Below are 46,483 nucleotides of genomic sequence, written 5' to 3'. Positions count from 1 at the left end.
GTGGGGGGGCAGGCCCGGCGGGGTGGGGGGGGGCCCCCCCCCCCTACGCGGCTTTGCGTGTTGCCTGTTTATCGGCGTGGGCGACCAGCGCGTCGCGCACCCAGACGCCGTCTTCATGCGCCTTGACGCGGGCGGCCAGGCGTTCGCGGTTGCAGGGACCATTGCCCTTGATGACCGCGTAGAACTCGTCCCAGTCGATCTCGCCAAAGTCGTAGTGGCCGCGCTCGGCATTCCACTTGAGATCGGGATCGGGCACGGTCAGGCCCAGGTATTCGGCCTGCGGCACGGTCTGGTCCACCATCTTCTGGCGCAGCTCGTCGTTGGAGAAGAGCTTGATCTTCCAGGCCATGGACTGGGCGCTGTTGGGCGAATCGGCGTCGCTGGGACCGAACATCATCAGCGCGGGCCACCACCAGCGGTTCAGCGAGTCCTGCACCATGGCCTTCTGCTCGGGCGTGCCATGCAGGCACATCTGCATCAGCAGGTCGTAGCCCTGGCGCTGGTGGAAGGACTCTTCCTTACAGACGCGCACCATGGCGCGCGCATAGGGGCCGTAGGAACAGCGGCACAGCGGGATCTGGTTGATGATGGCCGAGCCGTCGACCAGCCAGCCGATCATGCCAATGTCGGCCCAGCTGAGCGTGGGGTAATTGAAGATGCTGGAGTACTTGGCGCGGCCGCTGTGCAGATCGTCGATCAGGTCGTCGCGCGACACGCCCAGCGTCTCGGCGGCGCTGTACAGGTACAAGCCGTGGCCGGCCTCGTCCTGGACCTTGGCCAGCAGGATGGCCTTGCGCTTGAGCGAGGGCGCGCGGGTGATCCAGTTGCCTTCGGGCAGCATGCCCACGATTTCGGAATGCGCATGCTGCGAGATCTGGCGCACCAGGGTCTTGCGGTAGGCGTCGGGCATCCAGTCCTTGGCCTCGATGCGCACGCCATCGTCAATGCGACGCTGGAAGGCCTGTTCCGCGCCTTCGAGCTGGTCGGCGGACTTGACCTGCTTGACGCCGGTCTCGACGAGTTGAGCGTACATGTGTGTCTCCTTGAGACGGTTTGCGAAAACGCAAAGCAGGCGCCGCGCAGTGCCGTCATGTCATACCGGCGATTATTTAATACAAAAAAACCATTGTCAAACTCAAATCTGTATCACATTGGATTTATGTATCATATTGCCGAACTCGATACCGGCCGCCCGCGGCCCTACTTATGGCAAACCCTCAGTCGCCCCTGGACCGCTTTCTGTCGCGCTTGATCAAAAGCGATCCGCCCCGGGCAAAATCGCTCTGCGTCAGCCTGCTGGGCGATGCGCTGGCGCCGCACGGCGGCGCCATCTGGCTGGGCGACCTGATCGAGCTGCTGGCGCCGCTGGGCATCAATGAACGGCTGCTGCGCACCAGCGTCTTCCGCCTGGTCGCGCAGAACTGGCTGCAATCGGAACGGCATGGCCGCCGCAGCCTGTACCTGATCTCGGAGCTGGGGCAGCGCCACACGGCGCACGCCTCGCAGCGCATCTACGAAGGCGCGCCGCAGGACTGGAACGGGGAATGGACGCTGGTGGCCCTGCCCCGGATCGGCAACGGACTGGCCGAGCGCGCCGAGCTGCGCCGGGAACTGGTGTGGGAAGGCTTCGGCATGATCGCGCCGGGGCTGTTCGCCCATCCGCATACCCAGGCCAGCGCGGCGCATGACATCCTGGAAAAGCTGGGCATTCCCGACCGCGCCCTGGTGCTGTCGGCGCGCGACCTGGCCGACGCCGGCGGCCTGCCGATAGCCAGCCTGGCCTCGCAGTGCTGGAACCTGGACGATGTGGCCGAGCAGTACCGGGCGTTCAGCAAGAATTTCGGACCGCTGGAAAAACTGCTGGACGCGCCGCCCTCGCCAGCCGAGGCCTTCGTCATCCGCGTCCTGCTGCTGCACAATTGGCGCCGGATCGTCCTGCACGATCCCCACCTGCCAGGCCCGATGCTGCCCGACAACTGGCCCGGACGCGCGGCGCGCGAACTGTGCGGGCGTCTCTACTGGCGCGTGTTCGACGCCTCCGAGGCGCACCTGGACGCGCTGGCCGCCCGCGACAACGAACGCTACACGCCGCTCACGGCGGACGTGGCGGCGCGCTTCGGCGGCCGGCCCGCCTGATTCGACGAAAAGTGATTGGATCCGGGGTCGGATGCGCCGGCCGATGTCGCGTCACGCCCGGCGCGACGGACCGTCGGATTGCCTGCGCGCCATGATCCGGCGGCTTGGGCTCAGACGTCGTCCGCCTCGGACGGCATGACCACATCCAGCGTATCCAGATGCCGCTCGCCGATGGCGCCGGCGCCGGACCCCGGCAGCTCCAGCCCCCGCGCCCGGGCAATGAAGGACAGGGTCCAGCGCGCCTGGATCGGGCGCCCCAGCGCTACGCCGGTGTCCGCGTCCACGCCGCTGGGCACATCCAGCGCCAGCACGGGCGCGCCCCAGCGATTGACCGTGTCCACCAGCGCCTGCCAATCGGCGCCCAGGGGACGGTTCAGGCCGATGCCGAACAGGCCGTCGATGACCAGCCCGGGCACGAAACCCGGTTCCAGCGCGGACAGCGTCCCGCCGCCCGCGGCCACCCACCCGTCGTAAGCGCGGGCGGCATCGGGAGGCAGCTTCTGCGGGCCGGCGGGCAGCAGCACGCGCACGTCGTGCCCCATCGCCCGCAGCACGGTCGCCGCGACCAGGGCGTCGCCGCCATTGTTGCCGGGGCCGGCCAAGGCCAGCACCGGCGTACCGGGCGCGATCCGGGCCGCCACAAAGCGGGCCGCAGCCGCGCCCGCCAGCGGCATCAGCTGCCGGCCGGCAGCCAGCGCCTGGCGCTCGGCCTCGCGGATCCGGGAAACGGGATAGCAAGACGGCATGGCGGGCTCCGGAATGCCAGCGGGACGGACGCCCGCCCCGGGGCCGTCAGACCTTGAGGAAATGCTCGCGGTAGTACTTCAGCTCGTCGATCGACTCGTAGATGTCCGCCAGCGCTTCGTGGCGGCTCTTCTTCTCGAAGCCCTTGTAGACGGCCGGCGCCCAGCGGCGAGCCAGTTCCTTCAGCGTGCTGACGTCGAGGTTGCGGTAGTGGAAGAACTTCTCGAACCGCGGCATGTAGGCGAACATGAAGCGGCGGTCCTGGCTGATTGTGTTGCCGCACAGCGGCGACTTGCCGGCCGGCACGTGCTGCGACAGGAACTCCAGCAGGATATCCTCGGCCTGGGCCTCGTTGATGGTCGAGGCACGGACCTTGTCGATCAGGCCGCTCTTGCCGTGGGTCGACTTGTTCCAGTCGTCCATGGCGTCGAGCAGGCTGTCGGGCTGGTGCAGCACCAGCACGGGGCCTTCCGCGACCACGGTCAGGTCGGGTTCGGTCACCACGACGGCGACTTCGATGATGCGTTCTTTCTCAGGTTCGAGGCCCGTCATTTCCATGTCGAGCCAGACCAGGCGGTTTTCGTTCACAGCCATATAATTTGCCTATAAAACACGCGATTTTCGCATATCCCTTACCGAGCACCCGACCCGCACATGTTCACCCTGCTGTTCGTCGCCTTCCTGCTGATCGACGTTGCCGTGCGCCTGTGGCTGGCCACGCGCCAGATCCGTCATGTCGCCCGCAACCGTGAACAGGTGCCAGCCGAATTCTCGCACCGCATCGGCCTGACCAGCCACCAGCGCGCGGCGGACTACACCGTGGCGCGCGTGCGGCTGGGCATGCTGGAACGGACCTACGACGCCATCGTGCTGGTGGGCCTGACCCTGCTGGGCGGCCTGCAGGCCATCGATCTGGCGGTAGGCCAGCTTACCAGCAACGACTTCCTGCGCCAGATGCTGCTGCTGGTGACCGTGGCGCTGCTGCTGGGCCTGCTGGGACTGCCATTCACGCTGTGGCGGCAGTTCAGATTGGAAGCCCGTTTCGGTTTCAACCGCATGACACCCGGGCTGTTCGTGGCGGACGCGCTCAAGGGCCTGCTGGTGGCGGCCGTGCTGGGGTTGCCGCTGGCCGCCGCCGTGCTGTGGCTGATGGGCAGCGCCGGCGCGTACTGGTGGGCCTGGGCCTGGGGCCTCTGGATGGTGTTCAACCTGGCGCTGCTCATCATCTATCCGATGTTCATCGCCCCGCTGTTCAACAAGTTCACGCCCTTGACCGATCCCGATCTGGCCGGACGCATCCAGCGCCTGGCGCAGCGCTGCGGCTTCGCGCTCAACGGTCTGTTCGTGATGGACGGCTCGCGCCGTTCCGCGCACGGCAACGCCTACTTCACCGGCTTCGGCCGCTCGCGCCGCATTGTCTTCTTCGACACGCTGCTGGCGCGCCTGAACGGCGACGAGATCGAGGCCGTGCTGGCCCACGAGCTCGGCCATTTCGCCAAGCGCCACATCATCAAGCGCATCTGCTTCAGCTTCGGCGCGGCCCTGGTATTCTTCGCGCTGCTGGGCTGGATATCCCAGCAGCCGTGGTTCTATGTGGGACTGGGCGTGCTGCCGCAGCTGGGCGGCCGCAACGACGCCATGGCGCTGCTGCTGTTCTTCCTGGTGATTCCGGTCTTCACCTTCGTGTTCACGCCGCTGGCCAGCTGGTACTCGCGCCGCGACGAATTCGAGGCCGACCGCTATGCCGCCGAGCAAAGCTCGCCGGATCGACTGGTATCCGCCCTGGTCAAACTCTACGACGACAACGCCGCCACCCTGACGCCCGATCCCGTGCACTCCGCCTTCTACGACAGCCATCCTCCCGCCGCCGTGCGCATCCGTCACCTGATGGCGCCGGCCGCATGAGCGCGCGCGATCGCTCCCCGCAACGCCCGCAGCAGGGCGCCGCGGCCGCCGTCACCGGCGCGCCGAACGAAGGCCGCATCATCGCGGCCCATGGCCGCCACTACACCGTGGAGCTGGACGATGGCACGCTGCGCAAGTGCTTCCCGCGCGGCAAGAAGGCCGGCGCGACGGTCGGCGACCGGGTCCGCATCACGCCGCAGGGCAGCGACGAAGGCGCGATCGATGCGATCCTGCCGCGCCGCAACCTGCTTTACCGCTCGGACGAGATGCGCTCCAAGCAATTCGCGTCCAACGTCGATCAGCTGCTGATCGTGGTCGCGGTCCAACCCACCTTTTCCGACGACCTGACCGGGCGCGCCCTGGCCGGCGCCTGGAGCGCCGGGATCTCGCCACTCATCATCCTGAACAAGACCGACCTGGCCGACGCCCTGCCCGCCGCCCGCGAACGACTGGCGCCGATCGCCGCGCTGGGCGTGGACATCGTCGAGTTGAGCGCGCTGGAACCGGCGCGGGTCCACACGCTGCTGGCGCCGCGCCTGGCGGGCAAGACCAATCTGCTGTTGGGACAAAGCGGCATGGGCAAGTCCACGCTGCTCAACGCGCTGGTGCCGGAGGCCGCCGCGCCCACGCGCGAACACTCGACCGCGCTGGACATGGGCAAGCACACCACCACCAGCACGCGGCTGTACCACCTGCCCGATCCGGGCGGCGACCTGATCGATTCGCCGGGATTCCAGGCATTCGGCCTGCAGCACCTGACCCGCGAGGACATCATCCGCGGCTTCCCCGAGTTCACCGGCCCCATCGAGTCCTGCCGCTTCTACAACTGCAGCCACCGGCACGAGCCGGGCTGCGGCGTGGTCGCGGCGCTGGAGGCGGGCGCCATCCATCCCGCGCGCTATGCGCTGTATCAACGGGTATTGGAAGAGAACGAAGCGGGCCAGCAGCGGTATTGAAACCTGGCGCGGGCGCGCTCGCGCGGGATCGCGCCGGGCGCCAATGCGTCGGGCACCACGACACCTAGCGCCATGGCGCCTGGCGCCGACGCACCCGGCTCTCAGCGCGGCTGCAGCCCGTGATTCAGCAGATGGTACAGATTGCGCAGCATGCCTGCCGTCGCGCCCCAGATGAAGTACTTGCCATAAGGCATGCCGTAGTAATGGCGCACACGGCCATCGTCCAGCCGCGCCTCGTAGAGGCGGTGATTGGCCGGGTCCATCAGGAAGGACAACGGCACCTCGAACACCTCGGCCACCTCGAACGCGTCCGGCGCCAACTGGAAGCCGGGCCGCACCAGGGACACGACGGGGATGATGGAGAATCCGGTCGCCGTCAGATACGGCGGCATGCTGCCCAGCACTTCCACATGCTCGGCCGGCAATCCGGTTTCCTCGTGCGCCTCGCGCAGCGCGGCGTCCTCCGGCGTGGGGTCGCTGGTTTCGATGCGTCCGCCGGGAAAGCTGATCTGGCCGGCATGGTCATACAGGTGCGCGGCGCGCTGGGTCAGCAGGATGCTGACGCCCTGCTCCCGGGTCACCAGGGGAATCAGCACGGCGGCGGGCACCGGCGTGCCTTCGCGTCCTGGATAGCGCAGGTCATTGTCGCGCGAGAGTTCGAGCTTCCAGGTGGAAGGCTGGCTCAGCGTTCCGCGCAGCGCGTCGGGCGTGAGCAGGCCGGCAGGCACGGCCGGCAGCGAATCATTGGCCACGACCCAGGGCTGGGAAGCCGGATCGAAACCGGGACGGGCCAGCGGCCGCCTGGGCCGCGGGGATGACGAGGAATCAGACATACGGCTCTGTGTAAAGAAAAAGGCACCCTCGCAGGTGCCTTTTTAACCCGGAAATCCGTATCGGACGAAAACGCGGGAAAGCGTGAGCGTCCGACACAGATAGGGCCGTGTGCCGATAAGCGATCAAGCCGCCGAGGCTTGCTTGCTGACCAGCTTTTCCTTGATGCGAGCCGACTTGCCCGAGCGGTTGCGCAGGTAGTACAGCTTGGCGCGGCGCACGTCGCCGCGGCGCTTGACTTCGATGCCAGCGATCTGCGGCGAGTACAGCTGGAACGTACGTTCCACGGCTTCGCCCGACGAGATCTTGCGCACGGTGAACGCGGAGTTCAGGCCGCGGTTGCGCTTGGCGATCACGACGCCTTCGAAGGCCTGCACGCGCTTGCGGGTGCCTTCAACGACGTTCACGCTCACGACGACGGTGTCGCCAGGAGCAAAAGCAGGCATGGCCTTGCCGCCGGTCAGGCGGGCAATTTCTTCCTGTTCCAGGATAGCGATGAGGTTCATTGAAACTCCTAGTTCATCTTGCCTTTGCGGGCTAACAACTTTTTGCCGTCCGATTTTGTTCGTTGTCCTATGTCCCAGACTGGAAGGGAAAGGCTCCCGACTTCCCGGGCGCCAGACAACGGATATGCCGCAAGCAGAGGATGAGATTTGGCAAACCAATGATTCTACACCAGAATTTCCGAAAATAGCCAAGTCGGGGGACGCGACTGGACGGGACCATGCCCATGGGTGTATCTTGCGAGTCCTATTGAGTAGACATCTATACAAATTTTCCGTGCTAGGTCGTCGGAAGTGACGACAAGACCGCCGATCAGAAGCTCACGGCGTCCTTGCCAGCCCATTTGCGGTACCCTTGCGGTCTTGTAACAAACACGTCACCAAGCAGCTCCCTCACATGTCGTATTCGTCCCTGGTACTGGTCGTCCTGGCCGCGATGGCCCACGCAACGTGGAACCTTCTGGCCAAGCGAGCCGCCATGGTGGGCGCGCCCTTCGTCTTCGCCTACGGCCTGTGCGCCTCGGTGCTCTACGCACCCTGGGTGGTCTGGGTGCTGTTGCACGACGGCATGCAATGGTCCTGGATGGTGGTCGGCGCGATCCTGATGTCCAGCCTGTTGCACCTGGGCTACAGCTTGTGCCTGCAACGCGGCTATCAGGTGGCCGACCTGTCCGTGGTCTATCCGATTGCCCGGGGCACCGGCCCGCTGCTCTCGACCACCGGCGCGTTCATCCTGTTGAATGAACCCGCCAAGGCCAGCGGCATCGCCGGCATGCTGTGCGTGGTGATCGGCGTGTTGCTCATCGCCACGCAAGGCCGGCTGGCCATCTTCCGCCAGGCCCAGGCCTGGGTTGGCGTGCGCTGGGGCGTGGTGATCGGCCTGTTCATCGCCGCCTATACCGTGGTCGACGCCTACGGCGTGAAAGTGCTGCTGATCAGCCCGGTGCTGTTCGACTGGTTCACCTGTGTCACGCGCACCACCATGATGACGCCACACATGCTGCGTCGCCGGGCCCAGAACTGGGAATCGATGCGCGGCTATTGGCACCTGGCGCTGGCCGTGGGCTTCCTGTCGCCGCTGGGCTACATCCTGGTGCTGTTCGCGCTGCAGGACGGCGCGCCGCTGAGCCTGGTGGCGCCGGCCCGGGAAATGTCGATGATGCTGGGCACCCTGGCCGGCATGTTCCTGCTGCGCGAGAAGGTCGGCATCGGCCGGCTGCTGGGCTGCTTCTCCATTCTGGCGGGCGTTGTCCTGCTGGGTTCAGCCTGACGGGCGCCGTTCAGCGCGGTTCCGCCTGACCGGCATCCGCTGTCGGGTCCGGTCCAACTGAAGAAGCCCGGGTGGCAAGCGCCGCTCCCCTGCCCCTGCGCGCCGGACCCGCCCGGCATCGCGCCGAGGTCAGAATCCGCCGGCAGCGCCCAGCCACATCAACGCAGGAATCATGGCGCCCCAGGCCAGCACCAGCAGCACATCCGCCACCTTGCTCTTCATGCTGAGCTGATCCGCCACCGGCTCGACGGTGGCATTGCCCAGCGTGCGCTCGCGCGGCAGGCGCGCGGCGCTTTCTCCGACCTTGCCCTTGCTCGCCGCGTCGTCCTGGGCGGGCGCGGGAAACGGCCACTTGGCCGGCAGCGACGCCAGCCGGCTGCTCGCGCGGGCCGGCTGCGTCTTGCCTGGCATGGACACCGCCAGGCGGCCGCCCAGCGCGCGCAGACGCGCCAGCGGTCCACGGGCGGGATTCAGATCCAGGGCCAGCGCATCGGGCATGGCGGAGAGGTTTCCGGTGTTCATGGGAACTCCTTGTATTCATGGCCGCGCATGCGCTTGGCCCATCGGCTAGACGACACAGGCTCCGGCCCGACAGGCCCGGCGCGATCGGACTACGATTCGAACAGCGACAACTGCCCGGCGGCCGCGGCGCGCAGCGGACTGCGGCCACGGACATAGCCGCTGGCGACGCCAGCGGTCGAGGCATGGGGGACCCCTAAAGACGCTTTCGCGCCAGCCGGGGATGGGAAAACGGGGGATGAGGCATCGTGCGCGCCGTCCAGGCCGGCCACGGCGGGCGGCATGAATTGGTCGCAGCTGAGCTGCAGGCGGCTGCGGTTCAGGCCCAGCTTGCGCGCGGCCATGGAAAAACGCTGGCGCAGCAAGTCGGCCCAGATGCCGGTGCCACGCATGCGCGAACCAAAGTTGGGATCGTTGCGGCGACCGCTGCGCAGGTCTTCGATGCGATGCAGGACGCGCTGGGCGCGATCCGGGAAATGGGCGTGCAGCCAGTCCTCGAACAAGGTCTTGACCTCCCAGGGCAGGCGCAGGACCGTGTAGCTGGCGTAATGCGCGCCAGCCGCCTTGGCGGCCTCCAGGATGTGCTCCATGGACTCGTCGTTGATGAACGGAATGATGGGCGCCACCAGCACGCCCACCGGCACGCCGGCGTCGGTAAGGCTGCGCACCGCCTCCAGCCGGCGCCAGGGCGCGGCGGCGCGCGGCTCCAGGCTGCGGGCCATGGCCGCGTCCAGCGTGGTGACGCTCATGTAGACGACAACCAGGTTGCGGCGGGCCAGTTCGGCCAGCAGGTCCAGGTCGCGCGCGACCAGGGCGTTCTTCGTGACGATGGTGAGCGGATGCCGGGTTTCCAGCATCAGTTCCAGCAGGCCGCGCGTCAGGCGCCATTCGCGCTCGATGGGCTGGTAGGCGTCGGTGGCCGAGCCGATATTGATGGGCGACGGCTTGTAGCCCGGCCGGCTCAGTTCCGCGCGCAGGGCCTCGACGGCGTTGGCCTTGGCCACCAGCCGGGTTTCGAAATCCAGGCCGGGCGAATAGCCCAGGTAGGCATGGGTGGGACGGGCGTAGCAGTAAACACAGCCGTGCTCGCAGCCACGGTAGGGATTGACCGCCACGTCGAAGGGAATGTCGGGCGAATCATTGCGCGACAGCATCTTGCGCGCGGCCTCGGCCGTGACCTGGGTCTTGGGCGCGGCGGGTTCGCGGCGCTGGTCGGGCACGATGGGGATGATGGGAGCGATTCGGGAGGACCGGCCGGAAGCGGCCGGCGTAGCGGCGTCGTCCTTGCCGGGAAAGCCGGCGGCGCGCTCGGTCAGGCTCGACGAAGCATCTGAAGAAAAATCGGGGACGGGATCTACGAAATCGGCCGGCAGTCCGGAGGCGGACCAGCCGTCGTCGACCTGCACGCGTTCGTCGGATTGGAAGCGATGTCGAACATTAGTAACCGCACCCCGACCGCGCAAGGCGGCGGGGGCGGCAGCCGGGGACCCAGAACCGGCGGGAAAAGAATGATCGATGCTTGCCATAGGAACCACTGTACAAAAACACAGTAGTTTTAGCAAGCCCCGAAAGACTTTTCTTAAGACAGCCCCACTTTACCGCAAGACGCCGGCTCCGTTGCGACAATTCGATTTCATCTTGCGAGATGGGCCGGAAACCCGCGCCAGCATTGGTTTTGGAAGAAAAACAACAGCAATCCGGGGGAACGAAAAAGCGCTCCGCGCCCCCGAAAATCCGCAGGCCCGTCAGCGCAGCATGCCGGCAGCCGCCGTCTGATGCGTCGCCTCGTCGATCAGGATGAACGCGCCGGTCGCCGGCACGTCCGCGTAGCGATCGACGGCGAGCGCATCGCGCGTCGTGAACGACACCCGGCCGATGTCGTTCATGCGCAGCACGCCTTCCGTGTTCTCGACTTCCTGCAGCTCATGGATATCACGATGCGACAGCACGGCGCGCACCTTCGCCGAGGTCAGCCGCGTGCCAGACTTGAGCAGATACTTGCGCGCCGGATTGAGCGGCTGCGAATCGAGCCAGCACAATTCGGCCTCGAACTCGCGCGACACCTGCGCGGGCGCGGCCGAGTGCGCGATCACGTCGCCACGCGAGACATCCACGTCGCGGTCCAGCACCACAGTGACGGAATCGCCAGCCACCGCTACGTCCAGTTCACGGTCGAATGCCAGCACGCGGCTCACCACGGCGTCCACGCCGGACGGCTGCACCGTGACGGCATCGCCGGGCCGCAGCACGCCGCTGGCGACGCGGCCAGCATAGCCACGGAAGTCGTCCTTGCGGTCACCGTCATGACGCGCCACGCGCTGCACCGGGAAACGCAGCGGCAAGGCGCCGCCGTCGATCTGCACATCCAGCGCCTCCAACAGCGCCAGCAGCGGTTGGCCCTGGTACCAGGGCGTCTTCGGCGACGACGTGACCACGTTGTCGCCGTTCAGCGCCGACAGCGGCAGCGCGTCGAAATGCGCGATACCCAGCTTGGCCGCCAGCTCGGCGTAGGCGGCGCGGATACGTTCGAACACGGCCGGGTCCCAATCCACCAGATCCATCTTGTTCACCGCCACCACGATGTGGCGGATGCCCAGCAGCCTGGCGATGGTGCTGTGGCGCTTGGTCTGCGGCAGCAGCTTGCCATCGGCGGCGCGGGTGGCGTCGATCAGGATGACGGCCACGTCGGCGGTGGACGCGCCCGTCACCATGTTGCGCGTGTACTGCTCATGCCCCGGCGCGTCGGCGATGATGAACTTGCGCACCGGGGTCGAGAAGTATCGGTAGGCCACGTCGATGGTGATGCCCTGCTCGCGCTCGGCCTCCAGGCCGTCCGTCAGCAGCGAGAAGTCGATGCCGTCGCCGGCCACGCGCTTGTACTTGGCGCGCGCGATGGCGTCGAGCTGGTCGGCGAACACGCCCTTGCTGTCGTACAGCAGGCGTCCGATCAGCGTGGACTTGCCGTCATCCACCGAACCGGCGGTGATCAGGCGCAGCACGCCGCGGTCGGCGCTGGAAAGAAAAGAATCGTTGATGGCGTTCATGTGCGTTCCTTGCGGCCGGCCTTCAAGCCGGCAAACCCCGGCGCACGGCCGGAGCGGTCGGGTGCTTGCGCGGGATCAGAAGTAGCCTTCCTTCTTGCGGCGCTCCATCGAGGCCTCGGAAGTCTGGTCGTCCATGCGGGTGGCGCCGCGCTCAGTGATGTCGGTCACCGCGGTCTCGGCGATGATGGCGGCCGTGTCGGCGGCGTCGGACGCCACCGGGCAGGTGCAGGAGATGTCGCCCACGGTGCGAAAGCGCACCTGCAGCCGCTCGACCCGTTCGCCTTCCTGCGGCGGCGTCAGCCGCGTCACCGGCACCAGCAGCCCCTTGCGCCGCACCACCTCGCGCTCGTGCGCGTAGTAGATCGACGGCAGCGCCAGGCGCTCGCGCTGGATGTATTGCCACACGTCCAGCTCGGTCCAGTTCGAGATCGGGAACACGCGCATGTTCTCGCCGCGATGCACGCGGGTGTTGAACAGGTTCCAGACTTCCGGCCGCTGGGCCTTCGGATCCCATTGGCCGAACTCGTCGCGGAACGAGAAGATGCGTTCCTTGGCGCGCGCCTTTTCCTCGTCGCGCCGGGCGCCGCCGATGCAGGCGTCGAAGCCGAATTCCTCGATCGCTTCCAGCAGCGTCACCGCCTGCGCGGCATTGCGCGAATCGGTCTCGCGCCGCAGCACCACGCTGCCGCGCTTGATCGAATCCTCGACGCTGCGCACGATCAGGGTCTCGCCCAGCTCGGCGGCGCGCGCGTCGCGGAAATCGATCACCTCGGCGAAATTGTGGCCGGTGTCGATATGCATCAGCGGAAACGGAAAACCGCCCGGGCGAAAGGCCTTTTCGGCCAGGCGCAGCAGCACGACCGAATCCTTGCCGCCCGAGAACAGCAGCACCGGCCGTTCGCACTCGGCGGCGACCTCGCGCAGGATGAAGATGGCTTCCGATTCCAGCCAGTCCAGGTGGCTGCGTTGAATCACGGCAGACATTGGGTGTTCCCCTTGAATCATGGTTTTCGAATTCATGGCCGGCCAGCGTCGCCGACGGGCGCGATGGCGATGACCCGGTTGCCCGCATGCAGGCCGCATTCCTTGGAGTCCGAGGACTCCCACCACCAGCGCCCTGCCCGCAGGTCTTCGCCCGGCCGCAAGGCGCGCGTACAGGGTTCGCAGCCGATGGACGGATAGCCCTGGTCGTGCAGCGGGTTGTACGGAATGCCCTGCGCGCGGATCACGGTCCAGACCTCGGCCTCGCTCCAGTCCGCCAGCGGGTTGAACTTGTACAGGCCGAACGTGGCGTCCTGTTCTTCGCGCGCCAGCTCTCCGCGCGTGGCGGACTGGGCGCGCCGCTGCCCGGTGATCCAGGCGCCGCGTCCGGCCAGAGCGCGCTTGAGCGGCTCGACCTTGCGGATCTGGCAGCAAGCCTTGCGCAGCTCGACGCTTTCGTAGAAGGCATAGGCGCCATGCGCGGCCACGTGCGCGTCGACGGCAGCCGCGTCTGGCCGGTAGATCGTGACCTCGCGGCCATAGCGCTGGCGGATCGCGTCCAGCACGCCCAGCGTTTCGGCGTGCAGCCTGCCGGTGTCCAGCGTGAACACCTCCAGGTCCAGCCCGGCGTCGAAAATGGCGTGCGTCAGCACCATGTCCTCGGCCGCCAGCGACGAGGCCAGCGCGGCGTCGGGATAGCGACGCCGCGCGTCGGCCAGCGTCTCGATCAACTCGCGCCAGCGCGCCGCCGCGCCGGCTTCCAGTTCGGGAGGCAGTTCGATCGTCGTCATGCTTGCACCGCGAAGATCCGGGCCCGGCGCGGACGCGCCAGCAGGGTTTCGCCGTCGCGCAGGTTCAGCTCCCGGTACAGCTGTTCCGGCACTTCGGCCTCGATGATGGCGTCCGAGTCCTGGCGCGCCAGTTCCAGATAGGCGCTGGGGCCCGCCAGGTAGGCGTGCGACAGCCGCACCGCGATGCCCTCGCCTTCCGGCCGGTAGCGCTCGATGTCGAATTCGTGCGGCCGCACATAGGCGGTGGCGCGCTCGCCGTCGGCCTGCGCCAGCTCCGGCGCCGGCAGCGACAGCCCGGCGCCCTGCCAGACGCCGCGCGTGGCCACGCCGGCCAGCGAGTTGACGTCGCCCAGGAAGCCGTAGACGAAGGGCGTGGCGGGCGACTCCCAGACTTCGCGAGGCGTGCCCACCTGCTCGATGCGGCCCGAGTTCATCAGCACCACCCGGTCGGCCACTTCCAGCGCCTCTTCCTGGTCGTGCGTCACGAACACGCTGGCCACGTGCAGCTCGTCGTGCAGCCGGCGCAGCCAGCGGCGCAGTTCCTTGCGCACCTTGGCGTCCAGCGCGCCAAAGGGTTCGTCCAGCAGCAGCACGCGCGGCTCCACCGCCAGCGCGCGCGCCAGGGCGATGCGCTGGCGCTGGCCGCCCGACAGCTGGGCCGGATAGCGATCGGCCAGCCAGTCCAGTTGCACCAGCCCCAGCAGGTTGTGCACCTTGCGCTGGATCTGGTCCTCGGAAGGACGCTGCGAACGATGCTTGACGCGCAGGCCGAAGGCCACGTTCTCGAACACGGTCATGTGCTTGAACAGCGCGTAGTGCTGGAACACGAACCCGACCTGGCGCTGGCGCACGTCCACGGCGGTGGCGTCCTCGCCGGCGAACAGCACGCTGCCCGAGTCAGCCGATTCCAGGCCCGCGATGATGCGCAGCAGCGTGGTCTTGCCGCAGCCGGACGGTCCCAGCAGCGCGACCAGCTCGCCGGTCTCGATATGCAGCGATACGTCGTTGAGCGCGCGGAACTGGCCGAAGCGCTTGGACAGATTGCGGACTTCTATGCTCATGTTTGTCTCCGTCGGGCGCCGTGTCAGGCGGCGGCCTGGGTGATGGCCACGGCGGGGCCGGGATACTCGGCGGGCTGGCTGGCGGCCTGCAACTGCTTCGCGTTGCGCCACTCGACAAGGTTCTTGGCCACCAGCGTCACCAGCGCCAGCAGGGCCAGCAAAGAGGCGACGGCGAAGGCCGCCGAATACTGATATTCGTTGTAGAGAATCTCGACGTGCAGGGTCATGGTGTTGGTCAGGCCACGCACCTGGCCGGACACCACCGACACGGCGCCGAACTCGCCCATGGCGCGCGCGTTGCACAGGATGGCGCCGTACAGCAGGCCCCACTTGATGTTCGGCAGCGTGACGCGCCAGAAGATCTGCCAGCCATTGGCGCCCAGCGTCAGCGCGGCCTGCTCTTCCTCGCTGCCCTGCGCCTGCATCAGCGGAATCAGCTCGCGCGCGACGAACGGAAAGGTCACGAACAGGCTGGCCAGGATGATGCCCGGCACCGCGTACACGATCTTGATGTCGTGCGCCTGCAACCAGCCGCCGAACCAGCCCTGCGTGCCGAACAGCAGCACGAAGACCAGCCCCGCCACCACCGGCGACACCGAGAACGGCAGGTCGATCAGCGTGATCAGGAACTGCTTGCCGCGAAACTGGAACTTGGTGATGGCCCAGGCGGCGGCCACGCCGAACACCAGGTTCACAGGCAGCGCGATGGCCGCGACCAGCAAGGTCAGACGGATCGCCGCCCAGGCGTCCGGCTCGACGATGGCCTCCAGGTACAAGGCCCAACCCTTGCGGAAGGCCTCGGCGAATACCGCGGCCAGCGGCACCAGCAGGAACAGCGTCAGGAACAGCAGCGCGATGCCCAACAGGATGCCGCGCACCCAGCGCGGCTCGGTCAGGTGGGCGGGACGATGGTCGACGCTCATCAGGCTCTCCCGAGGCCGCGGCGGGCCTGCCAGCCCTGCAGCAGATTGATGACGAACAGCAGCGCGAAGGACAGCACCAGCATCACCGTGGCGATGGCGGCCGCGCCGGCATAGTCGAACTGTTCGAGCTTGGCGATGATCAACAACGGCGTGATCTCGGACACCATGGGCATGTTGCCGGCGATGAACACCACCGAGCCGTACTCGCCCACCGCGCGCGCGAAGGCCAGCGCGAAGCCGGTCATCAGCGCCGGCAGCAGCGCGGGCAGCAGCACACGGCGTATGGTCTGCCAGCGATTGGCGCCCAGGCTGGCGGCGGCTTCCTCGATCTCGCGCTCGACGTCCTCGAGCACAGGCTGCACCGTGCGCACCACGAAGGGCACGCCGATGAAGATCAGCGCGATCACGATGCCCAACGGCGTGAACGCGACCTTCCAGCCGAACCACTCGGCCAGCGGCGCGCCCAGCCAGCCTTTTTCCGAATACAGCGCGGTCAGCGCGATGCCGGCGACGGCGGTGGGCAGCGCGAAAGGCAGGTCCACCAGCGCATCCAGGATCTTCTTGCCCGGGAAGCGATAACGCACCAGCACCCAGGCCACGATGGTGCCGAACACCAGGTTCACCAGCGCGGCGATCAGGGACGCGCCGAAGGTGAGCTTGTAGGACGCCACCACGCGCGGCGAAGCGACGGCGTCCCAGAAGCCCTGCCAGCCGAGCGAGGCGCTCTTGATGGGCAGCGCGGCCAGTGGAATGAGCACCAGCAGGCTCAGGTAGAGCACCGCATAGCCCATGGAAATGCCGAAGCCGGGCAATACGCCCGGGCTGCTGCGGCGAACGGCAAAAGGCGCTTGCGCGCCCGTTGCCGCCGGTGTCGAGGCTGAGGTCATGGCCGTCGTCCGATGGTCAGGAGATCATTTCTTCTGAGGCTGGTAGATCTGGTCGAAGGTGCCGCCATCGCTGAAGTGATCCTTCTGCGCCTTGCGCCAGCCGCCGAAGATCTTGTCGTCGATCTTGACGAGCTTGACCTTGGGGAACTTGCTTTCGTACTTGGCCGCCACGTCCTTGTCGATGGGGCGGTAGTAGTTCTTGGCGATGATTTCCTGCGCCGCCGGCGTGTACAGGAATTCCAGGTAGGCCTGGGCCGCGGCGCGGGTGCCCTTCTTGTCGACGATCTTGTCGACCACGGCCACCGGCGGCTCGGCGAGGATGGACAGCGAGGGCACCACGATGTCGAACTTGTCCGGACCCAGCTCCTCGAGCGCCAGGAAAGCCTCGTTCTCCCAGGCCAGCAGCACGTCGCCCACGCCGCGCTCGACGAAGGTGGTGGTGGCGCCGCGCGCGCCGGTATCCAGCACCGGCACGTGCTTGAGCAGCTCGCCGACATAGGCCTTGGCCTTGTCCTCGCTGCCGCCGTTCTTCTCGAGCGCGTAGGCCCAGGCCGCCAGGTAATTCCAGCGCGCGCCGCCGGAAGTCTTGGGGTTGGGGGTGATGACCTGCACGCCGTCCTTGACCAGGTCGTCCCAGTCCTTGATCTGCTTGGGATTGCCCTTGCGCACCAGGAACACGATGGTGGAGGTGTAGGGCGAGCTGTTCTGCGGCAGGCGGGCCTGCCAGTTTTCCGGGAGCAGGCCGCGATCGGCGATGGCGTCGATGTCGTAGGCCAGGGCCAGCGTCACCACGTCGGCTTCCAGTCCGTCGATGACCGAACGCGCCTGGCGGCCCGAGCCGCCGTGCGATTGGCGGATGGTCAGCTCGACGCCGGCCTTGTCCTTGTATTGCTTGGCGAAGGCGTCGTCGATCGCGCGGTACAGCTCGCGCGTCGGATCATAGGAGACGTTGAGCAGCGTCTGCTTCTGCTGCGCCTGGGCCGGCGCGATCGCCGCGAGCGAAACCGTCACTGCAGCCAAGGCGGCCAGCCAACCCGCTTTCCTGAAAGACATCCCTTGCTCCCTGCGTCAGTTTGACAATGTGGAAGCAAGTTTGCAGGCGAGTCGATCTGAACGGAACGAATCATTTTTTGATTGTTAATCGCCGCCAAGCATATAGACGCGGGGCATGGCGAAACCACGCCGCCTCGCCTGCTTGGGGCCAGGCGCAGCGCGCGCCCCTTGCGGAATGCCCGTCGCGCCAGCCGTGGAGACCCATAAAAAAACGCCGCGTTCCCAGCGGGGAATCGCGGCGTACTGGCGGCAAAGCCTGCGGGATGCGTTCAGGGCGCGCGGCCCTTCATGCATCCCGGCTATTTACTTATTCGGCTGGGGCGTGATGCGCAGGTAAGGACGCACGGCCTTGTAGCCCTTGGGGAATTTCTGCTTGATCACGGCCTCGTCCTGCAACGAGGGCACGATGATCACGTCGTCGCCGTCCTGCCAGTTCACCGGCGTGGCCACGCTGTGGCTGTCGGTCAGCTGCAGCGAGTCGATGACGCGCAGGATCTCGTTGAAGTTGCGTCCGGTGCTGGCCGGATAGGTGATGGTCAGGCGCACCTTCTTGTTCGGATCGATGATGAACACCGAGCGCACCGTCAGCGTGGCGTTGGCGTTCGGGTGGATCATGTCGTACAGCTCGGAAACCTTGCGGTCCTTGTCGGCCAGGATCGGGAAATTGACCGTGGTGGACTGGGTGTCGTTGATGTCCTCGATCCACTTGTTGTGCGATTCCTTGCCGTCGACGGACAGCGCCAGCACCTTCACGTTGCGCTTGGCGAACTCGTCGGCCAGCTTGGCGGTGTAGCCCAGCTCGGTGGTGCAGACGGGAGTGAAATCGGCGGGATGCGAGAACAGCACGCCCCAGCTGTTGCCCAGGAATTCATGAAAACGGATCGGGCCAACCGAAGATTCCTGTTCGAAATCGGGGGCGATGTCGCCCAGGCGTAGATGACTCATGGTGTCTCCTGCATGCGGATGAAGGTTGATCGAGGGCGGCCCGCCCGCGAGCGCGGCGGACACGGCCGGCAACGGCTCGTCGGCGGCCTGCGACGCCCGGGCTTGCATCCCGCGGCGGCAGCCATGCGACGATTCTTCCATCAAACTCGGTACGGGGGAAATACGCAAGACATATAACCTTATGCAATATTCATGACCCGAATTGAGCGCCCGCAATCCGATGTCACGCGCAAAAGAAAAGCCCGCGAACCTGCGTTCGCGGGCTTTTCCGTAGCGGCCTTGCGCCTGGCTCTATAGCGCGCCGGTCAGTTCCGGCACGACCTGGAACAGATCGCCGACCAGGCCGTAGTCGGCCACGCCGAAGATCGGGGCTTCCGGATCCTTGTTGATGGCCACGATGACCTTGGAGTCCTTCATGCCGGCCAGGTGCTGGATGGCGCCGGAGATGCCGACGGCCACGTACAGCTGCGGGGCCACGATCTTGCCGGTCTGGCCGACCTGCCAGTCGTTCGGCGCGTAGCCGGCGTCGACCGCCGCGCGCGAAGCGCCCAGCGCCGCGCCCAGCTTGTCGGCCAGCGGGTCCAGGATCTTGAAGTTCTCGGCGCTGCCCAGGCCACGGCCGCCGGAGACGACCACGCGCGCGCCGGCCAGTTCGGGGCGGTCGCTCTTGGCGACTTCGCGACCCACGAAGCTGGACAGGCCCGAGTCGGCCACGGCAGTGGCGTCCTCGATCGCGGCCGAGCCGCCGGTGGCGGCCACCGCGTCAAAGCCGGTGGTGCGCACGGTGATGACCTTGACCGCGTCGGCCGACTGCACCGTGGCGATGGCGTTGCCGGCGTAGATCGGGCGCTGGAAGGTGTCGGCGGATTCCACGCCGATGATGTCCGAGACCTGCGCCACATCCAGCTTGGCGGCCACGCGCGGGGCCACGTTCTTGCCCGAGGCGGTGGCGGGGAACAGGATGTGGCTGTAGCCCGACGCCACGGCCAGCACCTGGGCGGCCAGGTTCTCGGCCAGGCCTTCGGCCAGCTGCGGCGCGTCGGCCAGCAGCACCTTGGACACGCTGGCGGCCTGCGCGGCCTGCTCGGCCACGGCGCGGGCATTGGCGCCGGCGACCAGCACGTGCACGTCGCCGCCGATCTTGGCGGCGGCGGCGATGGTGTTCAGGGTCGCGCCCTTGAGCTGGGCGTTGTCGTGTTCAGCAATAACCAGCGTCGTCATCTCAGACCACCTTCGCTTCGTTCTTGAGTTTGTCCACCAGCGCCGCCACATCGGGCACCTTGATGCCGGCCTTGCGCGCCGGCGGCTCGCTGACCTTCAGCGTCTTCAGGCGCGGCGCCGGGTCCACGCCCAGGTCCTGCGGCGTCACGGTGTCCAGCTGCTTCTTCTTGGCCTTCATGATGTTCGGCAGCGTCACGTAGCGCGGCTCGTTCAGGCGCAGGTCGGTGGTGATGATGGCCGGCAGCTTCAGCGACACGGTCTCCAGGCCGCCGTCGACTTCGCGCGTGACGTTGACCTTGCCGTCGCCCAGCTCGACCTTGCTGGCGAACGTGGCTTGCGGCCAGTCCAGCAGCGCGGCCAGCATCTGGCCGGTCTGGTTGGCGTCGTCGTCGATCGCCTGCTTGCCCAGGATCACCAGCTGCGGCTGTTCCTTGTCGACCAGCGCCTTGAGCAGCTTGGCCACGGCCAGCGGCTGCAGTTCGACATCGGTCTGCACCAGCACGCCGCGATCGGCGCCAATGGCCATCGCCGTGCGCAGGGTTTCCTGGCATTGGGCCACGCCGCAAGACACGGCGACGACCTCGGCCACCGAACCCTTCTCCTTCAGGCGGGTCGCTTCCTCGACGGCGATTTCGTCGAAGGGGTTCATGGACATCTTCACATTGGCGATATCGACGCCAGTCTGATCCGACTTGACGCGCACCTTGACGTTGTAGTCAACGACGCGCTTGACAGGTACCAAAACCTTCATCCCGCTGCCTCCAAATGGAAATAATTACCCGGCATGCGCCGGGATCGCATTGCACAATTTTTTCCTGATTCTACAGCTTCGCCAGCGCCCGTATATGCGCCACCACGCTGCGACCGAGGGCGGACGGGTTGTAACCGCCCTCCAGCGTACTGACGATCCGGCCCTGGGCATGGCGGTCGGCCACCCCGACGAGCTGTTCGGTGATCCAGGCGTAATCGGCCTCGACCAGCCCCATCTGACCCATGTCGTCCTCCCGGTGGGCGTCGAATCCCGCCGACACCAGGATCAGCTCCGGCCGATGCGCCTCCAGCCGCGGCAGCCAGGTGTCCGTGACGATGGACCGCACCGCCGCGCCCGCGGTATAGGCCGGCACCGGCACGTTGAGCATGTTGGCGGCCGGATGGTCCGCGCCGCTGTTGGGAAAGAACGGGTGCTGGAAGAAGCTGCACATCAGCACCCGCTCGTCGCCGGCGAAGACGTCTTCGGTGCCATTGCCGTGGTGCACGTCGAAATCCACGATGGCCACCCGCGACAGGCCGTGGAAGTCCAGCGCGTGGCGGGCCGCGATGGCCACGTTGTTCAGGAAGCAAAAGCCCATGGCCTGGGAGCGGCAGGCATGGTGCCCGGGCGGACGCACCGCACAAAAAGCGGTGCGCGCCTCGCCACCCATGACCGCGTCGACCGCGGCCACGCCCGCGCCGGCCGCGTACAGCGCGGCCTCGTAGGTGTGCGGGTTCATCAGGGTATCGGGATCGATCGGGTAGTAGCCGTGCTCGGGCACGTGCTGGCGCAGACTGTCCAGGTACTGAACGGTATGGACCCGCAGAATGTCGTGGCGCGAGGCTTGCGGCGCCTGGCGATCGTCTAGATAGGGCATCAGGCCGCTGGCCAACAACTGGTCCGAGATGGCGTCCAGCCTCTGCGGGCTTTCCGGATGCCAACTGCCCATTTCATGCAAGCGGCATGCCGGGTGGGTAAGATACATGGTCTCCATAAGGAAGATTATGTTCATCTGTCGGCGATTACTGCAACTCGGGGTCATGTCGGCCCTGCTCGCGGGGTGTTCCACCACCGCTCCCTCCGCCCCCCGCTCGTCCTCCGCGCCGGGCGTGTCCGCCGCCAGCGAGGCACCTGCCGCCCCCATCCGCATCGGCCCGACCGCCCCTGGCCCGGAGACAGCCGACGAAGGACCCGCTGCGCTCACGCCCAGCGGCGGCCTGAAGCCTGAAGTCCGCCAGTTCCTGGAAGGCCTGTCGGCCGAGCGCAAGCTGCCGTTGGCGCCCATGGTCGCCGCCCTGGAAGGCGCGCGCTACAACGCCACCGTGGCCCGCCTGATCGCGCCGGCGCCGCCCGGAAAGAAGATCTGGCGCAGCTGGCTGACCTACCGCGCGCGCTTCGTCGAGCCCAAGCGCATTGGCTGGGGCGTGGAGTTCTACAACGAGAACCGCGACCTGCTGAACCAGGCCGCGCAGCGCTTCGGCGTGCCGGCCCCCATCATCGCCTCCATCATCGGCGTCGAAACGCTGTATGGACGCAATATGGGCAATTTCCGCGTACTGGACGCGCTGACCACGCTGGCCTTCGACTATCCCGACCCGGACAAACCCGAACGCGCCGCCATGTTCCGAGGCCAGCTCGGGGATTTCCTGACGCTGGTGATGCAGGGCAAGCTCGACCTGGAAACGCGCGGCTCCTACGCCGGCGCCATCGGCATGCCGCAGTTCATGCCGGGCAGCATCATGCGCTATGCCGTCGACGGCGACGACAGCGGCCATATCGACCTGACCAACAGCACCAAGGACGCCATCCTGTCGGTGGGCAGCTTCCTGGCCCAGCACGGCTGGCAGCGCGGCGTGCCCGTGTTCGCGCCGGTGACCCTGCCGGCGGACCCGTCCGCCCTGGTCGACGGCGGCCTGGTGCCCAAGCAAAGCTGGAACACGATCAGCGCCGCCGGCGGCCGCCTGCAGCCCGGCGCCTCCGCCGTTGGCTGGAGCGCCCATCCCCTGGGCATCGTCGATCTGGTCGAAGAAGCGCGCGGCACGGCCCAATACCGCGTCGGTACGCCCAACTTCTTCGCGCTGACGCACTACAACCGCAGCTACTTCTACGCCACCGCCGTGGCCGACCTGGCCGCCGAAATCGAAGCCCGCGTCGGCCGCTGAACGCGGCCGGCAAACCGCCTCAACCAGAAGAGCCTGCCCCAGTCGAAGGCTGTTTCAATCCAGGCCGCACGGAGCCGGCTTTGCCGGTCCGTCGCGGCGCCCCTTGAGGGGAGAAGCGCACAGCGCTTCAGGGGCGGGCCTCACTCTCCGGTCCGTAGCGGCGCCCCCTTGAGGGGGAAGCTCGCAGCGCTTCGGGGGTGAACTAATTGAACACACCCGTGGACAGGTAGCGGTCGCCCCGGTCGCAGACGATGAAGACGATGGTCGCATCGTTCACCCTTTCGGCCACGCGCAGCGCGGCGACCAGGGCGCCGGCCGAGGAGATCCCGGCGAAGATGCCTTCTTCCGCCGCCAGCCGGCGCGCCATCGTCTCGGCATCGGCCTGCACGATGGATTCGTAGGCGTCCACGCGGCTGCGGTCGAAGATCTTGGGCAGGTAGGCTTCGGGCCATTTGCGGATGCCGGGGATCTGCGAGCCTTCGGCCGGCTGCGCGCCCACCACCTGGATCGCGGCATTGCGCGACTTCAGATAGGTGGAAACCCCCATGATGGTGCCGGTGGTGCCCATCGCGCTGACGAAGTGCGTGACACGACCTTCGGTCTGGTTCCAGATTTCCGGGCCGGTGCTTTCGATGTGCGCGCGCGGATTGTCGGGATTGGCGAACTGGTCCAGCACCACGCCGCGGCCATCGGCCTGCATCTCGGTGGCCAGATCCCGGGCGTACTCCATGCCGCCCTTGTCGGCCGGCGTGAGGATCAGCTCGGCGCCATAAGCGGCCATGGCCGCGCGGCGCTCGACGGACAGGTTGTCGGGCATGATCAGGATCATGCGGTAGCCGCGCATGGCGGCGGCCATCGCCAGGGCGATGCCGGTATTGCCGCTGGTGGCCTCGATCAGGGTATCGCCGGGCTTGATGTCGCCGCGCGCCTCGGCATGGGCGATCATGGACAGCGCCGGCCGGTCCTTGACCGACCCGGCGGGGTTATTGCCCTCAAGCTTGGCCAGGATGACATTGCCGCGCGCCGCGCCCGCAGCTCCGGGAATACGCTGCAGACGCACGAGCGGCGTATTGCCGACGGTCTGCTCGATGGTGGGGTAGTTCGTAGTCATGGAAACGATCATAACCCCGGCGCGCGCGCGTCGGCCGCAAAAGCCGCGCCGGCGCCAGGGGCACGCCCGCCGCCCTTCACGCCCGGGAACGTGAAGGACGGCATGGCTTACTGCCTGGCCTTCGCGGCGGCCCCACCCTTGGCGGACTGGGCCGCGCCAGCCGGCGCGCCGCCCTTGCCCGCCGGCGTGGCGGCGCCTTGCGCGGCATTCTGCGCGGCGCCGTCGGCGCCGCCCACCGTCAGCCCGGCGGCCTGCAACGCCTTGGCCTTCTTCGGGCCGATGCCGCGCACGCGCTCGGCCAGATCGTCCAGCGATTCGAAGGCGCCGGCGCGTTCGCGCTCCTGCACGATGGTCCGCGCGGTGCTCGGGCCGATCCCGCTGACCGACTCCAGCTGCTGCACGGTGGCGCTGTTGACATCGACGGCCGAGGCGGCGGTCGCCGCCAGCGCCATGCTCGCGGCCGCCAGCAGACGCCAGATGGATCCTCCCATGACTCGGTTCAGCCCGCGGGGACGGCGCCATGGCGTGCGCCAAGGCCAACCCGGCAGGGACATTGCACCCGGGCGCGGCGCCTTGGCCAGTCGGGCATCAGGCGGATGCGGGGCGGCGTCGGCCTGATGCCCGGACGGCGAGCGCGGCGCCGGACGGCGGCCGGACGCCTGCCTCAGGATGGAGGAAATGGCGGCCAGCCGGGACGAGACGGCGGATAGAACAGCGTATGCACGCATGCGGATCTCCTGAAAGGAAGCGGACGCGACGGTTGTCGCGCCACCCGCAAATCATGGCGATCGCCGGCAGCTGGCGGCGCGGCGGTGAACGGAAACATCCACGTCGGCAAATACGCGTGCCGGGAATGCGACGGCTTCCCACGAAAAAAACCGCCGACATGACCAGGCATGGCGGCGGCTTGTTCCGGCCCGGCAAGGCCGGCATCCGGCAACGGCTTACTTGCGGGCGCGCCAGTAGCGCACGTACTCGGCCACGCCCGTCTGCACGTCGCGCATGGGCGCGGTGAAACCGGCGGCACGCAGGCGCGACACATCTGCCTGGGTATAGCTCTGGTAGCGTCCCTTGAGGTCGTCCGGGAACGGGATATAGCGGATCAGGTCCAGTTCCACCAGCTGCGCCAGCGACAGCTCGGCCTCGCCGCGCTCGGCGCGCAGCGTGTTGACCACCGCGGCGGCCACGTCGTTGAACGGCTGTGCGCGGCCCGTGCCGCAGTTGAAGATGCCCGACGTGCCCGGGTTGTCCAGGAAGTGCAGGTTCACGGCCACCACGTCCTCCACCGAAATGAAGTCGCGGCTCTGGCCGCCGTCCACATAGCCGTCCCAGCCCGCGAACAGCCGCACATGGCCATGTTCCAGGAACTGGTTCATGTTGTGGAAGGCGACCGAGGCCATGCGCCCCTTGTGCTGTTCATGCGGACCGTAGACATTGAAGTAGCGCAAGCCCACGACCTGGGACTTGAGCGTGTCCATGCGGGTGCGCAGCACCTGGTCGAACAGCAGCTTGGAATAGCCGTAGACGTTCAGCGGACCTTCGTTGGCGGGATCTTCGACATACACCGACGAACCGCCGTACACCGCCGCCGAGGACGCGTAGATGAACGGGATCGCGCGCGCCTGGCAGAACTCGAGCAGCTCCAGCGTGACGCGGTAGTTGTTGTCGAGCATGTAGCGACCGTTGCGCTCGGTGGTGTCCGAGCAGGCGCCCTGGTGCAGCACCGCGCGGACGTGCGACAGGCTGCCGTCCAGCACGCGGCGGCGGAAGTCGTCCTTGTCCATGTAGTCCGCGATCTTGCAGTCCACCAGGTTGACGAACTTGTCGCCTTCGGTCAGGTCATCGACCGCCAGGATATCGGTGATGCCGCGACGGTTCAGGCCGCGCACCAGGTTGCTGCCGATGAAGCCGGCGGCTCCGGTAACAATGATCATGTTGTTTCTCCTGCCAATTCAGCGGCCGTGACGACGGAGGTGCCGAGCTTGCCCACGGCGATGCCGCCAGCCTTGTTGGCCCAGGCCATGGCCTCGGCCCAGGGCAAGCCGACGGCGCGCGTGACGGCCAGCGTCGCCAGCACGGTGTCGCCCGCGCCGGATACGTCGAACACCTCATGCGCCTGGGCGTCGATATGGTCGCGGCCGGCGTCGGTGAACAAAGTCATGCCCTGCTCCGAACGGGTCACGAGCAAGGCTTCCAGGTCCAGCTCGGCGCGCAGTTGCTGCGCCCGGCCGGTCAGTTCGGATTCGGAACTCCAGCGGCCCACGGCCTGCTGCATTTCCGAGCGGTTCGGCGTCACCAGCGTGGCGCCGCGGTAACGCGAATAATCATCGCCCTTGGGGTCCACCAGCACGGGGATGCCCGCCGCGCGCGCCTGGGCCAGCAGCGGCTCGACACGCGTCAGCACGCCCTTGGCATAGTCGGAAAGCACCACCACGTCGTGGTTGGGCAGATGGCGGGCAAAAGCGGCATCGATGCTGTCAAGCGCGGCCGTTTCCGGATGCTGCTCGAAATCGACGCGGAGCAACTGCTGCTGGCGGCCGAGCACGCGCATCTTCAACGTGGTGTGCAGCGTGGGATCGACGATCAGTTCGCCTTCGATGCCGGCCTCTCGCGCCAGCTTGCGCACGCTGGCGCCGGCCTCGTCCTCGCCCAGCACGCCGATCAGGGTGACATGCCCGCCCAGGGCCGCGACGTTGCGGGCAACGTTGGCCGCGCCGCCGAGGCGGTCTTCACGGCGCGCCACGCGCACCACAGGCACCGGCGCCTCAGGCGAGATGCGTTCCACTTCGCCGAACCAGTAGCGGTCCAGCATCACATCGCCAACCACGAGCACACGGCTGCGCGCGATGGTTTCGGCGGGAAATGAGCTCATTCAAGTTCCTCGAGACGGCGCGGCGCGTAGGTTTCCCACGCGTTGCAGCCAGGACATTGCCAATAGAAACGACGCGCCTGGAAGCCGCAGCTGCGGCAGGCATAGCGGTCCAGCCGCTGGGTATGCTTGTGGATCAGGCTGCGCAACAGAGTCAGGTCCGCGCCCTGCACGGGGCCGTCTTCTGCCGCGCCATCGCTGTTGGCCAGCTCGGCCTCCAGCAGGCGGTCCAGGCCCAGCAGCGACGGATGATGGCGCAACGCGCCACGGGCGAACGCCCAGGCGGGCGAGGCGCCCTGCTGCACCCGCAATTCACGGAAGATCACATTGAACAGATCCAGCGAGGCGTGCCGCGCGTACTGGCGCTGCAGCAGGTCCAGCCCCGCCGCTTCCTGGCCGGCCGCGCGGTAGTTGGCCAGCACCTGCTCGGCCACCAGCCCGGCATACTCGGGCGCGTCGGTCATCACCGATTCGAGGTACAGACGCTCGCGCTTGGGATCCTGTTCCAGCAAGGCCACGCGCGCGTGCAGCATGGCCGTGCGCACCTTCGTGCCTTTGCTCGTGACGGCCGTGTCGCCGATCGTCAACGCATGGTCGGCGGCCTCGAGCGCGACATGGGCCGCGTCCAGGTCGGCCGGCTTGGCCTGCAGCGCGGTCTGCGCCTGTTCGCAGTAGTAATGGACGATCTGCGGCACGGGCTCGTCCACCAGCCCGTGCAGGGTCTTGACGGCCTCGATGGCGCGCGGCCAATCGTGCTCCGACTCGTAGATGCGGATCAGCGAGCGCAGCGCCGGCAAGGCGTAGCGGGTGTCCTTGAGCTGCTCGAAACCGCTCTCGGCGCGATCGAGCATGCCGGCCTTCAGGAAGTCCTGGGCCAGTTCGTGCTGCGCGTGCTCGCGCTCGGCGGACGGCAGATCGGATCGGTTCAGGAGGCTCTGGTGCACACGGATGGCGCGCTCCATCTCGCCGCGGCGCCGGAACAGGCTGCCCAGCGCGAAGTGCAATTCGGTCGTCTCGGGATCGAGCTTGGCGACCTCGACGAAGGCGTCGATGGCGCGGTCCGGCTGTTCATTGAGCAGGAAATTCAGCCCGCGAAAATAGGAATCCGGCAGGCTGCGGGTTTCACGCAGCATTTGCCGGATGTCGAAACGCGCGGCCAGCCAGCCGAGCGCGAACAGCACCGGCACGAAAATCAACCACCAAGGTTCAAAATCCACTATACGGGCTCTTGAAGAAATTCAGTTATCCGTGGACGCCATCCGTCCACCCATCACGTGCAACGCTTCGCGGGCGAGCCTGCTCCGCTACAGCGGCGACATGGGCGCCACGGCTTCCGGCGGCACGGACGGCGTTGTGCCGTTCACGGCGGCCTGCACGCGGTCGAGTTCGCGGCGCAGGCGCATGGCCTCGCGGCGGCGGCGCATGGCGGCCGGCACCGTCAGCAGCAGGCCGAACAGCGCGCCCAGCACGAACACCACCAGCATGACGACGATCAGCGGCACGTCCTGAACCACGTAATCGGCATAGAACCGGACTTCCACGGGATTGGTGTTCTTCAGCGCGAACATCAAAACCGCGACGAACACGAGCAATCGCAGGGCCCAGACAAGGTAGCGCATGGCGCATGCTCCAGAAAAATCGAGGCGTCAATTGTAAGCGACAAGCGCGCCTTGCCGCGGACTTGATGCGACGCCCAAAAAAACAAAGCCCCTTGATCGCTCAAGGGGCTTTGCTCGGGGTCAGATCCGCCACGAAGGCAGCCTGGTCCTGCCGGCCATCAGTGCATGGCGTGCAGACCCGCCAGAGACGGCATCGGTTCGCTCGATCCGGAAGATTGAGCGTCCTCTTCGTTGCCGCCGACCAGGTCCACCCGCTCGCGCAATTCCTTGCCCACCTTGAAATGCGGCACCTGCTTGCCAGGCACCAGCACCTGTTCGCCGGACTTCGGGTTGCGCCCGATGCGGGGAGACCGCTGGGACAACGAGAAGCTGCCAAAACCGCGGATCTCGATGCGCTGGCCCGAGGCCAGGGCCTGGGTCATCGCATCGAGCACGGTCTTGACCGCGTAGTCGGTGTCCCGGGCGGCCAGCTGAGGATAGCGGGCCGCCAGGGCGGCGATCAGCTCCGACTTGGTCACGTATTAACCGTCGTTGCGCTGTTGGTCCAGCTTGGCCTTGAGCAGCGCGCCGAGGTTGGTGGTGCCCGACGAGGCGCTGGCTTCCGACATGCGCTGGATCGTTTCGGCGGTCTCGGCGTTGTCACGGGCCTTGATCGACAGCTGGATCGAACGCGTCTTGCGGTCGATGTTGACGATCATGGCTTCGATGTTCTCGCCGGCCTTCAGGACGGTGGTGGCATCTTCGACGCGGCCCGAGGAGATCTCGGAAGCGCGCAGGTAGCCTTCGACGTCCACGGACAGCGTGATCACGGCGCCCTTGGCTTCGACCGACTTGATGGTGCCCGGAACCACGGCGCCCTTGTCGTAGGTGGCGACGAAGTTGTTGAAGGGGTCGCCTTCCAGCTGCTTGATGCCCAGCGAGATGCGTTCCTTGTCGGTATCGATGCCCAGAACCACGGCTTCGATCTCGTCGCCCTTCTTGAAGTTGCGCACGGCTTCTTCGCCGGTTTCCGTCCACGACAGGTCGGACAGGTGAACCAGACCGTCGATGCCGCCGGGCAGGCCGACGAACACGCCGAAGTCGGTGATCGACTTGATGGCGCCGCGGACCTTGTCACCACGCTTGAAGTTGGTGGCGAACTCTTCCCACGGGTTCTGGCGGCACTGCTTCATGCCCAGCGAGATGCGGCGACGGTCTTCGTCGATCTCCAGGACCATGACTTCGACTTCTTCGCCCAGGGTCACGACCTTGCGCGGATCGACGTTCTTGTTGGTCCAGTCCATTTCGGAGACGTGCACCAGGCCTTCGATGCCGGCTTCGACTTCAACGAACGCGCCGTAGTCGGTCAGGTTGGTGACCTTGCCGAACAGGCGGGTGCCTTGCGGGTAGCGGCGAGCCAGGCCCACCCACGGGTCTTCGCCCAGCTGCTTGACGCCCAGCGAGACGCGGCTCTTTTCCTGGTCGAACTTGAGGACCTTGGCTTCGACTTCCTGACCCACTTGCAGGACTTCGGACGGGTGACGGACACGGCGCCAGGCCATGTCGGTGATGTGCAGCAGGCCGTCGATGCCGCCCAGGTCCACGAACGCGCCGTAGTCGGTGATGTTCTTGACCACGCCCTTGACCACAGCACCTTCGTGCAGGGTTTCGAGCAGCTTCTGGCGCTCTTCGCCCATGCTGGCTTCCAGCACCTGGCGACGCGACAGCACGACGTTGTTGCGCTTGCGGTCGAGCTTGATGACCTTGAATTCGAGGGTCTTGCCTTCGTACGGGGTGGTGTCCTTGACGGGACGCAGATCCACCAGCGAACCCGGCAGGAACGCGCGGATGCCGTTGGTCATGACGGTCAGGCCGCCCTTCACCTTGCCGGTGATGGTGCCAGTGACCAGCTCGCCGTTTTCCAGCGCCTTTTCCAGTTGCAGCCAGGCCGACAGGCGCTTGGCGCGGTCACGCGACAGGATCGTGTCGCCGTAGCCGTTTTCCAGCGAATCGATCGCCACCGAGACGAAATCGCCGGGTTGCACTTCGAGCTCGCCCTGGTCGTTCAGGAACTCTTCCAGGGGGATCAGCGCTTCGGACTTCAGGCCGGCGTTGACGACGACGAAGTTGTGGTCGACGCGCACGACTTCGGCGCTGATGACCTCGCCGGACTTCATGTCCTGGCTCTTGAGGCTTTGTGCGAAAAGGTCGGCGAAGCTTTCGCCGCCGGTGGCGGTAGTGGAAACGGAAGACATGGGGTTGAAATCCATTAGGCCGAAATGGCCGTTAAGAACACACCACAGCGGATTGCCCGCCGCAGTGGAGTCAAAGTACCTGCTTGCCTGCCTGGTCTTCGGGTTCCCTGAGGGGATGTCCCGCGAAGAAGGCCGGCCCGTCAGCAGGGCCAAGAAAAACGGGCTCGAAAAGCCTGAATGAGCAAAAGCTCGCGTCAGGCGTTTCCGGATTCCCGCCAGAAATCCAGGATGGCTTGCACGGTTTCCGCGATCGTCAGATCCGACGAATCCAGCACCCGGGCATCCTTCGCGGGAGCGAGCGGCGCGGCCGCGCGCTGGGTATCGCGCGCATCCCGCTCGCGCATATCCCGCAAAAGGTCGTCAAGATTAGCAGAAATTCCCTTTTCGATCAACTGCTTACGCCGCCTCTCCGCCCGCGCGACCACGTCGGCCACCAGGAATACCTTGAGGGACGCATCGGGGAACACCACCGTGCCCATGTCGCGCCCGTCGGCCACCAGGCCCGGCGGCACACGGAAAGCCCGCTGGCGCTCCAGCAGCGCCTGGCGCACGCCGGGAAACGCCGCCACGCGGGAAGCGAAGTTGCCCACCTCTTCACGGCGTATCTCGTGGCCGACGTCGCCGCCTTCCAGGTAGACATGCGGCCCGTCGAAACGCACATCCAGCGTCTCGGCGACCCGGGCCACCGCCGGCTCGTCCTCGGCGGCCACGCCCTGGCGCATGGCGGCCAGGGCCGTCAGGCGGTAGAGCGCGCCGCTGTCCAGCACATCCCAGCCCAGCGCCTTGGCGACGCGGTGCGCCACGGTGCCCTTGCCGGAGGCGGTCGGCCCGTCGATGGTGATGACAGGCGCGGCAACAACAGGATTTGCGGAGGTAACGGTCATGAATCGCAGAATGAGGCTCAGGCCGAAACCAGGCCTGCGTATACGTCAAAGTAACCCGGGAACGTCTTGCTGACGCAGCCCGGATCGAGAATGCGCACGGCGGCCGGGCCGAACGCGGCCAGGGAGAAGCACATGGCCATGCGATGGTCGTCCCAGGTGCCGATGTGCGCATCGCGCCAGCCGCCCCGGACGGGCGGCGTCACGCGCAGCCAATCCGGCCCCGATTCCACGGTCGCGCCCAGCTTCTCCAGCTCGGTCTGCATGGCGTGGATACGGTCCGTTTCCTTCACGCGCCAGCTGCCGATGTTGCGCAGCCGGCACGGGCCGTCGGCATACAGGGCCAGCGCGGCCGCGGTCATGGCCGCGTCGGGGATCAGGTTGAAATCGGTATCGAAGGCCTTGAGTCGCTCACCGTCGGCGACGTTCACGCCACTGACCTCGATCCAGTCCGGACCGTAGCTGACCGAGGCGCCCATATCCGCCAGCGTCTGGGCAAAGCCCACGTCGCCCTGGATGCTGTCGGCGCCCACGCCGCTGACCCGCAGCGGACCGCCGCCGATCGCGCCCAGCGCCAGGAAATAGGACGCCGTGGACGCGTCACCCTCGACCGCGATGCGGCCCGGGCTGCGGTAGGCGGCGCCGCCTTCGATCACGAAACGGCTCCAGCCGTCGCGGCGCACGGTGACGCCGAAGCGCGCCATCAGGTTCAGCGTGATCTCGATATAGGGCTTGGAAATCAGCTCGCCGACGACTTCGATCGTCATCGGCTTGCCGCTACGGCCGGCTTCGATCGGGGCGGCCAGCAGCAAGGCGGTCAGGAACTGGCTCGACACCGAACCCTGCACGCGCGTGACGGCGCCGGCGATGATCTCGCCACGACCGATATGCAGCGGCGGATAGCCCGGCTGTCCCAGGTAGCCGATGCGGGCGCCCAGGGCATTGAGCGCATCGCCCAGATCGCCAATGGGCCGCTCGTGCATGCGCGGCACGCCGGACAGCTTGTAGTCGCCGCCCATCAGGGCCAGCGCGGCGGTGAGCGGACGAATGGCGGTGCCGGCGTTGCCCATGAACAGCTCTGCGCTTTCGACCGGAAAGCGCCGCACGCCCTCGACGGTGACCCGGCCCGCATCCAGCTCGGACACGTTCACGCCCAACTGCCGCAAGGCGGTCAGCATGACGCGGGTGTCGTCCGAGTCCAGCAGGCCGGTGATCTCGGTGCGGCCCTCGGCCAGCGCCGCCAGCAGCAGCACGCGGTTGGAAATGCTCTTCGAACCCGGCAGGGACATCTCGCCCCGGGCGCGCCGCACGCGCGGCAGATCAAGATAAGGCAAAGCGCCCATTCAGCTACTCCTTGCGCCAGTCGCGGCGCGCCTGCGCCGCCGTTTCCAGCAATGCCTGCAGGCCGGCGCCATCGCCGTCCGCGATCGCGCGCTCGGCGCGGTCCAGCACGGCGCGTACCTCGGCCAGTTCCGTCAGCATGGCATCGCGGTTGGACAGGAAGATGTCCCGCCACATTTCCGGCGAACCGGCCGCGATGCGCGTGAAATCCCGAAAACCGCTGCCCGCCAGGTCCAGCCGGCGACGGGCGTCGGCGGCCGTGGCCACCTGCTCCATGTAGACGGCGGACAGCAGGTGCGGCAGATGGCTGACCGAGGCGAACACGCGGTCATGCGCCTGCGCTTCCATGTCGACCACCGTCGCGCCGCAGGCCTGCCAGGCCGCGCGCACGCGCGCCACGTCCGCCGCCGCGTTCTCGGGCAGCGGCGTGAGCACCACGTTGCGCCCGCGATACAGGCCGGCGTCGGCCGCCTCGGGCCCGGTGCGTTCCGCGCCGGCGATGGGATGGCCGGGCACGAACTGCGCACAACGCCCGCCCAGGGCGGCGCGCGCCACATCGACCACTTCGGCCTTGGTGCTGCCGGCGTCCGTCAGGATCGCGCGCGGCGCGAGCGTGGGCAGCATCCGGACCAGCAGGTCGCGCAGGCCGCCCACGGGCGTGGCCAGCAGGATCATGTCGGCCCGGGCCGCCGCGACCTCGGCGCTGACGGCCTCATCGATCAAGCCCAGTTCCAGCGCGCGCGCCAGCGATTGCGCGTTGCGCCCTACCCCCAGCACCTTGCCGACCTTGCCGGCGCGGCGCAGCGCGGCGGCGAACGAACCGCCGATCAACCCCACGCCCGCCACGGCCAGGACAGGAATCAGGGGGCCAGCGGCCCCCTGATCGGCGGAAGCGGAAACACCGTTCATGCGGCCAGGATCGCGCTCAGCGCCTCGATGAAGCGGGCGTTTTCCTGCGGCAGTCCGATGGACACGCGCAGCCATTCCGGCAGGCCGTCGCCGGCCACCGGACGCACGATCACGCCACGCTTGAGCAATTCCAGATTGATGCGGGGCGCGTCGCCCACATGCACCAGCACGAAGTTGCCGTAGCTGGGCACGTAGCGCAGCTTGAGCGCGTCGAAGGCCTGGCACAGCTGGGCCTTGCCCGCCTTGTTGGTGGCGTAGGCCTCTTCCAGGTAGGCGCTGTCGGCCAGCGCGGCGATGGCGGCGGCCTGGGCCAGCGTGTTGACATTGAACGGCTGGCGCACGCGGTTGAGCAGATCGGTCAGCGCCGGCTGCGACACGGCGAAGCCCACGCGCAGGCCGGCCAGGCCGTAGGCCTTGGAGAAAGTGCGCGAGACGATCAGGTTCGGATAGCGGCGCGCCAGCGCGGTGCTGTCGAAGCGGAATTCCGGATCCAGGTATTCGTTGTAGGCCTCGTCCAGCACCACGGTCACGCGGTCGCCATGGGCGGCCTGCACGCGCTCCAGGAAAGCAGCGACCTGCTCGCCCGGCACGAAGGTGCCGGTGGGATTGTTCGGGTTGGCGATGAAGACCACGCGGGTGTCGTCGGCAATGGCGTCGAACATCGCGTCCAGGTCATGGCCGTAGTCCTTGGCCGGCACCACGATGTGGCGCGCGCCGCGCGCCTGCGTGGCCAGCCGGTAGACGGCGAAGGAATGCTGCGCGTACACGGCCGAAGTGCCCGGCTCCAGCAGCGCCAGCGCCACGATTTCCAGGATGTCGTTGGAACCGTTGCCCAGCGTGATCCAGTTCATCGGCACGCCGTAGCGCGTGGCCAGCGCCGACTTCAGGTCAAAGCCGTTGGGGTCCGGATAGCGCGCCAGCGACTCGGCCGCCGCCAGCATGGCCGCGCGCGCCGACTTGGGCATGCCCAGCGGGTTTTCATTCGACGCCAGCTTGACGATGCCGGCCGGATCCAGCCCGAACTCGCGGGCCAGTTCCTCTATGGGCTTGCCCGCCTGGTAGGGCGCGATGGCGCTGACGTGGGCGGGGGCTACGAGAGGCTTGGATGCGTTGGTCATGGTGAAGGCTCACGGCGCCGGGTAGGAACCCAGCACCTTCAGATAGGCGACCTGCGCCTGCAGGGTGGCGAGGGCACTGGCGACGTTTTCGTCGTTGCGGTGCCCCAGGACATCGACGTAGAAATAGTATTCCCACTGGCCGGTGCGGGCCGGGCGCGACTCGAAGCGCGTCATGGACACGCCATTGGCCGCCAGCGGCGCCAGCATTTCATAGACGGCGCCGGCGCGGTTCGGCACGGCCAGGATCAGGCTGGTCTTGTCCTGACCGCTGACCAGCGGCTCGATATAGCCGATGGCCAGGAAGCGCGTGCGGTTGTGCGGATCGTCCTGGATGCCGGAGGCCACCACCTGCAATTCCCAGGCCGGCGCGGCCACTTCGCCGGCGATCGCCGCGACGGACGGATCGGCGGCGGCCATGCGCGCCGCTTCCGAATTGCTGGAAGCGGCCACGCGCTCGACGTCGGGATAGTTGCGGGTCAGCCAGCCCTGGCACTGGGCCAGCGCCTGCGGGTGGGCGGCGATGGCCTTGATGCCGTCCATGCCGCCGGATTTCGACATCAGGCAATGACGGATCACCAGCGAACGCTCGCCCAGGATCTTGAGCGGCGTGTTCAGCAACAGGTCCAGGCTGCGGTTGACGGCGCCTTCGGTGGAATTTTCCACCGGCACCATGCCCACGTCGGCCTGGCCGGCCTCGACGGCGCGGAACACTTCATCGAAGGACGGGCACGGCAGCTTCTGCACCGCGTGTCCGAAATGCTCCAGCGCCGCCTGCTCGGAGAACGAGCCTTGCGGGCCCAGGTAGGCAACCGTCATGCCGCGCTCCAGGCCGCGACAGGCCGAGATGATTTCCGTCCAGACCGAAGCCACGGCGGCGTTCGGAAAGGGGCCGGGATTGAGCTGCTGCAGGCGGCGGATGACTTCGGCCTCACGCTCGGGCCGCAGCACCGGGCCGTCGGCCTGGGCGGCGTGCTTGGCCTCGCCCACTTCCTGCGCGGCGCGAGCGCGCTGCGACAGCAGGTCGAGGATCTGCGCGTCGAGCGCATCGATGCGGTCGCGCAACGGGCGCAGCGCGCGCTGCAGGTCTTCATCCATGGCGGCGCTCGAATTCTTTCAGGTAGGCGACCAGGTCCTGCACCGCGGCCAGCGGCACGGCGTTGTAGATGGAGGCGCGCATGCCACCCACGCTCTTGTGCCCCTTCAGCTGCGTCAGGCCGGCGGCCTCGGCGCCCTGCAGGAAGGCATCGTTGAGCGAGTCGTCGCGCAGCACGAACGGCACGTTCATGCGCGAGCGCACGGGCGCGTGGATCGGATTGCGGTAGAAGCTGGTGCTGTCCAGGTAGCCGTACAGCAGGTCGGCCTTGGCCTTGTTGGCGGCTTCCATGCCGGCCACGCCGCCGTTGGCCTTGACCCACTTGAACACCAGCCCGGCGATGTAGATCGCGAAGGTGGGCGGCGTGTTGTAGCGCGAGTGCTCTGCGGCGACATTGGCATAGTCGAAGGCCGACGGGCAGATCGGCAAGGCGTGGCCGATCAGGTCGCGGCGGGCGATGACCATGGTCACGCCGGCCGGGCCGGCGTTCTTCTGCGCGCCGGCGTACACCATGCCGCAGCGCGCGACGTCCAGCGGACGCGACAGGAAATGCGAGGACGCGTCCACAACCAGCGGCACATCAGGCGCGCCCAGCGCGGCCGTGTCGGGCCAGTCGAGGAATTCCACGCCGCCGATGGTCTCGTTGCTGCACAGGTGCAGATAGGCGGATTCCTTGCGCACCTGCCAGGTATCGGTGGCGGGCACCCAGGTGAACGGGGCCTGCTCGCGGCCGTCCAGCTGCGTCGCCTGGGCGCTGCTGGCGGCGATGTGGGCGCTGCCGTAGCGCCCGGCTTCGGCGTGCGAACGCTTGGACCAATGGCCCGTGACGACGAAGTCCGCGGCCGGCGTGCCGCGGCGTCCCATGAGATTCATGGGAACAATGGCGTTTTCCCCGGAACCGCCGCCCTGCATGAACATGACGGCGTAGTCGGCCGGCAGGCTCAGCAGCTCGCGCAGATCGCTTTCGGCTTCGTCGCAGATCTGCACGAAATGCTTGCCGCGATGGCTCATTTCCATCACCGACATGCCGCTGCCGTTCCAGTCCAGCATTTCCGCGGCGGCTTGCCGCAATACCACCTCGGGCAGGGCCGAGGGGCCAGCCGAGAAGTTCCAGGGGCGGGCCATCATTGCTCCGTAGGTTCCGTCGAATCCGTTGCGTCGCCGCCTTCGTCGCCGGCGTCCTGGCCATTCTCATCCAGGTCGCTGTCGTCGTCGGCATCGCTTTCCACCACGCGCCGCACGCCGGACAGCGAGCTGCCGTCATCGACGTTGATCAGCGTCACGCCTTGCGTGGCGCGGCCCATTTCGCGGATTTCCGCGACGCGGGTGCGCACCAGCACGCCGCCGGTGGTGATCAGCATGATTTCATCCGACGGCATGACCAGCACGGCGCCGACCACCTTGCCGTTGCGCGAGCTGGTCTGGATGGCGATCATGCCCTTGGTGCCGCGGCCGTGGCGCGTGTACTCGGTGATCGGCGTGCGCTTGCCGTAGCCGTTCTCGGTGGCGGTCAGCACGCTTTGCGTCTCGTCGCCGGCAACCAGCAGCGCGATCACCGTCTGGGTGTCCTCGAGCTGCATGCCGCGCACGCCGCGCGCGTTGCGGCCCATCGGACGCACGTCGTTCTCGTCGAAGCGCACGGCCTTGCCGGCGTCGGAGAACAGCATGACGTCATGCTTGCCGTCGGTCAGGTCGGCGCCGATCAGGTAGTCGCCATCGTCCAGATCCACGGCGATGATGCCGGCCTTGCGCGGGTTGGAGAAGTCGGACAGCGGGGTCTTCTTGACCGTGCCGCGCGTGGTCGCCATGAACACGTAGTGGTCGTCGCTGAATTCCTTGACCGGCAGCACCACGGTGATCTTCTCGCCGTCAGCCAGCGGGAACATGTTCACGATGGGCTTGCCGCGCGAGTTGCGCGTGCCTTGCGGCACTTCCCAGACCTTCAGCCAGTACACGCGGCCGCGGTTCGAGAAGCACAGCAGGAAGTCGTGCGTGTTGGCGATGAACAGCTGGTCGATCCAGTCGTTTTCCTTCATCGCCGTGGCCTGCTTGCCGCGGCCGCCGCGCTTCTGCGAACGGTACTCGGACAGCGGCTGGCTCTTGATGTAGCCGCCGTGCGACAGCGTCACGACCATGTCGGTGGGCGTGATCAGGTCTTCGGTGTCGAGTTCGGTCGCGTTGAGCTCGATGTCGGAACGACGCGTGTCCTTGGCGCCGGTCGAGAACTCGGCCTTGATGGCCTGCAGTTCCTCGCCAATGATGGTGGTGATGCGCTCCGGACGGGCCAGGATGTCGAGCAGGTCGGCGATGGTGGACATGATGTCCTTGTATTCGCCAACGATCTTGTCCTGCTCCAGGCCGGTCAGGCGCTGCAGGCGCATGTTCAGGATTTCCTGCGCCTGCGTATCGCTCAGGCGATACATTCCATCGCCCTGCAGGCCAAACTCCGCGCCCAGGTCGTCGGGACGGAAAGCCTCGCGGCCGCCCGGCGTGTCGCCGTCGGCGCGCGACAGCATCTCACGCACCAGCGACGAATCCCACGAACGCGCCATCAGTTCCTGGCGCGCGACGGGAGGCGTCGGCGCCGCCTTGATGATGGCGATGAAGTCGTCGATGTTGGCCAGCGCCACGGCCAGGCCTTCCAGCACGTGACCGCGCTCGCGCGCCTTGCGCAGCTGGAACACGGTGCGGCGCGTGACCACTTCCCGGCGATGCTGCAGGAAGTAGTCCAGCATCTGCTTCAGGTTGAGCAGGCGCGGCTGGCCGTCGACCAGCGCCACCAGGTTCATCCCGAAGGTGTCCTGCAGCTGCGTGTTCTTGTAGAGGTTGTTCAGCACCACCTCGGGCACTTCGCCGCGCTTGAGCTCGATGACCAGGCGCATGCCGTCCTTGTCCGACTCGTCACGGATGTCGGAGATGCCCTCGATCTTCTTGTCGTTGACCAGCTCGGCGATGCGTTCCTGCAGCGTCTTCTTGTTGACCTGGTAGGGGATCGCGTCGACCACGATGGCCTGGCGGTTGCCCTTTTCAAGGTCTTCGAAGTGCGTCTTGGCACGCATGATCACGCGGCCGCGGCCGGTGCGGTAGCCTTCGCGCACGCCCGACATGCCGTAGATGATGCCGCCCGTGGGGAAGTCCGGCGCCGGGATGAGCTCGATCAGCTCGTCGACCGTGCAATTCGGATTGCGCAGGCAGTACAGGCAGCCGTCGACGACTTCCTGCAGGTTGTGGGGCGGAATATTGGTGGCCATGCCCACCGCGATGCCCGAGCTGCCGTTGACCAGCAGGTTGGGCAGCCGCGACGGCAACAGCAGCGGCTCTTGCTCGCTGCCGTCGTAGTTGGGGCCGAAGTCCACGGTTTCCTGGTCGATGTCGGCCAGCAGTTCGTGGGCGATCTTGGCCAGGCGGATTTCGGTGTAACGCATCGCCGCCGCGTTGTCGCCGTCGATCGAGCCGAAGTTGCCCTGGCCGTCGACCAGCATGTAACGCATGGAGAAATCCTGCGCCATGCGGACGATGGTGTCATAGACGGACTGGTCGCCGTGGGGGTGGTATTTACCGATGACGTCCCCGACGATACGCGCCGACTTCTTGTAGGCGCGGTTCCAGTCGTTGTTCAGTTCGTGCATCGCGTAGAGCACGCGCCGGTGGACGGGCTTGAGGCCGTCCCGCACATCCGGAAGCGCCCGGCCTACGATCACGCTCATCGCGTAATCAAGGTAACTGCGGCGCATCTCTTCTTCCAGCGATACCGGAAGCGTCTCCTTGGCAAAGGAATCCATATATATAACGACAGAATCGTGTAAGGAGGAACCCGGGCCGGGTAAACGGGAAATTCTATCATTCGATTCAGGTAGCGGTTCCCCGGCAGCCTGGACACCATCCAGCCCGGCCCGCATCCGGCAAGGCTCGCGGCATGTCGGGAAGACCGCCGCCGGGCCTGTTGCCAAAAACCAACATGGAAAACGGGTGGAGCGCCGAAATCGCCATATCCAGCGCCAATGCGCCTCTCCAGGGAAGCCAAAGCCCCCCAAATGCCTTAAGATTGTTTCCAGCACGCAGGAAACCCAGTAGCTATTCCTTTGAACCAGCTCTTGGCGTTGCTATACTGGCCCCGTTTTCCTGATATGCGGCGGGGGTTCGCTGCGAGTCACTTATCCAGCTTCAAGCTCAACGAGGAGAAACATGAACAAACCCTCCAAATTCGCTCTGGCGCTCGCCTTCGCCGCCGTCACGGCCTCGGGTGTAGCCTCGGCCCAGTCCTACCCCAACACGGTGGACAACTGGCGCAACCCGTTCGGTAACGTTTGGAAGAACGGTACGAACGAACTGTGCTGGCGCGACGCCTTCTGGACCCCGGCCACCGGCATCCCCGGCTGCGACGGCGTTCCGGTTGCGCAACAAAAGGCCAAGCCGACCCCGCAAGCCGCCAAGGTCGTCTTCAACGCTGACACGTTCTTCGACTTCGACAAGTCGACGCTGAAGCCGGAAGGCCGCCAGCTGCTGGATCAAGTTGCCCAGCAAGCCCAGGGCATCGATCTGGAAACGATCATCGCCGTCGGCCACACCGACTCGATCGGCTCTGACGCCTACAACCAGAAGCTGTCCGAGCGCCGTGCCGCTTCGGTCAAGGCCTACCTGGTCAGCAAGGGCATTGATCCGAACCGTATCTACACCGAAGGCAAGGGCAAGAAGGCCCCGATCGCTTCGAACAAGACCGCTCAGGGCCGCGCCCAGAACCGTCGCGTTGAGATCGAAATCGTGGGTAGCCGCAAGTAATTGCCGGACTAGCTACAATAAGGGGCCTCGCATAGCGAGGCCCTTTTTTTCGTCCGGACTCAGCCAGCAACGCACCAACCCGGTGCATTCCGGACGCGCCTCGCCCCTGGCGATGGAATTCGCGCTGGCCCTCTATATATAGCGCCGCCTCTACGCCGGACCGCCCATGACCACGCATATCGAAGATTCCGCTCCCGCCACCGTCAACGCCGACCAGGCCGAACTGGACAAGTTCAGCGCGCTGGCCAGCCGCTGGTGGGACCCCGAAAGCGAGTTCAAGCCCCTGCACGCCATCAATCCGCTGCGCCTGGAATGGATCCAGGAATGCGCCGGCAGCCTGGCCGGCAAGACGGTGCTGGACGTGGGTTGCGGCGGCGGCATCCTGTCCGAGTCCATGGCCCGCGCCGGCGCGACGGTCACCGGCATCGACCTGGCCGAAAAATCGCTGAAGATCGCCAAGCTGCACGGCCTGGAATCCGGCGTGAAGGTCGAATACCGCAAGGTGCCCGTAGAGGAACTGGCGGCCGAGCAGCCCGCGCGCTACGACGTGGTCACCTGCATGGAAATGCTGGAGCACGTGCCCGATCCGGCCTCGGTGGTGCGGGCCTGCTCCACCCTGGTCAAGCCTGGCGGCTGGGTCTTCTTCTCGACCCTGAACCGCAACCCCAAGTCCTTCCTGTTCGCCATCGTCGGCGCTGAATACGTGCTGCGCCTGCTGCCGCGCGGCACCCATAGCTACGAGCAGTTCATCAAGCCCAGCGAACTGTCGGCCGCCGCGCGCGGCGCGAACCTGGAGCCCGTGTCGATGCGCGGCATGGAATACAACCCGATCACGCAGATCTATTCCTTGTCGGCCGACACCTCGGTCAACTACCTGATGGCAACCCGCAAATGAGCGCACTGATCCTGTTCGACTTCGACGGCACGCTGGCCGATACCGCCCCCGACCTGGCCGCGGCGGCCAACCGGCAGCGCACCCGCAAGGGCCTGGAACCCATGCCCTACGAAGCCCTGCGTCCGGTCGCCTCGCAAGGCGCGCGTGGCCTGCTGCGCGTGGCGCTGGGCCTGAAACCGGGCGACGCCGACTATGAGCCGACGCGCCTGCAGTTCCTGGAAGACTACGCCGCCGAATCCACCGTGCACAGCAAGCTGTTCCCCGGCATCGTCGAACTGCTGGCCGGCATCCGCGAGCGCGGCCTGTCGTGGGGCATCGTGACCAACAAGGTCACCTACCTGACCCTGCCCATCGTCGAATTCCTGGACCTGACCCGCGAGAGCGCCGTGCTGGTCTGCGGCGACACCACCGCCCACGCCAAGCCGCACCCCCTGCCCCTGCAACATGCCGCGCGCGAGGCCGGTTTCGCCGTCGAACGCTGCGTCTATGTCGGCGACGACCTGCGCGACATCCAGGCCGCCCATGCCGCCGGCATGCCGGCCGTGGCCGCGGCCTATGGCTATGTGGGCGAAGAAGACAACGTAGGCAGCTGGGAAGCCGAGCGCTGCGCGCACTCCCCCGCCGAACTCTGGGCCGCCATCGAGCCCCTGCTGCCCGCCGATCTGCGCTGAATCCGCGCCAGGTCGTGCCGCGGACGTCGTGCCGTCCGCGGCCATTCACAGCCTGCGCCACCACGCGGGAGCGCTGACGAAAGCTCTGCCCCTCCGCCGGATTAGCTCGTTCTGTCGAACAATTTGTACGACGCCACGCGCTTTATCCTGCAATGCAAGTGGTTTAAAGTATCGACATGGAAAACATCCGGACTGATCCGGATTGTTTTTTTCGGCGACTGCCGGCGTCGGCACCACTTTTCATCTTCCCGACGCCCCGTCCGCCCGCCGACAGCCTTTCGGCTCTCGCGCGCGATGCGCCCGGCTTGCGCCCCGGCCGCTCACCCAGACCTGTATTCAACCCTTCAACAACGCCCGTCCACCCGCGCGCGGCTTCACGCGCGCGCCTGAGGAATGCCTATGCTATTGCCCATCCTGCTGCTTTCGGCCGCCGGTTTCACCATCCTGACGACCGAGTTCCTGATCGTCGGCCTGCTTCCCGGCCTGGCTCGCGATCTGGACGTCACCGTGTCCCAGGCCGGCCTGCTGGTCACGCTGTTCGCCTTCACGGTCGCCGCCACCGGACCGCTGCTGACGGCGCTGATGGCCAACATCGAGCGCAAGCGCCTGTTCATCGGCGTGCTGATCCTGTTCGGCCTGTCCAATGCGCTGGCCATGGCCGCGCCCAACATCTGGGTCATGGCCGTGGCGCGCTTCGTGCCCGCGCTGGCGCTGCCCGTGTTCTGGTCGCTGGCCAGCGCCACCGCTGTCGAGCTGGTCGGCCCGGCGCGCGCCGGCCGCGCCATCTCGCTGGTGGCCTTCGGCATCGTGGCGGCGACGGTGTTCGGCATTCCCATCGGCGTGCTGATCTCGGATGCATTCGGCTGGCGCGCCGCCTTCGGCGTGCTGTCGGCCGTCGCCTTCGCCAAGGCCCTGCTGCTGTGGATCGCATTCCCCAGCACCCGCATCCAGAGCGAGGATGTCAAGCTCGTCACGCAGCTGCGCATCCTGCGCAAGCCCATCGTGGTCGGCCATGTGCTGCTGTCGCTGCTGGTCTTCACCGGCATGTTCACCGCCTACACCTACCTGGCGGACATGCTGGAACGGCTGGCCGGCTTCAACGGCCAGATCGTGGGCTGGACCATGATGGCGTTCGGCGCGGTCGGCCTGATCGGCAATACCGTGGGCGGCCGCCTGGTGGACCGCAGCCCGCTCGGCGCCACCGCGCTGTTCTCGGCGCTGATGGCCGCCGGCCTGGCCACGCTGGTGCCAGTCATCCACTCGCATGGCCTGCTGGCCGCCGCGCTGGCGGTCTGGGGCATCGCCCAGGCCGCGCTGTTCATCGTCTGCCACGTGCGCCTGATGAAGTCCGCGCCCGAGGCGCCGGCCTTCGCGGCATCGCTCAACATCTCCGGCGCCAATATCGGCATCGGGTTGGGCGCGGTGGTCGGCGGACGCGTGATCGACACCTACGGTCTGGCTGCGCTGGGCGGGGCCGCGGCGATCATCGTCGCGGTCTCGGTCGGGCTGGCCATCGCGCTGATGGCAGCCTCGCGCGGCGGCCGGCGCGACCATGCCGCCGAGGATGTCATGGTGACCACGGCCAAGCCCGCCTGCCCGAACGCGGCCAGCTGAGCCGCAGCCGTCTCCCGCGCGCCACGCCCCCGCGGCGCGACGCGCGGGAATGCAGCGGGCTATCGCGTTTACCGCTACAATGGAGTTCTTGGGGCCGATCCGGATTCGACGTGGGTCGCGAAACAACTCAGGGCATGCCGAGCACCAGTAAGCTCGTTAAACCACTGGAACACTACAAACGCCAACGACGAGCGTTTCGCTCTCGCCGCTTAAGCGGTGAGCCGCTGCACTGATCTGTCCTTGGGTCAGGCGGAGGAAGGCAACTTCCTAGGGGGGCAACCCTCGAACCGCAGCAGCGACATTCACAAGGAATCGGTCTGCACTGGGGTCACACGGTTCAGGCTTAAATTACGTGAATCGCTCTGGTCCGGCCTGTCGGTTGGCTAAGTCCAGGGTTAAAACCAAATAAATCGACTACGCATGTAGAACTGGTTGCGGAGGGCTTGCGGACGGGGGTTCAATTCCCCCCGGCTCCACCAAATTAGCAAGCATTAGACAGTGACAGACAGGGGCGGACGGGGAGACCTTTCCGCCCTTTTCTGTCTCCAACTGTCCACCGTTTCACACGGGAATCACACAAAAATCACACCGGCATATACTGGACGCCCATCAGCGAATTGATGCCATGGACGACAACGGAATCCTGGAGCAGGTCCCCGGCCAGTACGTGGCCCAGGCCGCCCTCACCCTGCCGCCGGCCGTGACCGCCGAGGACCGCGACTACCTGGTCGAGATCGACGCCGGCCATGCCGGTCTGGTGCGGCTAACCTTCCGGCGCCAGAAGGCCAAGCGCGCCAAGCACACCCACTGGTTCTGGTCGGCCAAGCGGGCGGACGCGGTCTAGAGCTTCGGCCACGCCTCGACCATGGCCCGGTGGCGCGCCGCACATACCCCGTAGGCCACCAGCACCTGGTCCTGCACCCAGACCTGCCAGTCGTCGTAGCTGGCCGGCGCCTGGGGCGGATCTGGGATTTCAGGGCACGGCGCCGCCAGGCCGCTGTCCAGCGGCGGCACCACGCGCGGCACGTACAGAGTCCGTGAGGTTCCGCACCCGGTCAGCATCAGGGCGGCAACCAGCAGGCAGAGGATTCGCATTTCTCACAGCCTTGGAAAATGCGTCGATTGACGCGGTAAGTGCGGGGCCGGCAGCCGCCGCGGCGCGAGCGCTGGCCGCCATGCTCTGTAGGTCGTCCGTGGTCTGCTGGATCGCGCGGCGCGCCACGACCAGGTCATCCTGGGCCTGGTCTCGCTCCAGAGCGGCGATTTCCTGGCCGTGCAGCGCGTTGAGAACGACGGCAACGCCGTAGCCAGCTGCGATGCCAGCCACAACCGCAGCGGCCGCATACCCGCGCCAGCCCGCCAACAGCCCGGCGGCGCGCGCCAGAGCGCTCACGATTGCACCTCGGCAACGGCCTGGCCGTACAGCACATCCCAGGTCTGCCGGTGCGGCTTGCCCGGCCGCCAAGTACGCAAATACAGCGCCCAGGCCGCATCGGCGTCACCGATGCGCGGCAGCTTGCCGGGGTCGGTCCAAAGCAGCAGGCGCGCCAGGCCCGCGGCCAGCACGTCATCACGCTCAAGCGCGTTCCAGATGGCGGCATCGTCCGCCGCTACGCCGCGAGCGCGATAGAGCTGCGCCGCCAGGTCGCGCGTTGCACGATGGATTCGGACGCCGCGGACCATGCCGCCGCCCACCTCCGCCTGCCAGAAGCTCATCGCGGGACCGATAGGCCGCGGTGGGTTGCCGACCAGTTGCCGCCGGTGCTCAAAGCGTGATTCCTGCAGGCCGATGGCCAGCAGCATCACACGCGCCTCGGGCGTATCCATGCCCGGTGGCAGCAGCGCCAGCGCCGGGTTGACGGCGGTCTCGATGATTTGCGACAAGGTCATTGCTTAGGCTCCCTGATGTGTTTGATAGTCACGGCCGCGACATAGACGGCCGCTGAGACTGCGAGCGCAGCATCGCCGGCGCTGGCCCAACCTGCGGCCACGATGCGGCACGCCGCGCCCGTGGTCGTGAGGCAGACGGCTGACAGACCGATGCGCTCTAGCGCACTGTCCTCGATCGATTTCGAGAAGACGGCCAGCGCCGCGCCGCCGGCGACGATGAGCCAGCTGACGAACGCAAGCACGGCCCACAACGTGATGTAGATGGTGCTTTCCATGTCACACCCCTTTGCTGCCTCGAACTCGCTCGAGCAGCGCCTGCCATAGCGCCCCGATGGGCGCCTCCTGCACGGCCTGCCACAGCCGCGACATGACAGCCATGCCGAGGAAGCCGCACAGAAAGCCCGATAGCCCCTCGGGAATCCCGAGGAATTCCGCGAGCCACGGCGATCCGTAGTACGCCAGCACGGCACCGGTCGCCGCCATGCTGACCTTGGCCGTCGGCGACCCCTGCAGAAACCGCATGGAGACCATGGCCCCGACCACGCCAGCCAGCTTTGCAGCCAGGGCGTCGAATTCTTGAATGTTCAATCGTTTCCCCTATGGGCGTAAAAAAACCCGCCGGAGCGGGTTATTCAGGTTGTGTCGGCCAGTCGACTTTCTTCGGGAAACCCTTCTGCTCATCAACGCGCAACAGCAGCACCCGATAGCGCTTCCACTCGACAAGCTCTGCACTTTCCGCTTCCGTGGCTATCCCCAAGTCCACCGCGTCTTGCAAC

The 46,483-nt window shown here is 66.9% G+C and carries 48 protein-coding genes and 1 other RNA gene; 11 read left to right on the top strand and 38 right to left on the bottom strand.

Features of this window, described 5'->3' with window-relative positions; all coding sequences use genetic code 11:
* Positions 1-43: 43 nt before the first annotated feature.
* Positions 44-1,033 (bottom strand): 1,2-phenylacetyl-CoA epoxidase subunit PaaA, encoded by a 990-nt coding sequence (paaA, locus tag ACEU5R_RS20340; RefSeq protein ID WP_392411404.1) that lies wholly within the window; start codon positions 1,031-1,033, stop codon positions 44-46.
* A 173-nt stretch (positions 1,034-1,206) separates the two neighbouring features.
* Between paaA and paaX the strand changes: the two genes are divergently transcribed.
* A complete protein-coding gene (gene paaX, locus ACEU5R_RS20335) occupies positions 1,207-2,136 on the top strand; it encodes a phenylacetic acid degradation operon negative regulatory protein PaaX (protein WP_392411403.1) in 930 nt (309 codons plus the stop codon).
* A 110-nt stretch (positions 2,137-2,246) separates the two neighbouring features.
* On the opposite strand, the gene ACEU5R_RS20330 is transcribed toward paaX, so the two are convergent.
* Together ACEU5R_RS20330 and orn are read right to left on the bottom strand one after the other, a co-directional pair.
* A complete protein-coding gene (locus tag ACEU5R_RS20330) occupies positions 2,247-2,882 on the bottom strand; it encodes an NAD(P)H-hydrate epimerase (RefSeq protein ID WP_392411402.1) in 636 nt (211 codons plus the stop codon).
* A gap of 46 nt (positions 2,883-2,928) precedes the next feature.
* On the bottom strand, positions 2,929-3,474 hold the full coding sequence (gene orn, locus ACEU5R_RS20325; protein WP_103273371.1) for an oligoribonuclease: 546 nt from the start codon (positions 3,472-3,474) through the stop codon (positions 2,929-2,931).
* 60 nt (positions 3,475-3,534) lie between these two features.
* Between orn and ACEU5R_RS20320 the strand changes: the two genes are divergently transcribed.
* Both ACEU5R_RS20320 and rsgA read left to right on the top strand, forming a co-directional pair.
* Positions 3,535-4,785 (top strand): M48 family metallopeptidase, encoded by a 1,251-nt coding sequence (locus ACEU5R_RS20320; protein WP_103273370.1) that lies wholly within the window; start codon positions 3,535-3,537, stop codon positions 4,783-4,785.
* The gene (gene rsgA, locus ACEU5R_RS20315) at positions 4,782-5,741 is read left to right on the top strand and encodes a ribosome small subunit-dependent GTPase A (RefSeq protein ID WP_392411401.1); all 960 of its coding nucleotides are present in this window, start codon (positions 4,782-4,784) and stop codon (positions 5,739-5,741) included. Before ACEU5R_RS20320 ends, rsgA begins: the two co-directional genes overlap by 4 nt.
* A gap of 101 nt (positions 5,742-5,842) precedes the next feature.
* Here rsgA and ACEU5R_RS20310 read toward each other — a convergent pair whose 3' ends face one another.
* Both ACEU5R_RS20310 and rplS read right to left on the bottom strand, forming a co-directional pair.
* Positions 5,843-6,574, bottom strand: a complete 732-nt coding sequence (locus ACEU5R_RS20310) for a CoA pyrophosphatase (RefSeq protein ID WP_103273369.1) — start codon at positions 6,572-6,574, stop codon at positions 5,843-5,845.
* A gap of 123 nt (positions 6,575-6,697) precedes the next feature.
* Positions 6,698-7,078, bottom strand: a complete 381-nt coding sequence (rplS, locus tag ACEU5R_RS20305) for a 50S ribosomal protein L19 (RefSeq protein ID WP_103273368.1) — start codon at positions 7,076-7,078, stop codon at positions 6,698-6,700.
* A gap of 394 nt (positions 7,079-7,472) precedes the next feature.
* Here rplS and ACEU5R_RS20300 point away from each other — a divergent pair, with 394 nt between their 5' ends.
* Positions 7,473-8,345: a DMT family transporter gene (locus ACEU5R_RS20300; RefSeq protein ID WP_103273367.1), complete on the top strand. Its 873-nt coding sequence runs from the start codon at positions 7,473-7,475 to the stop codon at positions 8,343-8,345.
* Between the two features lie 129 nt (positions 8,346-8,474).
* Here ACEU5R_RS20300 and ACEU5R_RS20295 read toward each other — a convergent pair whose 3' ends face one another.
* The 13 genes from ACEU5R_RS20295 to ACEU5R_RS20235 all read right to left on the bottom strand — a co-directional run bounded on the left by ACEU5R_RS20295 (position 8,475) and on the right by ACEU5R_RS20235 (position 21,515).
* Complete coding sequence (locus ACEU5R_RS20295) at positions 8,475-8,867, bottom strand: hypothetical protein (protein WP_392411400.1); 393 nt, start codon at positions 8,865-8,867, stop codon at positions 8,475-8,477.
* A gap of 89 nt (positions 8,868-8,956) precedes the next feature.
* Entirely contained in the window at positions 8,957-10,390 is a 1,434-nt protein-coding gene (locus tag ACEU5R_RS20290; protein ID WP_392411399.1) for a PA0069 family radical SAM protein, read from the bottom strand.
* 219 nt (positions 10,391-10,609) lie between these two features.
* The gene (locus tag ACEU5R_RS20285) at positions 10,610-11,908 is read right to left on the bottom strand and encodes a sulfate adenylyltransferase subunit 1 (RefSeq protein ID WP_392411398.1); all 1,299 of its coding nucleotides are present in this window, start codon (positions 11,906-11,908) and stop codon (positions 10,610-10,612) included.
* A gap of 75 nt (positions 11,909-11,983) precedes the next feature.
* Positions 11,984-12,892: a sulfate adenylyltransferase subunit CysD gene (gene cysD / locus ACEU5R_RS20280; protein WP_392411397.1), complete on the bottom strand. Its 909-nt coding sequence runs from the start codon at positions 12,890-12,892 to the stop codon at positions 11,984-11,986.
* Between the two features lie 32 nt (positions 12,893-12,924).
* The gene (locus tag ACEU5R_RS20275; protein WP_392411396.1) at positions 12,925-13,680 is read right to left on the bottom strand and encodes a phosphoadenylyl-sulfate reductase; all 756 of its coding nucleotides are present in this window, start codon (positions 13,678-13,680) and stop codon (positions 12,925-12,927) included.
* Complete coding sequence (locus tag ACEU5R_RS20270) at positions 13,677-14,741, bottom strand: sulfate/molybdate ABC transporter ATP-binding protein (RefSeq protein ID WP_392411395.1); 1,065 nt, start codon at positions 14,739-14,741, stop codon at positions 13,677-13,679. The genes ACEU5R_RS20275 and ACEU5R_RS20270 overlap by 4 nt, the downstream gene beginning before the upstream one ends.
* A 23-nt stretch (positions 14,742-14,764) precedes the next feature.
* Positions 14,765-15,664 (bottom strand): sulfate ABC transporter permease subunit CysW, encoded by a 900-nt coding sequence (cysW, locus tag ACEU5R_RS20265; protein WP_103273360.1) that lies wholly within the window; start codon positions 15,662-15,664, stop codon positions 14,765-14,767.
* Positions 15,664-16,551: a sulfate ABC transporter permease subunit CysT gene (cysT, locus tag ACEU5R_RS20260; RefSeq protein WP_392411394.1), complete on the bottom strand. Its 888-nt coding sequence runs from the start codon at positions 16,549-16,551 to the stop codon at positions 15,664-15,666. The genes cysW and cysT overlap by 1 nt, the downstream gene beginning before the upstream one ends.
* 24 nt (positions 16,552-16,575) lie before the next feature.
* The gene (locus ACEU5R_RS20255) at positions 16,576-17,604 is read right to left on the bottom strand and encodes a sulfate ABC transporter substrate-binding protein (protein WP_103273358.1); all 1,029 of its coding nucleotides are present in this window, start codon (positions 17,602-17,604) and stop codon (positions 16,576-16,578) included.
* A 303-nt stretch (positions 17,605-17,907) separates the two neighbouring features.
* On the bottom strand, positions 17,908-18,549 hold the full coding sequence (locus tag ACEU5R_RS20250; RefSeq protein ID WP_103276372.1) for a peroxiredoxin: 642 nt from the start codon (positions 18,547-18,549) through the stop codon (positions 17,908-17,910).
* 291 nt (positions 18,550-18,840) lie between these two features.
* Positions 18,841-19,770: an electron transfer flavoprotein subunit alpha/FixB family protein gene (locus ACEU5R_RS20245; RefSeq protein WP_392411393.1), complete on the bottom strand. Its 930-nt coding sequence runs from the start codon at positions 19,768-19,770 to the stop codon at positions 18,841-18,843.
* A 1-nt stretch (position 19,771) separates the two neighbouring features.
* Positions 19,772-20,521, bottom strand: a complete 750-nt coding sequence (locus ACEU5R_RS20240) for an electron transfer flavoprotein subunit beta/FixA family protein (protein ID WP_103273356.1) — start codon at positions 20,519-20,521, stop codon at positions 19,772-19,774.
* A 70-nt stretch (positions 20,522-20,591) separates the two neighbouring features.
* Positions 20,592-21,515, bottom strand: a complete 924-nt coding sequence (locus tag ACEU5R_RS20235) for a histone deacetylase family protein (RefSeq protein ID WP_392411406.1) — start codon at positions 21,513-21,515, stop codon at positions 20,592-20,594.
* A gap of 10 nt (positions 21,516-21,525) precedes the next feature.
* Between ACEU5R_RS20235 and mltB the strand changes: the two genes are divergently transcribed.
* Positions 21,526-22,683, top strand: coding sequence for a lytic murein transglycosylase B (mltB, locus tag ACEU5R_RS20230; protein ID WP_103273355.1), 1,158 nt, complete (start codon positions 21,526-21,528; stop codon positions 22,681-22,683).
* Between the two features lie 202 nt (positions 22,684-22,885).
* Here mltB and cysM read toward each other — a convergent pair whose 3' ends face one another.
* From cysM to gyrA, 15 genes are all read right to left on the bottom strand, one after another.
* On the bottom strand, positions 22,886-23,794 hold the full coding sequence (gene cysM, locus ACEU5R_RS20225; protein ID WP_103276370.1) for a cysteine synthase CysM: 909 nt from the start codon (positions 23,792-23,794) through the stop codon (positions 22,886-22,888).
* A 107-nt stretch (positions 23,795-23,901) separates the two neighbouring features.
* Complete coding sequence (locus tag ACEU5R_RS20220; protein WP_392411392.1) at positions 23,902-24,285, bottom strand: ComEA family DNA-binding protein; 384 nt, start codon at positions 24,283-24,285, stop codon at positions 23,902-23,904.
* A gap of 453 nt (positions 24,286-24,738) precedes the next feature.
* On the bottom strand, positions 24,739-25,728 hold the full coding sequence (gene rfaD, locus ACEU5R_RS20215) for an ADP-glyceromanno-heptose 6-epimerase (protein WP_103273354.1): 990 nt from the start codon (positions 25,726-25,728) through the stop codon (positions 24,739-24,741).
* The gene (rfaE1, locus tag ACEU5R_RS20210; RefSeq protein ID WP_392411391.1) at positions 25,725-26,666 is read right to left on the bottom strand and encodes a D-glycero-beta-D-manno-heptose-7-phosphate kinase; all 942 of its coding nucleotides are present in this window, start codon (positions 26,664-26,666) and stop codon (positions 25,725-25,727) included. Before rfaE1 ends, rfaD begins: the two co-directional genes overlap by 4 nt.
* Entirely contained in the window at positions 26,663-27,880 is a 1,218-nt protein-coding gene (lapB, locus tag ACEU5R_RS20205) for a lipopolysaccharide assembly protein LapB (protein ID WP_103273352.1), read from the bottom strand. The genes rfaE1 and lapB overlap by 4 nt, the downstream gene beginning before the upstream one ends.
* A gap of 87 nt (positions 27,881-27,967) precedes the next feature.
* Entirely contained in the window at positions 27,968-28,282 is a 315-nt protein-coding gene (locus tag ACEU5R_RS20200) for a lipopolysaccharide assembly LapA domain-containing protein (protein WP_103273351.1), read from the bottom strand.
* 158 nt (positions 28,283-28,440) lie between these two features.
* A complete protein-coding gene (locus ACEU5R_RS20195) occupies positions 28,441-28,800 on the bottom strand; it encodes an integration host factor subunit beta (RefSeq protein WP_392411390.1) in 360 nt (119 codons plus the stop codon).
* A gap of 3 nt (positions 28,801-28,803) precedes the next feature.
* Complete coding sequence (rpsA, locus tag ACEU5R_RS20190) at positions 28,804-30,516, bottom strand: 30S ribosomal protein S1 (RefSeq protein WP_199771004.1); 1,713 nt, start codon at positions 30,514-30,516, stop codon at positions 28,804-28,806.
* Positions 30,517-30,710: 194 nt separating this feature from the next.
* Positions 30,711-31,400 carry a (d)CMP kinase gene (gene cmk, locus ACEU5R_RS20185; protein WP_392411389.1) on the bottom strand — a complete coding sequence of 230 codons (690 nt, stop codon included), beginning with the start codon at positions 31,398-31,400 and terminating at the stop codon, positions 30,711-30,713.
* Between the two features lie 17 nt (positions 31,401-31,417).
* Complete coding sequence (gene aroA, locus ACEU5R_RS20180) at positions 31,418-32,740, bottom strand: 3-phosphoshikimate 1-carboxyvinyltransferase (RefSeq protein ID WP_392411388.1); 1,323 nt, start codon at positions 32,738-32,740, stop codon at positions 31,418-31,420.
* 4 nt (positions 32,741-32,744) lie between these two features.
* The gene (locus tag ACEU5R_RS20175; RefSeq protein ID WP_392411387.1) at positions 32,745-33,647 is read right to left on the bottom strand and encodes a prephenate dehydrogenase; all 903 of its coding nucleotides are present in this window, start codon (positions 33,645-33,647) and stop codon (positions 32,745-32,747) included.
* Positions 33,644-34,765, bottom strand: a complete 1,122-nt coding sequence (hisC, locus tag ACEU5R_RS20170) for a histidinol-phosphate transaminase (protein WP_103273345.1) — start codon at positions 34,763-34,765, stop codon at positions 33,644-33,646. Before hisC ends, ACEU5R_RS20175 begins: the two co-directional genes overlap by 4 nt.
* A 9-nt stretch (positions 34,766-34,774) precedes the next feature.
* Positions 34,775-35,860, bottom strand: a complete 1,086-nt coding sequence (gene pheA, locus ACEU5R_RS20165; RefSeq protein WP_103273344.1) for a prephenate dehydratase — start codon at positions 35,858-35,860, stop codon at positions 34,775-34,777.
* On the bottom strand, positions 35,853-36,986 hold the full coding sequence (serC, locus tag ACEU5R_RS20160; RefSeq protein WP_103273343.1) for a 3-phosphoserine/phosphohydroxythreonine transaminase: 1,134 nt from the start codon (positions 36,984-36,986) through the stop codon (positions 35,853-35,855). Before serC ends, pheA begins: the two co-directional genes overlap by 8 nt.
* Complete coding sequence (gyrA, locus tag ACEU5R_RS20155) at positions 36,983-39,640, bottom strand: DNA gyrase subunit A (RefSeq protein WP_103273342.1); 2,658 nt, start codon at positions 39,638-39,640, stop codon at positions 36,983-36,985. The genes serC and gyrA overlap by 4 nt, the downstream gene beginning before the upstream one ends.
* A gap of 403 nt (positions 39,641-40,043) precedes the next feature.
* On the opposite strand from gyrA, the gene ompA reads away from it, so the two are divergent.
* The 6 genes from ompA to ACEU5R_RS20125 all read left to right on the top strand — a co-directional run bounded on the left by ompA (position 40,044) and on the right by ACEU5R_RS20125 (position 44,661).
* Positions 40,044-40,637 carry an outer membrane protein OmpA gene (ompA, locus tag ACEU5R_RS20150; protein WP_103273341.1) on the top strand — a complete coding sequence of 198 codons (594 nt, stop codon included), beginning with the start codon at positions 40,044-40,046 and terminating at the stop codon, positions 40,635-40,637.
* A gap of 166 nt (positions 40,638-40,803) precedes the next feature.
* Positions 40,804-41,532 (top strand): bifunctional 2-polyprenyl-6-hydroxyphenol methylase/3-demethylubiquinol 3-O-methyltransferase UbiG, encoded by a 729-nt coding sequence (ubiG, locus tag ACEU5R_RS20145; protein WP_103273340.1) that lies wholly within the window; start codon positions 40,804-40,806, stop codon positions 41,530-41,532.
* On the top strand, positions 41,529-42,203 hold the full coding sequence (locus ACEU5R_RS20140) for an HAD family hydrolase (protein WP_103273339.1): 675 nt from the start codon (positions 41,529-41,531) through the stop codon (positions 42,201-42,203). Before ubiG ends, ACEU5R_RS20140 begins: the two co-directional genes overlap by 4 nt.
* A 399-nt stretch (positions 42,204-42,602) precedes the next feature.
* Complete coding sequence (locus ACEU5R_RS20135; RefSeq protein WP_392411386.1) at positions 42,603-43,817, top strand: MFS transporter; 1,215 nt, start codon at positions 42,603-42,605, stop codon at positions 43,815-43,817.
* 90 nt (positions 43,818-43,907) lie between these two features.
* Positions 43,908-44,296, top strand: a transfer-messenger RNA (tmRNA) gene (gene ssrA, locus ACEU5R_RS20130).
* A 146-nt stretch (positions 44,297-44,442) separates the two neighbouring features.
* The gene (locus ACEU5R_RS20125; protein WP_392411385.1) at positions 44,443-44,661 is read left to right on the top strand and encodes a hypothetical protein; all 219 of its coding nucleotides are present in this window, start codon (positions 44,443-44,445) and stop codon (positions 44,659-44,661) included.
* Here the strand turns inward: ACEU5R_RS20125 and ACEU5R_RS20120 are convergent.
* The 5 genes from ACEU5R_RS20120 to ACEU5R_RS20100 form a co-directional block, all read right to left on the bottom strand.
* On the bottom strand, positions 44,658-44,912 hold the full coding sequence (locus ACEU5R_RS20120; RefSeq protein WP_392411384.1) for a hypothetical protein: 255 nt from the start codon (positions 44,910-44,912) through the stop codon (positions 44,658-44,660). The genes ACEU5R_RS20125 and ACEU5R_RS20120 overlap by 4 nt on opposite strands.
* A gap of 294 nt (positions 44,913-45,206) precedes the next feature.
* Positions 45,207-45,707 (bottom strand): hypothetical protein, encoded by a 501-nt coding sequence (locus tag ACEU5R_RS20115; protein ID WP_392411383.1) that lies wholly within the window; start codon positions 45,705-45,707, stop codon positions 45,207-45,209.
* Complete coding sequence (locus ACEU5R_RS20110; RefSeq protein ID WP_392411382.1) at positions 45,704-45,982, bottom strand: hypothetical protein; 279 nt, start codon at positions 45,980-45,982, stop codon at positions 45,704-45,706. The genes ACEU5R_RS20115 and ACEU5R_RS20110 overlap by 4 nt, the downstream gene beginning before the upstream one ends.
* Position 45,983: 1 nt before the next feature.
* On the bottom strand, positions 45,984-46,295 hold the full coding sequence (locus ACEU5R_RS20105) for a hypothetical protein (RefSeq protein ID WP_392411381.1): 312 nt from the start codon (positions 46,293-46,295) through the stop codon (positions 45,984-45,986).
* Positions 46,296-46,335: 40 nt separating this feature from the next.
* Positions 46,336-46,470, bottom strand: a complete 135-nt coding sequence (locus tag ACEU5R_RS20100; protein WP_392411405.1) for a tail fiber assembly protein — start codon at positions 46,468-46,470, stop codon at positions 46,336-46,338.
* Between the last annotated feature and the right edge of the window lie 13 nt (positions 46,471-46,483).

Origin of the sequence: Achromobacter sp. 413638 (genome assembly GCF_043119405.1) — a bacterium.
Lineage (GTDB): Bacteria > Pseudomonadota > Gammaproteobacteria > Burkholderiales > Burkholderiaceae_B > Achromobacter.
Note: the sequence above shows the minus strand (reverse complement) of the source record. Positions and strands in the feature narration are given on the sequence as shown.

Coding starts and splice junctions, on each gene's coding strand:
- paaA (WP_392411404.1), bottom strand. CDS start 1,033: ATGTACGCTCAACTCGTCGAGACCGGCGTCAAGCAGGTCAAGTCCGCC.
- paaX (WP_392411403.1), top strand. CDS start 1,207: ATGGCAAACCCTCAGTCGCCCCTGGACCGCTTTCTGTCGCGCTTGATC.
- ACEU5R_RS20330 (WP_392411402.1), bottom strand. CDS start 2,882: ATGCCGTCTTGCTATCCCGTTTCCCGGATCCGCGAGGCCGAGCGCCAG.
- orn (WP_103273371.1), bottom strand. CDS start 3,474: ATGGCTGTGAACGAAAACCGCCTGGTCTGGCTCGACATGGAAATGACG.
- ACEU5R_RS20320 (WP_103273370.1), top strand. CDS start 3,535: ATGTTCACCCTGCTGTTCGTCGCCTTCCTGCTGATCGACGTTGCCGTG.
- rsgA (WP_392411401.1), top strand. CDS start 4,782: ATGAGCGCGCGCGATCGCTCCCCGCAACGCCCGCAGCAGGGCGCCGCG.
- ACEU5R_RS20310 (WP_103273369.1), bottom strand. CDS start 6,574: ATGTCTGATTCCTCGTCATCCCCGCGGCCCAGGCGGCCGCTGGCCCGT.
- rplS (WP_103273368.1), bottom strand. CDS start 7,078: ATGAACCTCATCGCTATCCTGGAACAGGAAGAAATTGCCCGCCTGACC.
- ACEU5R_RS20300 (WP_103273367.1), top strand. CDS start 7,473: ATGTCGTATTCGTCCCTGGTACTGGTCGTCCTGGCCGCGATGGCCCAC.
- ACEU5R_RS20295 (WP_392411400.1), bottom strand. CDS start 8,867: ATGAACACCGGAAACCTCTCCGCCATGCCCGATGCGCTGGCCCTGGAT.
- ACEU5R_RS20290 (WP_392411399.1), bottom strand. CDS start 10,390: ATGGCAAGCATCGATCATTCTTTTCCCGCCGGTTCTGGGTCCCCGGCT.
- ACEU5R_RS20285 (WP_392411398.1), bottom strand. CDS start 11,908: ATGAACGCCATCAACGATTCTTTTCTTTCCAGCGCCGACCGCGGCGTG.
- cysD (WP_392411397.1), bottom strand. CDS start 12,892: ATGTCTGCCGTGATTCAACGCAGCCACCTGGACTGGCTGGAATCGGAA.
- ACEU5R_RS20275 (WP_392411396.1), bottom strand. CDS start 13,680: ATGACGACGATCGAACTGCCTCCCGAACTGGAAGCCGGCGCGGCGGCG.
- ACEU5R_RS20270 (WP_392411395.1), bottom strand. CDS start 14,741: ATGAGCATAGAAGTCCGCAATCTGTCCAAGCGCTTCGGCCAGTTCCGC.
- cysW (WP_103273360.1), bottom strand. CDS start 15,664: ATGAGCGTCGACCATCGTCCCGCCCACCTGACCGAGCCGCGCTGGGTG.
- cysT (WP_392411394.1), bottom strand. CDS start 16,551: ATGACCTCAGCCTCGACACCGGCGGCAACGGGCGCGCAAGCGCCTTTT.
- ACEU5R_RS20255 (WP_103273358.1), bottom strand. CDS start 17,604: ATGTCTTTCAGGAAAGCGGGTTGGCTGGCCGCCTTGGCTGCAGTGACG.
- ACEU5R_RS20250 (WP_103276372.1), bottom strand. CDS start 18,549: ATGAGTCATCTACGCCTGGGCGACATCGCCCCCGATTTCGAACAGGAA.
- ACEU5R_RS20245 (WP_392411393.1), bottom strand. CDS start 19,770: ATGACGACGCTGGTTATTGCTGAACACGACAACGCCCAGCTCAAGGGC.
- ACEU5R_RS20240 (WP_103273356.1), bottom strand. CDS start 20,521: ATGAAGGTTTTGGTACCTGTCAAGCGCGTCGTTGACTACAACGTCAAG.
- ACEU5R_RS20235 (WP_392411406.1), bottom strand. CDS start 21,515: ATGGAGACCATGTATCTTACCCACCCGGCATGCCGCTTGCATGAAATG.
- mltB (WP_103273355.1), top strand. CDS start 21,526: ATGTTCATCTGTCGGCGATTACTGCAACTCGGGGTCATGTCGGCCCTG.
- cysM (WP_103276370.1), bottom strand. CDS start 23,794: ATGACTACGAACTACCCCACCATCGAGCAGACCGTCGGCAATACGCCG.
- ACEU5R_RS20220 (WP_392411392.1), bottom strand. CDS start 24,285: ATGGGAGGATCCATCTGGCGTCTGCTGGCGGCCGCGAGCATGGCGCTG.
- rfaD (WP_103273354.1), bottom strand. CDS start 25,728: ATGATCATTGTTACCGGAGCCGCCGGCTTCATCGGCAGCAACCTGGTG.
- rfaE1 (WP_392411391.1), bottom strand. CDS start 26,666: ATGAGCTCATTTCCCGCCGAAACCATCGCGCGCAGCCGTGTGCTCGTG.
- ACEU5R_RS20200 (WP_103273351.1), bottom strand. CDS start 28,282: ATGCGCTACCTTGTCTGGGCCCTGCGATTGCTCGTGTTCGTCGCGGTT.
- rpsA (WP_199771004.1), bottom strand. CDS start 30,516: ATGTCTTCCGTTTCCACTACCGCCACCGGCGGCGAAAGCTTCGCCGAC.
- cmk (WP_392411389.1), bottom strand. CDS start 31,400: ATGACCGTTACCTCCGCAAATCCTGTTGTTGCCGCGCCTGTCATCACC.
- aroA (WP_392411388.1), bottom strand. CDS start 32,740: ATGGGCGCTTTGCCTTATCTTGATCTGCCGCGCGTGCGGCGCGCCCGG.
- ACEU5R_RS20175 (WP_392411387.1), bottom strand. CDS start 33,647: ATGAACGGTGTTTCCGCTTCCGCCGATCAGGGGGCCGCTGGCCCCCTG.
- hisC (WP_103273345.1), bottom strand. CDS start 34,765: ATGACCAACGCATCCAAGCCTCTCGTAGCCCCCGCCCACGTCAGCGCC.
- pheA (WP_103273344.1), bottom strand. CDS start 35,860: ATGGATGAAGACCTGCAGCGCGCGCTGCGCCCGTTGCGCGACCGCATC.
- serC (WP_103273343.1), bottom strand. CDS start 36,986: ATGATGGCCCGCCCCTGGAACTTCTCGGCTGGCCCCTCGGCCCTGCCC.
- gyrA (WP_103273342.1), bottom strand. CDS start 39,640: ATGGATTCCTTTGCCAAGGAGACGCTTCCGGTATCGCTGGAAGAAGAG.
- ompA (WP_103273341.1), top strand. CDS start 40,044: ATGAACAAACCCTCCAAATTCGCTCTGGCGCTCGCCTTCGCCGCCGTC.
- ubiG (WP_103273340.1), top strand. CDS start 40,804: ATGACCACGCATATCGAAGATTCCGCTCCCGCCACCGTCAACGCCGAC.
- ACEU5R_RS20140 (WP_103273339.1), top strand. CDS start 41,529: ATGAGCGCACTGATCCTGTTCGACTTCGACGGCACGCTGGCCGATACC.
- ACEU5R_RS20135 (WP_392411386.1), top strand. CDS start 42,603: ATGCTATTGCCCATCCTGCTGCTTTCGGCCGCCGGTTTCACCATCCTG.
- ACEU5R_RS20125 (WP_392411385.1), top strand. CDS start 44,443: ATGGACGACAACGGAATCCTGGAGCAGGTCCCCGGCCAGTACGTGGCC.
- ACEU5R_RS20120 (WP_392411384.1), bottom strand. CDS start 44,912: ATGCGAATCCTCTGCCTGCTGGTTGCCGCCCTGATGCTGACCGGGTGC.
- ACEU5R_RS20115 (WP_392411383.1), bottom strand. CDS start 45,707: ATGACCTTGTCGCAAATCATCGAGACCGCCGTCAACCCGGCGCTGGCG.
- ACEU5R_RS20110 (WP_392411382.1), bottom strand. CDS start 45,982: ATGGAAAGCACCATCTACATCACGTTGTGGGCCGTGCTTGCGTTCGTC.